The sequence below is a fragment of the Gilvibacter sp. genome (assembly GCF_965601605.1).
GTDB lineage: Bacteria > Bacteroidota > Bacteroidia > Flavobacteriales > Flavobacteriaceae > Gilvibacter.
The window spans coordinates 1-57,671 of sequence record NZ_CBFCWJ010000040.1 but is presented as its reverse complement, the minus strand read 5'-3'; the positions used below and the strand labels follow the sequence as shown (position 1 = coordinate 57,671).

General features: G+C 43.8%; 43 protein-coding genes and 1 pseudogene (1 of these 44 running past the window's edge). 11 read left to right on the top strand and 33 right to left on the bottom strand.

Annotated elements, in window-relative coordinates:
• Positions 1 to 864, top strand: partial view of a M36 family metallopeptidase gene (locus ACSLP7_RS11700; RefSeq protein ID WP_435579477.1) — the end only. 2,604 nt of this gene lie to the left of the window's left edge; only the last 864 of its 3,468 coding nucleotides appear in the window; its start codon lies off the left edge, out of view; the stop codon is at positions 862 to 864.
• A 51-nt stretch (positions 865 to 915) separates the two neighbouring features.
• On the opposite strand, the gene ACSLP7_RS11695 is transcribed toward ACSLP7_RS11700, so the two are convergent.
• The 3 genes from ACSLP7_RS11695 to ACSLP7_RS11685 all read right to left on the bottom strand — a co-directional run bounded on the left by ACSLP7_RS11695 (position 916) and on the right by ACSLP7_RS11685 (position 6,851).
• A complete protein-coding gene (locus tag ACSLP7_RS11695; protein WP_435579476.1) occupies positions 916 to 2,103 on the bottom strand; it encodes an LETM1-related biofilm-associated protein in 1,188 nt (395 codons plus the stop codon).
• Positions 2,104 to 2,192: 89 nt separating this feature from the next.
• Positions 2,193 to 3,596 carry an SLC13 family permease gene (locus ACSLP7_RS11690; RefSeq protein ID WP_435579475.1) on the bottom strand — a complete coding sequence of 468 codons (1,404 nt, stop codon included), beginning with the start codon at positions 3,594 to 3,596 and terminating at the stop codon, positions 2,193 to 2,195.
• Between the two features lie 72 nt (positions 3,597 to 3,668).
• Entirely contained in the window at positions 3,669 to 6,851 is a 3,183-nt protein-coding gene (locus ACSLP7_RS11685) for a WD40/YVTN/BNR-like repeat-containing protein (RefSeq protein ID WP_435579474.1), read from the bottom strand.
• Between the two features lie 108 nt (positions 6,852 to 6,959).
• On the opposite strand from ACSLP7_RS11685, the gene ACSLP7_RS11680 reads away from it, so the two are divergent.
• Positions 6,960 to 8,084 carry a vWA domain-containing protein gene (locus ACSLP7_RS11680; protein WP_435579473.1) on the top strand — a complete coding sequence of 375 codons (1,125 nt, stop codon included), beginning with the start codon at positions 6,960 to 6,962 and terminating at the stop codon, positions 8,082 to 8,084.
• Between the two features lie 6 nt (positions 8,085 to 8,090).
• Complete coding sequence (locus ACSLP7_RS11675; RefSeq protein WP_435579472.1) at positions 8,091 to 9,554, top strand: magnesium chelatase; 1,464 nt, start codon at positions 8,091 to 8,093, stop codon at positions 9,552 to 9,554.
• Here ACSLP7_RS11675 and ACSLP7_RS11670 read toward each other — a convergent pair.
• Both ACSLP7_RS11670 and ACSLP7_RS11665 read right to left on the bottom strand, forming a co-directional pair.
• Positions 9,551 to 10,132, bottom strand: coding sequence for a hypothetical protein (locus ACSLP7_RS11670; protein ID WP_435579471.1), 582 nt, complete (start codon positions 10,130 to 10,132; stop codon positions 9,551 to 9,553). The genes ACSLP7_RS11675 and ACSLP7_RS11670 overlap by 4 nt on opposite strands.
• Positions 10,133 to 10,151: 19 nt before the next feature.
• On the bottom strand, positions 10,152 to 12,572 hold the full coding sequence (locus tag ACSLP7_RS11665; protein WP_435579470.1) for a TonB-dependent receptor domain-containing protein: 2,421 nt from the start codon (positions 12,570 to 12,572) through the stop codon (positions 10,152 to 10,154).
• Between the two features lie 185 nt (positions 12,573 to 12,757).
• Here ACSLP7_RS11665 and ACSLP7_RS11660 point away from each other — a divergent pair, with 185 nt between their 5' ends.
• Genes ACSLP7_RS11660 through ACSLP7_RS11650 form a run of 3 tightly spaced genes read left to right on the top strand, consistent with a single transcriptional unit; the run spans position 12,758 to position 16,229 of the window.
• The gene (locus tag ACSLP7_RS11660; protein WP_435579469.1) at positions 12,758 to 14,419 is read left to right on the top strand and encodes a serine hydrolase domain-containing protein; all 1,662 of its coding nucleotides are present in this window, start codon (positions 12,758 to 12,760) and stop codon (positions 14,417 to 14,419) included.
• A gap of 2 nt (positions 14,420 to 14,421) precedes the next feature.
• Positions 14,422 to 15,501, top strand: coding sequence for a sensor histidine kinase (locus tag ACSLP7_RS11655; protein ID WP_435579468.1), 1,080 nt, complete (start codon positions 14,422 to 14,424; stop codon positions 15,499 to 15,501).
• A complete protein-coding gene (locus ACSLP7_RS11650; protein WP_435579467.1) occupies positions 15,501 to 16,229 on the top strand; it encodes a LytR/AlgR family response regulator transcription factor in 729 nt (242 codons plus the stop codon). The genes ACSLP7_RS11655 and ACSLP7_RS11650 overlap by 1 nt, the downstream gene beginning before the upstream one ends.
• 48 nt (positions 16,230 to 16,277) lie before the next feature.
• Here the strand turns inward: ACSLP7_RS11650 and ACSLP7_RS11645 are convergent, their stop codons facing one another.
• The 18 genes from ACSLP7_RS11645 to ACSLP7_RS11560 all read right to left on the bottom strand — a co-directional run bounded on the left by ACSLP7_RS11645 (position 16,278) and on the right by ACSLP7_RS11560 (position 41,198).
• The gene (locus tag ACSLP7_RS11645) at positions 16,278 to 16,655 is read right to left on the bottom strand and encodes a LysM peptidoglycan-binding domain-containing protein (RefSeq protein ID WP_435579466.1); all 378 of its coding nucleotides are present in this window, start codon (positions 16,653 to 16,655) and stop codon (positions 16,278 to 16,280) included.
• A 110-nt stretch (positions 16,656 to 16,765) separates the two neighbouring features.
• Positions 16,766 to 17,422 (bottom strand): ATP-binding cassette domain-containing protein, encoded by a 657-nt coding sequence (locus tag ACSLP7_RS11640; protein ID WP_435579465.1) that lies wholly within the window; start codon positions 17,420 to 17,422, stop codon positions 16,766 to 16,768.
• Entirely contained in the window at positions 17,419 to 17,715 is a 297-nt protein-coding gene (locus tag ACSLP7_RS11635) for a hypothetical protein (RefSeq protein WP_435579464.1), read from the bottom strand. Before ACSLP7_RS11635 ends, ACSLP7_RS11640 begins: the two co-directional genes overlap by 4 nt.
• Positions 17,716 to 17,724: 9 nt before the next feature.
• Entirely contained in the window at positions 17,725 to 21,009 is a 3,285-nt protein-coding gene (locus tag ACSLP7_RS11630; RefSeq protein ID WP_435579463.1) for an amidohydrolase family protein, read from the bottom strand.
• Between the two features lie 28 nt (positions 21,010 to 21,037).
• On the bottom strand, positions 21,038 to 21,607 hold the full coding sequence (locus ACSLP7_RS11625) for a YdeI/OmpD-associated family protein (protein WP_435579462.1): 570 nt from the start codon (positions 21,605 to 21,607) through the stop codon (positions 21,038 to 21,040).
• The gene (locus tag ACSLP7_RS11620) at positions 21,607 to 23,229 is read right to left on the bottom strand and encodes a M1 family metallopeptidase (RefSeq protein ID WP_435579461.1); all 1,623 of its coding nucleotides are present in this window, start codon (positions 23,227 to 23,229) and stop codon (positions 21,607 to 21,609) included. The genes ACSLP7_RS11625 and ACSLP7_RS11620 overlap by 1 nt, the downstream gene beginning before the upstream one ends.
• Positions 23,230 to 24,558, bottom strand: a complete 1,329-nt coding sequence (locus tag ACSLP7_RS11615; RefSeq protein WP_435579460.1) for a M28 family peptidase — start codon at positions 24,556 to 24,558, stop codon at positions 23,230 to 23,232.
• A 46-nt stretch (positions 24,559 to 24,604) separates the two neighbouring features.
• Positions 24,605 to 25,228: a M23 family metallopeptidase gene (locus ACSLP7_RS11610; protein WP_435579459.1), complete on the bottom strand. Its 624-nt coding sequence runs from the start codon at positions 25,226 to 25,228 to the stop codon at positions 24,605 to 24,607.
• Positions 25,229 to 25,300: 72 nt separating this feature from the next.
• On the bottom strand, positions 25,301 to 26,161 hold the full coding sequence (locus ACSLP7_RS11605; RefSeq protein ID WP_435579458.1) for a hypothetical protein: 861 nt from the start codon (positions 26,159 to 26,161) through the stop codon (positions 25,301 to 25,303).
• Between the two features lie 89 nt (positions 26,162 to 26,250).
• Positions 26,251 to 28,062: an acyl-CoA dehydrogenase family protein gene (locus ACSLP7_RS11600; RefSeq protein ID WP_435579457.1), complete on the bottom strand. Its 1,812-nt coding sequence runs from the start codon at positions 28,060 to 28,062 to the stop codon at positions 26,251 to 26,253.
• Positions 28,063 to 28,068: 6 nt separating this feature from the next.
• On the bottom strand, positions 28,069 to 29,259 hold the full coding sequence (locus ACSLP7_RS11595; protein WP_435579456.1) for an acetyl-CoA C-acyltransferase: 1,191 nt from the start codon (positions 29,257 to 29,259) through the stop codon (positions 28,069 to 28,071).
• A gap of 3 nt (positions 29,260 to 29,262) precedes the next feature.
• The gene (locus ACSLP7_RS11590) at positions 29,263 to 31,671 is read right to left on the bottom strand and encodes a 3-hydroxyacyl-CoA dehydrogenase/enoyl-CoA hydratase family protein (protein ID WP_435579455.1); all 2,409 of its coding nucleotides are present in this window, start codon (positions 31,669 to 31,671) and stop codon (positions 29,263 to 29,265) included.
• Entirely contained in the window at positions 31,672 to 32,124 is a 453-nt protein-coding gene (locus tag ACSLP7_RS11585; protein ID WP_272833277.1) for a MarR family winged helix-turn-helix transcriptional regulator, read from the bottom strand.
• A gap of 92 nt (positions 32,125 to 32,216) precedes the next feature.
• The gene (locus tag ACSLP7_RS11580) at positions 32,217 to 33,200 is read right to left on the bottom strand and encodes a VPGUxxT family thioredoxin-like (seleno)protein, type 2 (RefSeq protein WP_435579454.1); all 984 of its coding nucleotides are present in this window, start codon (positions 33,198 to 33,200) and stop codon (positions 32,217 to 32,219) included.
• Positions 33,201 to 33,283: 83 nt separating this feature from the next.
• A complete protein-coding gene (locus tag ACSLP7_RS11575) occupies positions 33,284 to 35,062 on the bottom strand; it encodes an AMP-dependent synthetase/ligase (protein WP_435579453.1) in 1,779 nt (592 codons plus the stop codon).
• A gap of 118 nt (positions 35,063 to 35,180) precedes the next feature.
• Positions 35,181 to 38,852 (bottom strand): phosphoribosylformylglycinamidine synthase, encoded by a 3,672-nt coding sequence (gene purL / locus ACSLP7_RS11570; RefSeq protein WP_435579452.1) that lies wholly within the window; start codon positions 38,850 to 38,852, stop codon positions 35,181 to 35,183.
• Positions 38,853 to 38,932: 80 nt separating this feature from the next.
• Positions 38,933 to 39,973 (bottom strand): endonuclease, encoded by a 1,041-nt coding sequence (locus tag ACSLP7_RS11565; protein WP_435579451.1) that lies wholly within the window; start codon positions 39,971 to 39,973, stop codon positions 38,933 to 38,935.
• A 1-nt stretch (position 39,974) separates the two neighbouring features.
• The gene (locus ACSLP7_RS11560) at positions 39,975 to 41,198 is read right to left on the bottom strand and encodes an RsmB/NOP family class I SAM-dependent RNA methyltransferase (RefSeq protein ID WP_435579450.1); all 1,224 of its coding nucleotides are present in this window, start codon (positions 41,196 to 41,198) and stop codon (positions 39,975 to 39,977) included.
• Between the two features lie 115 nt (positions 41,199 to 41,313).
• On the opposite strand from ACSLP7_RS11560, the gene ACSLP7_RS11555 reads away from it, so the two are divergent.
• On the top strand, positions 41,314 to 42,360 hold the full coding sequence (locus ACSLP7_RS11555; RefSeq protein ID WP_435579449.1) for a WD40/YVTN/BNR-like repeat-containing protein: 1,047 nt from the start codon (positions 41,314 to 41,316) through the stop codon (positions 42,358 to 42,360).
• A 30-nt stretch (positions 42,361 to 42,390) separates the two neighbouring features.
• Here the strand turns inward: ACSLP7_RS11555 and ACSLP7_RS11550 are convergent, their stop codons facing one another.
• The 5 genes and pseudogenes from ACSLP7_RS11550 to ACSLP7_RS11530 all read right to left on the bottom strand — a co-directional run bounded on the left by ACSLP7_RS11550 (position 42,391) and on the right by ACSLP7_RS11530 (position 48,115).
• Positions 42,391 to 42,837 carry a Spy/CpxP family protein refolding chaperone gene (locus ACSLP7_RS11550; RefSeq protein ID WP_435579448.1) on the bottom strand — a complete coding sequence of 149 codons (447 nt, stop codon included), beginning with the start codon at positions 42,835 to 42,837 and terminating at the stop codon, positions 42,391 to 42,393.
• 28 nt (positions 42,838 to 42,865) lie between these two features.
• Positions 42,866 to 43,396, bottom strand: a complete 531-nt coding sequence (locus ACSLP7_RS11545; protein WP_435579447.1) for a hypothetical protein — start codon at positions 43,394 to 43,396, stop codon at positions 42,866 to 42,868.
• 36 nt (positions 43,397 to 43,432) lie between these two features.
• Positions 43,433 to 43,975, bottom strand: a complete 543-nt coding sequence (locus ACSLP7_RS11540; protein ID WP_435579446.1) for an RNA polymerase sigma factor — start codon at positions 43,973 to 43,975, stop codon at positions 43,433 to 43,435.
• Positions 43,976 to 44,543: 568 nt separating this feature from the next.
• Positions 44,544 to 46,394: pseudogene (locus tag ACSLP7_RS11535) on the bottom strand (ABC transporter ATP-binding protein).
• Complete coding sequence (locus ACSLP7_RS11530; protein ID WP_435579445.1) at positions 46,394 to 48,115, bottom strand: phospho-sugar mutase; 1,722 nt, start codon at positions 48,113 to 48,115, stop codon at positions 46,394 to 46,396. The pseudogene ACSLP7_RS11535 and the gene ACSLP7_RS11530 overlap by 1 nt, the downstream one beginning before the upstream one ends.
• A 171-nt stretch (positions 48,116 to 48,286) precedes the next feature.
• Between ACSLP7_RS11530 and ACSLP7_RS11525 the strand changes: the two genes are divergently transcribed.
• Positions 48,287 to 49,255 carry a hypothetical protein gene (locus ACSLP7_RS11525; protein ID WP_435579444.1) on the top strand — a complete coding sequence of 323 codons (969 nt, stop codon included), beginning with the start codon at positions 48,287 to 48,289 and terminating at the stop codon, positions 49,253 to 49,255.
• Positions 49,256 to 49,299: 44 nt separating this feature from the next.
• Positions 49,300 to 51,933 carry a T9SS type B sorting domain-containing protein gene (locus ACSLP7_RS11520; protein WP_435579443.1) on the top strand — a complete coding sequence of 878 codons (2,634 nt, stop codon included), beginning with the start codon at positions 49,300 to 49,302 and terminating at the stop codon, positions 51,931 to 51,933.
• On the opposite strand, the gene ACSLP7_RS11515 is transcribed toward ACSLP7_RS11520, so the two are convergent.
• Both ACSLP7_RS11515 and ACSLP7_RS11510 read right to left on the bottom strand, forming a co-directional pair.
• Positions 51,930 to 52,871 (bottom strand): glycosyltransferase family 2 protein, encoded by a 942-nt coding sequence (locus tag ACSLP7_RS11515; protein WP_435579442.1) that lies wholly within the window; start codon positions 52,869 to 52,871, stop codon positions 51,930 to 51,932. The genes ACSLP7_RS11520 and ACSLP7_RS11515 overlap by 4 nt on opposite strands.
• A gap of 9 nt (positions 52,872 to 52,880) precedes the next feature.
• A complete protein-coding gene (locus ACSLP7_RS11510) occupies positions 52,881 to 53,408 on the bottom strand; it encodes a DUF4199 domain-containing protein (RefSeq protein WP_435579441.1) in 528 nt (175 codons plus the stop codon).
• A gap of 164 nt (positions 53,409 to 53,572) precedes the next feature.
• Between ACSLP7_RS11510 and ACSLP7_RS11505 the strand changes: the two genes are divergently transcribed.
• Together ACSLP7_RS11505 and ACSLP7_RS11500 are read left to right on the top strand one after the other, a co-directional pair.
• On the top strand, positions 53,573 to 53,824 hold the full coding sequence (locus ACSLP7_RS11505; protein WP_272833292.1) for a type B 50S ribosomal protein L31: 252 nt from the start codon (positions 53,573 to 53,575) through the stop codon (positions 53,822 to 53,824).
• A gap of 81 nt (positions 53,825 to 53,905) precedes the next feature.
• Positions 53,906 to 55,084: a GlmU family protein gene (locus tag ACSLP7_RS11500; protein WP_435579440.1), complete on the top strand. Its 1,179-nt coding sequence runs from the start codon at positions 53,906 to 53,908 to the stop codon at positions 55,082 to 55,084.
• 269 nt (positions 55,085 to 55,353) lie between these two features.
• On the opposite strand, the gene ACSLP7_RS11495 is transcribed toward ACSLP7_RS11500, so the two are convergent.
• The 3 genes from ACSLP7_RS11495 to ACSLP7_RS11485 form a co-directional block, all read right to left on the bottom strand.
• Positions 55,354 to 55,623 carry a hypothetical protein gene (locus ACSLP7_RS11495; protein WP_435579439.1) on the bottom strand — a complete coding sequence of 90 codons (270 nt, stop codon included), beginning with the start codon at positions 55,621 to 55,623 and terminating at the stop codon, positions 55,354 to 55,356.
• A gap of 1 nt (position 55,624) precedes the next feature.
• Complete coding sequence (locus ACSLP7_RS11490; RefSeq protein WP_435579438.1) at positions 55,625 to 56,893, bottom strand: hypothetical protein; 1,269 nt, start codon at positions 56,891 to 56,893, stop codon at positions 55,625 to 55,627.
• Between the two features lies 1 nt (position 56,894).
• Positions 56,895 to 57,671 (bottom strand): ABC transporter substrate-binding protein (locus ACSLP7_RS11485; RefSeq protein ID WP_435579437.1); only part of this gene is annotated, 777 nt, incomplete at its 5' end.

The following is a 57,671-nucleotide window of genomic DNA, read 5'->3' as shown; positions in this document are numbered from 1 at the left end:
CTATGGTGGGATAACGATGCTCCTGATTCAGGATGGATCCTTATTCTAGATCCTTCTGGAAACGTAGTAGACTCTGCGTTCTGGAACGTAGACAGTGCAACGCTTGCAACTTTCGATATCAATGTAGCTGGATTCAATATTACTGCTGCCGATCTTGACTGGATAGGTGCAGGTGCTGCGCTAACAGCAAACTGTAACGACTCTTTCCAACGTAACGGAGATTCAGACAGCGCATTAGACTGGCCAAACACTTGTTTGGAAGCTTCTTACGGGGAGCCTAACGAGAGCATCGGAATTGGCTTTGCTGGTTGTGTTGCGCCACGTACACTTACACAAGTAATTGCTGAGGACATTGCTCCTGAGATCACTTGCCCTGAAGATGAAGTATATGTAATTGAAGACGGACTACCCTATGTAGTTCCAGATTACTCATTATCTGCTACTTTCTCAGATAACTGTCCAGAGGATCCAACAATTACGCAAGATCCTGCGGTAGGTGCTGAGTTAGGACCTGGAGATTATACCGTAACACTTACTGCTACAGATGCTGCAGGAAACTCTAGCGACTGTACGTTTACCCTAACTGTAGAAGGAGTATTGAGTGTAGACGAATTTGGAATTGACAATGTGATCACACTATATCCGAACCCAAGTCAAGGAGATTTGACCCTTCGCAACCGCAGTACTGCGATTGTTGAAGACGTGAACCTTTATGACGTAAACGGACGTTTGATTAAGAGACTAAACGTACAAGGTGTTGGAGCTGAAATCCAGTTCAACCTAAACGATGTGGCTTCAGGACTATACTTTGTTCAGATCATCACAGATCAAGGACAAACGGTTAAACGTGTTGTGAAGCAATAATTACGACAAACCTTTCGTAAAGAAAAACCCTCGCTTTAAGCGAGGGTTTTTTTATTTGTCGTCGTCAATGCGATTCTCGTTGAATGCTGAGGGAAGCAGTTTAGGAATAAACTTGATAAAAAGTGGTAATAAAAGGCTTCCGCCAGGTAAAAGGAATATGGTCAGTGAAGGAATGCTTTTGAACATATCCAGAAGTTGATCTTTGACCTTGTCTTTTTCTTTAGCGTCCAATTCACGTATAGTCGATTGCCCTAAAAGCACAAGCAGCTCTCCGCTTTCGCTGAGCTCTTTGATGAGGCGCTTTTTGTTGCGTAAAATCAAGCGTTCTACAGTGCTACTGGTCTGCTTATAGAAATGCTGAACCGGATGCGTGTGATTGAAAAAGTGAATAGCATTCTCATGCTCTTCCATAAAGAGTTCAAGCTCATCCAAAGCTACAAGCGCTTCTTCTTGTTCTAAGCCCAATTGAATGGCCAAATGCAAGATGTACTCACGCTCGGAGGGTTCTACCTTTAAATCGTCTTTAATGGCCATACAGCAGAGGTCTAACAAATAAGGTGCTGTTAGGGTCATATGCGTGTCGCTAAAGAACATTTCTAAGGGAGCCGCTGTGGTGCTCAATCCAGCCATTTCAAACAGCTCTAAGAGCAGTATATCGTATTTATCTTGTTTGGTTTTGGATTGTAAAGCTCCGAAGCAATAGGTGGCAATGGCCTTTTCCAAAGAAGTGGCATAGTTCTTCGCCAACATCGGAGAATCACAATAGATCTGATAGGTCAACAGATCCGTGGCCAAGAGTACATTAGAAAATGCGTAGGTCTGTTCTTTTTTTAATGTGGCATCACTCTCCAAAATTCGAGCAGATAAGATCTTCTCTAGATTCTTACTAACCGATTTACCCAAGGATAGTTTAGAAAGCAGACTCATGCGACCGCGATCGATCTCCCGATAGAAGCTAATGGCGTGTTCTAAGAACTTTTTGACATTAGAAACTTGGGTTTGCTTGTAATAGATTACGTAAAGACTGTGGAGTAGGTTGGCTTTGTTTAACTCTGCAGCCGTGAGATTAAGCTCACTGATGGGTTTATTGACCAAGGCAGCGACAGAGTTGCCGTAAACAAAGCCCGTTTTTCGCAATTGGGTATAGAAATGTCCTTTGGGTTCAAAAGGGACTAAGAGGTCTTCATTTGAAAACTCGTGAAAAAATTTATCTATCCAACCAGCTGCAGAGGGATTCATTGATTCAAATGTATAAATAAAAAAGTCCTGTCGCTAATGCGTTGCGGTATTCTGTGTATTTTTTTTGATTTGACCTGATTGAACCCAGCTTAGAAAACAAAAGGAATCACCAGTTTAAGAAATATAAACAGCAGTCCAACGGCCAGCAGATTCAGGAAGAATCCTGCCCGTACCATGTCCTTGATCTTGATGTATCCACTGGCAAAGACAATGGCGTTTGGCGGAGTGGCCATCGGCAACATAAACGCACAGCTAGAAGCCATAGCCACAGGAATGAGCAAATGCTCCATGGGCATATCAAGTCCTAAAGCGATTCCGGCAACAACAGGTGCAAAAATTGCCACTAATGCTACGTTGCTCATTAATTCGGTCATAAAGAGCATTACGGCAATGATCAAAATGGCAATGGTGGTGGTGCTCAATCCATCCATCGCTGCGATATAATTCGCAATGGTAGTTATGATACCAGCTTGAGATAAACCAGAAGCCAACGCCAGGCCTCCACCAAAGAGGATCAAGATTCCCCAAGCTAGTTTTGAGGTGTCTTGCCATTCTAAAATAAACTGCCCCTTAGAGAATCGATTGGGTATAACAAAGAGCGCAATTGCGGCATACATACTAATTTCTGTATCGGTCAGCCCTAAGCCAGGAAATTGAGCATTCAGGACTCCTCTAAAGATCCAAAGGCTTATGGCTACAGCAAATACGGCTAATACTTGCTTTTCTTTTCGGCTTAAACCACCTAGTTTTTTTAATTCTGAATCGATGAGGTCTTTGGACGCATCAAAGCGTTTCAGGCGGTTTGGAAAGGCCACGTGCACTAGAATAAAGTAAACCAAGCCAATCATGATTATGGAAAAGGGAAGGCCCATGACCATCCAATTCAAAAAGGAAATTGTAGTGTTGTATTCGTTTTCCAGAAAACCGATGAGCACCGAATTTGGCGGAGTTCCAATGATGGTCGCAATTCCTCCGGAGTTGGCTGCGTAAGCAATTCCCAACATGACGCTTAACGCAAAGTTCCTGTCGTTTTTGGTAAAACCATCGGCATCATCAATCAGCAAATTGATCACAGAAAGACCAATTGGAAGCATGACTAAAGCGCTGGCCGTATTACTGATCCACATACTCAAAAGGGCAGTGGCTAACATAAAACCGAGCACAATTCGGTTGGGAGAGGTTCCCGTGATCTTAATGATGGATAAGGCCAGACGTTTGTGCAGATTCACTTTTTCCAAGGCCAAGGCCATCACAAATCCTCCGAAGAATAAAAACACAATACTGCTGCCGTAATGCGGAGCCACTTCCTTTATGGGCATCACATTGGTTAGCGGGAAAAGGATTAGCGGTAATAAGGCGGTAACAGAAATTGAGACTGCCTCTGTGATCCACCAACAGATCATCCAAGCAGCTACGGCAATTACTGGGTCCGCAGCATCACTGAGTATATGTCCTTTAAAAAACCAAAGGACTATAAATAAAACAGGCCCCATAATGAGGCCTGCTTTCTTTGTTTTTGTATAGTTACGTTCCATCAAACAGACTTCTGTCCGAATTTAGGCAAATTAATTCTGCAAACTAAATTGTTTCACTTCTTTAAAGGCTGAAGTGTTGATGGCTTCCATAGCCTCGCGATAGCTTGGCCACTGATCGGTAAAGAAGGTGTTGGTTGCATCTAAACCTGCCTGTAAAGCAGTGCGGGCTTGAGTCATTAAACGCGTCTCTGTGGAAGTTGTCCCGTTTGGACGGCTAGTAGCATATTGTCTTGCCAGCCCGATACGCTGCATGATAGTTACCTCTGGATTGCGCGTAATACCTTGACGCTCGTCCACCTTACCTAAATAAAGAGCAATGACCTCGTCAATGGCCTTAATGATCTCTTTGCTTTGGTCTATGGCCTCTTTATGAGCTTCCTTATCGAGTTTACTCAGTTTGGATTTATAGTCGTCGGCAATGTTCTTGCTTTCTACCAATTGTTTTACGGCATCTGCAGCAGTCTGCGTCATGGACTCTAGCGTTTTACCATTCTGGTAAGCATTTTCAATCGCCTGAGGTGGAACGTCTAATCTCGGATCCATCTTTACAGTGATCTGGCTGTTTGCCGTTTGATCTCCGTAGATCATTTCCAGACGATAGGTTCCCGGTTTTACTTCAACTCCTCCAGGCTCTCCAAAGTTGCGCGTTCTAATGCGTCGGCTTGGTCTATCTACACCTTTCTCGTTGAGGTACCAAGTGAAATTGTTCACTTTATTGTCTTTAGGTGCTTTTTGTTTGAGGGTTCTGATCAAGCGTTGTCCGTCATAGATGTTTAAAGTGATGGAGTCCCATTTCACGGCCATCTCGTCTTCTTCAGCATCCTCGGCTTTTTCTTCCTGTTCTGGCTTGTTGATCAAATAACGGATCTGAGCTCCAAAATCACGATTCTCTCCATTGTAAAGGGCATCACCTCCAAAACGACTTCCAGTTGGTTGTTGGTAGGCAGCCAAATAAGCTGTTGCAGGATCAAACAACGCCAAAGTAGACTTAGACTTGTTTGCATCCGCAGCTAATGCTCTTAAGGGACGAATGTCATCCAAGACCCAAGCTGCTCGCCCAAAAGTACCGATCACCAAATCGTGCTCTCTGGGGTGTATCACTAAGTCCTTAACAGGAACCGTTGGGAAACCGTTGGTCCACTTAACCCAATCGCCTCCGCCGTTAATAGAAACATAGAGTCCATCATCTGTTCCCATAAAGAGTAGGTTCTCCTCTTCAGGATCTTCAACCACACAAAGGGTATAACTGATCACATCATTGTCATCTACGATACGCTGCCAAGTCTTCCCGTAATCCTTGGTGCGATATACATAAGCACTGTAGTTGTATCTTCTATAATCATTGGCAACCAATAGTGCTTCTCCTTTGCGCTTGTTAGAGGCTTTGATCTGTACAATCCAGCTTCCAGCAGGTAGGCCTTTAATGTTATTGGAAACTTCTGTCCAACTACCGCCACCGTTAGTGGTGTAGTGTACACGTCCGTCATCCGTTCCTGCCCAAAGCATGTTCTGCTCTAGCGGAGAAGGTTCAATGACCAAGACTGTAGTGTGGTTCTCAGCACCAGTAGCATCCATGGTAAGTCCGCCACTTTCTCCTTGCTTTTGTTTCTCCGGATCGTTGGTGGTCAAGTCTTGAGAAATGATCTCCCAGGTCAAACCTTTATCTGTGGATTTGTGTACAAATTGAGATCCGAAGTAAATCGTACTGTTGTCAAATGGATCAATATTGATCGCAGAGTTCCAGTTAAAGCGCAGCTGTACATCTGGATCTGGGTGCGTAGGACGCACTGAATAGTTGTTACCCGTTTGCCAGTCATAGCGAGAAACATAGCCTTGCTGACTCATGGACCAACCAAAGCGGGAATCGTCGCGGTCTGGAACCACGTCAAATCCATCACCAAAACTGATCTCCTGCCAGTATGAGTTACGGATTCCTTGAGCACGCCAAACATAAGCTGGACCTCTCCAAGAACCGTTGTCTTGCATTCCTCCGTATACGTTATAAGGGAACTCATTATCTACAGCAATGTGGTAGAATTGAGCCACAGGAATATTCCCCACAAAGCGCCAGTTCTTTCCACCGTCATGAGTTATGTTGAGTCCACCATCGTTACCATCTATCATGAAGTTGCCGTTCTCTGGATGGATCCACCAAGCGTGGTGGTCTGGGTGTACTCCGTTAGAGACTCCGTAGGCCGGCATGAGTTGGTTGAAGTTCTTTCCGCCATCCTCAGAGACGTTCACATAAGTAAAGATGCTGTAAACGCGATTCTCGTTCTGCGGATCTACATAGATCTCTGAATAGTAGAACGGACGGTTACCAATATCGCTCTTATTGTTGATCATGGTCCAAGACTCTCCGCCGTCAGTACTTTTATATAAGGCGTTCTTTTTGGCCTCCACTAAAGCGTAAACCACATTTGGCTTATTTCTGGCAATAGCAATACCAATACGTCCTAAATCTCCTGCAGGCAGGCCGTCTTCATCTGTTTTTTCTGACCAATTCTCTCCACCGTCATAAGTGATGAATAGGCCAGAGCCTTCGCCTCCAGATTTAAAGAACCACGGATCGCGTTTGTGCTCCCAAAGAGCTACGATCAATTTGTTTGGATTGGACGGATCCATAACCATATCGGCTACTCCCGTCTTGTTATTAGCACTCAATACCTTTTCCCAAGACTTTCCGCCATCAGTGGTTTTGAAAACGCCACGCTGCGGATGCTCTCCCCAAGGACTTCCAATGGCACCGACATAAACAGTGTTTGGATCGTCTGGATGAATGATGATTCGGTGGATGTGACGCGTTTCTTCCAAGCCCATAGATTCCCAGCTCTTTCCGCCGTCTAGGGAACGATACACTCCAAATCCGCCGTTAAGACTGTTTCTAGGGTTTCCTTCTCCGGTACCAACCCAGATCACACTAGGATTGGATTGCTGAATGGCTACGGCTCCAATAGAGGCTGTGGGCTGATTGTCAAAGATCGGTTCCCAGTCAATCCCTCCGGAATCAGACATCCAAAGGCCTCCAGAAGCGGTTCCGGCATACATCATTTGTGGATTATCGTGTACTACGTCAATGGCAGTTACACGCCCGCTCATGCCCCCCGGACCGATGTTTCGGGGTTCCATGTTTTCAAATTGTTCTAAGTCTACTGTTTGGCTCCATCCTCCGAGTGAGAATAGGATGGCAACGCCTAATAAAAGGTGTTTCATGGTCAGGTTGGTTTTCAGAAAGCTTAAAGGTACTACATAAGATGTATACAATTCTTAAAGCGGTGTTAACACCTAGCTATTGGCCTGAGAATGTCTTAATTTTATACAATGAAGAATCCGAAGCGTTCCATAGGCTTTGCCTTTACCCGTCACGAAGCAGAAGAGCAGTCTCCCTTTGACCGATTGTTCGAAGTTTTTCAGGAGTTGATCACCCATACTTCCGGAGATTTTGACGAGGCGATGGATTGGCTTGAGCAACTCGATCAGGAATACCAACTTACCACAGAGGATTACACCTTAGACGATTTTGTTGAGGACCTTAAAAAGAAGGGCTATATCCGCGAAGAGATCAAACCCGACGGTTCCGGCGGAGTAGCACTTACCGAGAAGACCGAGCGTGCCCTACGCAAAAGAGCTTTGGAACAGATCTTTGGACGCTTAAAACGAAGCGGATCAGGGAACCACAAAACAAAATATACCGGTAACGGAGATGAGATGGCCGGAGAGTTTCGCAACTACCAATTTGGAGATGCCTTGGATCGTATTTCCATGACGGAAAGCTTGCGCAATGCCCAGATCAATAACGGCTTGGATGGATTCCATCTAACGGAGAAAGACTTAGTGGTAGAAGAGTCGATGTACAAGGCGCAGATGAGCACGGTGCTTATGATAGATATCAGCCACAGCATGATTCTCTACGGAGAGGATCGAATCACTCCAGCCAAGAAAGTAGCCATGGCGCTATCTGAATTGATCATGACGCGTTATCCCAAAGACACTTTAGATATATTGGTCTTTGGTAATGATGCCTGGCCCATTAAGGTAAAAGACTTGCCCTATCTGCAAGTAGGACCTTATCATACCAATACGGTAGCTGGGTTGCAACTGGCCATGGATATGCTCCGCAGAAAAAGAAATACCAACAAACAGATCTTTATGATCACCGATGGGAAGCCAAGTTGTATGCAACTTCCAGACGGGCGTTACTACAAAAACAGCAATGGATTGGATCCGCATATTGTGAGCAAATGCTACACTATGGCGGCACAGGCCCGAAAGCTGCACATTCCTATCACCACTTTTATGATTGCCCAAGACCCGTATTTGATGCAGTTTGTGGATCACTTTACAGCTGCTAACCAAGGCAAGGCCTTCTATACAGGGCTTAAAGGTTTGGGCGAGATGATTTTTACCGATTACGAAGCCAATCGCAAAAAGCGAATTAAAGGATAAAAAGCTATGAATACAGAGAATATTAAAACGCTTAAAGAACTCAAGGCTGCAGGCTACGGCTATCAGTCTGTCAAAGATGAATTGCGCAAGAACCTCATTACCAAATTACAGGCTAAAGAGACCGTTTTTGAGGGCATTCACGGTTATGAATACTCCGTGATCCCGGAGCTGGAACGCGCCATTCTGAGTAAGCACAACATAAACTTATTAGGCCTTAGAGGACAGGCAAAAACGCGTTTAGCGCGTCAAATGATCAGTCTTTTGGATGAGTACATTCCGGTAGTTGCAGGTAGTGAGATCAATGACGATCCCTTTGCGCCAGTATCCCGCTATGCTCGTGAATTATTAGTCGATCAGGGAGACGACACACCAATTAGTTGGTTGCACCGAGAAGATCGTTTTGCAGAAAAGCTAGCAACTCCAGACGTTACTGTTGCTGATCTTATTGGCGATGTTGATCCGATCAAAGCGGCTAATTTAAAATTGACCTATGCGGATGATCGCGTGATTCACTTTGGAATGATCCCTAGAGCCAATCGTTGCATCTTTGTGATCAATGAATTGCCAGATCTTCAAGCGCGCATTCAAGTGGCGCTGTTCAATATTCTGCAAGAAGGAGATGTACAAATCCGCGGCTTCAAATTGCGTTTGCCTTTAGATATTCAGTTCGTATTTACGGCGAACCCTGAAGATTACACCAATCGCGGAAGTATAGTAACACCGCTTAAGGACCGTATTGGTTCGCAGATCTTAACGCACTATCCAGACAGTTTGGAGATCGCCAGAAAGATTACCCAACAGGAAACAGAGGCTGCGGCAGCAGAAAAGGCCAATATCTATGTGCCAGACTTGGCTAAAGATATTTTGGAACAGATCAGTTTTGAAGCTCGTAAGAGCGAGTTTATTGACGCCAAGAGTGGCGTTAGTGCGCGAATGAGTATTACGGCCTACCAAAACTTACTCAGTACTGCCGAGCGCCGTGCTTTGATCAATAATGAATCTGAGACCACCGTGCGTTTGGGTGACTTTATGGGAGTCATTCCTGCTATCACTGGAAAGGTTGAGCTTGTATACGAAGGCGAACAAGAAGGGGCGGCACAAGTAGCACAACAATTAATTGCTGATGCCGTATTAGCGAGCTTTGAAAACCATTTTCCTAAAGTAGAAAAACTGCAGCGCGACGGAGATAAAGATCCTTATGCTGAGGTTGTCGCTTGGTTCTTTGAAGAACCCGGTTTTGAACTTTTAGATAACCTTTCAGACAGCGAATATACCAGCGCTTTGAACCGTATTGTACCTCTAGATGACTTGGTACGTGAATACACGCCAGATGTAACCAAGGAAGATCGATCTTTCTACAAGGAGAGCATCCTTTGGGCACTCGCCGAGTACAAAAAGCTTAGCAAACACCCAATGGGAGATGGTCTTCATTTTAAAGATCTTTATGGAAGCTATATAAGCGGGCTTTAAGAACGCGGTTCAAAGACCCAGTACACTTTTCCGTTCTGCGGATTGAAACTGACTTTATGAATTCCAAGAGGGCTGTAGATTAGGTATTTGCCTTTGATCTCCAGCTCTTTTCCGTTTAAAACAGCTTTGTAATCGCCATCGGTATAGGTGAACTCCACACCGTTGCTGAAATTCAAGGTAACATTTTGCAAACCGTAATTACGCTGAGAAGGCTTGAGGGATTTTTCTACTGTTACTCCGGAGGACATATATCCCCAATCACTGGAAGAACGCGATACTCTGAGACGCTCCGCTTTGTTGAGTTGCAGTTGCCCGGTTTTTAAGGTAAAATGGTCTGGTTCATCCTTGTAATTTGGATAAACCGATAGTTCATAGACTTCCGTGATTTCAAAGTTTCCCATAAGACTCTTATCTGAAAATACGATTTGTCCTTGAGCATCTTTGAGTTCAAAACGTGTATTTGGCGGATAGGTCACTTGGTCAAAAGCCTTGTCTGATCTAACAATGGTTAGATATTTGTCCTGCGCCTGCGCCAGTAATGCGGAGAGTACTAGGATGATTGTTAGGATGAATTTCATGATTCTCGTTTTTTGATGATTAATTTTCGATACGGCCGGATTCGTCTTCAATGGCTGTTTTTCTTTTACGCGCCTTTTTGACCTCGTCAGAACCGAAGTTGTAGTTCAAACTGAGTCTAAACTGTCTGCTGTCTGAACCTCCGCTACCGTCTATGATCAGATCTCCGAACTCAGTAACCCCAGACCATGGCGAGGTAAATAAGATATCGCTGCCCGCAATTCTAAGGGTAAGTTTGTCATTGAAGAACTTTTTTTGCAGCGCTACATCTAAAGAACCTAAGCTATTGGTCTGGTAGGTTCCTCCCCAAATAGAAGGCGATTGAAACCAACCTGAGACCTCAAAGGTGAAATCCGCAGGTAACTTAAAGGTGTTCTGTCCGTAGAAACTCAAGGTGTTTTGACTCACCGCCAAGAAATCTTCTGAGGTGGCTTCATATTCACTTCTAAAGGCATTGACACTAAAATAGATGCTCCACCAATCGTTAATACGCGTAGGGTAGGAGATTCCAAAATTATAAACCCGTTGGTTGGCCACATTACGCTGATTGATGAAGTTTTGATCTTCTCCCAATGCCTCGGTAACCTGAGCAAAAAAGTCAGAGATGTAGGTATAGGTAAAAGAAGTAGTCAAACGGTAATTATAGGTGTGTGATAGTTTGATGTTGTTGGTGTACTGCGGCTGCAAGAAGGGATTTCCTTGTCTAAAGGTCAGCTCGTCAATCTTAAATTGAAAAGGATTCAAACTTTGATAGGTCGGGCGTTGGATCCTACGGCTGTAAGTCAAGGCAAAGCTGTTCTTTCGATTTAGTTGATAAGTCAATCCACCACTGGGGAACCAATCGGTATAGTTGCGTTCCACCAGATCATTGGCGTTGTCTTGGGCAGAGGTCAAGTCTCCCTCAGAGATGGTTTGTTCTACGCGTAGGCCCAACTGTAAATTCCATTTGTCCCAACGGATATTGTAATTCAAATAGCCGGCATTGATCTGTTCTGTATAATCAAAGGTGTTGGTTTGTTCCAGGTTGAGGATCTCTTGTCCGTCCACCACATCAAAGAAGTCAAACACATTGTTGGTCTTGACATAGGAATAGCGAATTCCCGAAGCGATTTTTCCGCCCATAAGCGGCTGTTCGTAATCTACCTGTCCCGCTAGAATATCGATCTGAATCGGCGTGATAAAACGCGCAATGGATTCGCTCAGCGTATCTTCTTCTGCTCCGTTTAGGTAGAAGTTAGGTTGAAAGTTGTTGCGATCGCTGTAAAAATTTCCGTAGTTAAGATCTACTGTGAATTCACGACCAATGGTGTCTTTGTATTTGTAGTTGAGGTTACCGTTCAAGTTTGAAGAAACATTGTCTGAGTTGCTCTGAGCGATCAACACTTCTACCGGCATGGTTTGTCCTCCTGGAATGATTGGCGTACGACTGTCGGTGCTGTTGATCACATTACTAAAGTTGGCATTGAAAAGTACGCCCAGAGTATGTTTGTCATTGATGTAATAGTCAAAACCTGTTTTGATGTTGTGATTGTTGATGTCTAAAACGGTTGTACTGCGCTGATCAAAGGTGGTTCCGTTCTGACGTCTAAACAGATCAATAAAACCAAAACCGTCTCCAAAACGATTGCTGTAGGTGCCGTAGAGATTGGTTTTTTTACCGCGGTTGTTCAAATTTACAGAGCTGTTCACCCGTGGGAACTTTCCTTGAATATATCCCAAGGTCAAAGAACCGTTTGTACCTAAGCTTTTGTTGCGCTTTAGAATGATGTTAATGATACCGGCGTTTCCTGCAGCCTCGTACTTAGAGGAGGGTTGAGTGATGATCTCAATAGATTCAATGTCTGTGGATTGCAAGGTTTCCAAATAATTCACCAAATCTTGGCCGGCCAGCACAGAAGGTCTTCCGTCAATATAGATCTGCACGCCGGCTTTTCCTTCTACAATAATGCTGTTGTTATTGTCAATGAGTACTCCCGGTGCTTTACGGAGTAATTCAAAACCGGTACTTCCTGTGGCATTGATGGTCTTATCCACATTAAATACGGTCTTGTCCGCTAAAACCTCTACGATCGGCTTTTCGGCAATAATGGTAACCTCATCCAAGGCTTCTGCGGCTTCCTCTAAACGGATAGTCGGTAGTTTTAAGTTATGGTCTAAGTTGAATGCTTCGGATTGGTAGGGAGCAAAACCTAGACTGTTTAACGCAATATAATACCGGTCACTTGGCAACTCCTTAATTAAAAAGAAGCCATCCGCATCGGTGATGGTCGCCTTTACCAAAGTGCTGTCTTGCGCCTTGTAGAGGTAAGTAGTGGCAAAGGCAACGGCTTGTTGGTTTGGATCTACTAACTGCCCGCTAAGCTCTAGATTTTGGCCCTCGAGCAAACCACTACTCAAGAGGATGAGAAGTAGTGAAATTCGTTTTTTGATTGAATTGTTCATAATGCTGATGTTTGATTGACAAGGCAAATATGTGATGGTTTTAAGACATATAAAAGTACAAACCGACCAGTGGGCCTATAAGCCGACGAACGTACCCGGACCATTCATCGGGCTATAGGCCCATTCGTCTGATGGAGCTAGTTCAATCAAATTCAACTCCTTACATTTGAGTAAAATTCATCATCATGACTAAACGAACACAATTTTTACTGAGCCTATTTTTAGCTGTTACAGGAGCAATCCATGCCCAACAAATTGACCAAGCAGCCTTACAATCACTAATAGATCAACAGATCGGAGATGACACTCCTGGAGTTGCTGTTGGAGTTGTATATAAAGGAGAGGTTGTCTTTGAGCATTATGCAGGCTTCGCCAATTTGGAATATCAGATCCCTGTAGACGAGCAGTCGGTTTTTAATATTGCCTCAGTAGCCAAACAGTTTACTGCTGCTATGGTTGTAGACCTTAGTTTGCAAGGTAAACTGAATTTGCAGGACGATCTAAGAACCTATTTACCTGAATTATACAAGGCTATTAAAGATCCCATCACTATAGAGCAGATTCTCACACATACCAGCGGGATTAGAGATTATTGTGATCTAATGGCGGTACAGCGAAACCCTTGGTGGAGGCGCGAGGGCTTAAGCAATAAGACCGTTTTAAAGATGCTACAAAAGCAACAAACACTCAATTTTAAACCAGGTAGTGATTATACCTACAGCAACAGTGGATATATTGTACTGGCTGCTGTTGTCGCGAAAGTCACGGGAGAATCCTTTGCCGATTATTCCAGAAACTGGTTCAAATCCATCGGACTGAATCACACCCAATTTTCTGACAATTATATGGAGGTCATCCCTAATAAAACAACAGCTTATGCCAATTGGGGAGATGGCCGTTGGCAGATCTATCCAATGATCACCGATTTGCATGGAGATGGTTTTCTCTACACTTCTCTAGGCGATATGCTCAATTATGAGAAGCAGATCCAGGCTGCAGTGCTCGCAGATCAAAACTCTTGGAAGGCTACTAGCCAGCAAGCCTTGGATCTTTCACCCACGGGCTACAGTTACGGCTTGGAACAAGGCAATTTTAACGGTCAGCCTATGATTTATCATTCTGGAGCCACTGGGGCTTACGGAGCTCATGTAGCGCGTTTGCCACAGGATCAATTGTCTGTGTTTGTAATGAACAACGGCATAGTGGACGCCAGTTATCTGGCAACACAAGTTTTAGAAACCATTTACGGTCCTCAAGAACAGGGAGTCGCCTCACCAAGCATGCCAGAGACTCTAGGGGCCAAACCCAAAGAAAGTTCCATTTTAGGTACCTATTTGCTAGAATCAAGCACCGAGGTCGCCATAGTAAAGCGCAATGATACTTTGTTTAGAGAAATTAAAGGAGCCAACCCCGTTGCCTTGGAACACTTTAAAGGGAATGTGTATAAGTACACCAACGGTTCTGGTTTGGCAGTCGCATTTGTACCCAGTGAGAACAGCGCGGGTAAATTCGACTTTGAACTGTACCATCAGCAGATACCTATGCGCAAAGCAGGGTGGTTGCCTCCTTTAGAGATCATCCCAGAAGAACTACAAAAGCTTTCTGGAGATTACGCTAATGCGGAATTGGATTCTAAAATGCTGGTGCGCTACTTAGGAGAAAATCAATTCACAGTTCAACTAAAAGACAGAGCACTTGAGGCTGAGTTAATCCGAGCAAATACCATCAGGGTCAATGGAGGCTATATTTTAACTCCGCAGTTCAATTCAGACAATACCCTAAAAGGTTTTTCACTAAATTATGGTCGTGTGCAAAACGTGATCTACACGCCATCAGCTAAAAATTAATCATGGAAACCACCAAAACAGCCTGGTACGACAGGACCGTAGCAAGTGTGCGGATCAAAGATATTTTGATCACCTTTGGGCTTTATATGCTCTTTGCATTGATGTACCACATTACCCTTTGGGTGAATCGCGCAGGTTATAACGATCCAGAAGACGCTATTTTTCAATTGGTGCCCTTTATTCGCCGCGGAGGGATGCAGTACACCATTTTCTTTTTATTGACGATTCCCGTCTGGCTGCTGATTTTTAGAGGACTCAAAGATTGGAGACTCTATCAACGCCTGCTGGTACATATTATCACGCTTCCCATCTTTGTGTTTGCGTCAAAGTTTATCTATTACGAGCTCAGTGAAGCCTGGGGCATGTGGCATTTGCAAGGAGGTGCGGAAGTTTGGGATGTATATATTCCGGCACTGTTTTATATGATCCAATTCGGATTTTTTCATGCCTATGAATATTTTAGAAAGAATCAGGAGAAACTAAAACTAGAAGGAGAATTGCGTCAAGCGGCTTTAAAGAGCGAACTCTCCGCGATCAAAGCCCAATTGAATCCACACTTCTTATACAACGTATTCAATACCATCAACGCCTCAGTACCTCCAGGTCAAGAAAAGACACGTACCATGATCGCGCAACTTTCTGATTTGTTCAGATATCAACTGCGCGCATCACAAGAAGAGTTGGTCACTTTAGGAGAAGAGTTGGAATTTGTTACCAAATATCTAGATTTGGAGAAAGCGCGTTATGGAGATAGACTGTCTTTGAATTTTAACGTAGATCAGTCTCTGTACGATGAAAAGATTCCGCCGATGCTTCTGCAACCTCTGGTAGAGAATTCCATTAAACATGGCCTCTCCAGCATAATTGAAGGCGGTTCCATCAGTATCAGCATCTTTAAAAAAGAGGAGAAGCTCATGTTTGAGGTAGCCGACACTGGGGTGGGCATTGCTGACAAGGAAGCCGCGTTTACCAAAGGAATAGGATTGGCCAATACGCATCTGCGTTTGCAAAAGATGTATCAATCACAATTAGAGATCTTTGACAATACACCTCAAGGAGCCATTATAAAATTTGTCATTTAGTGCAGAAGGTTATTATTGTTGATGACGAGCAGGCAGGGCGTTCGTTGATTCGCGAATACTTAGAAGATTACCCAGATCTCATTGTAATAGCTGAGGTTAACAATGGCGTTGATGCTGTAAAAGAGATCAATCGCTTTAAACCCGATTTAGTGTTTCTGGATATTCAAATGCCCGGGCTCACAGGATTTGAAGTGATTACGCGCTTGGAGGAACTGCCGCAGATTATTTTCTCTACTGCTTATGATAAATACGCCTTAAAGGCCTTTGAAGTGCACGCAGTGGATTATTTATTGAAGCCTTACACCAAAGATCGTTTTAGAGTAGCAGTGGAACGTTTGACCAAGTCAGATCCGCAGCAAGCCTTGGCGCCACTTACTAACACTTTACTTATGGATACGGCCCATTATCCCGAGCGGGTTTTGGTATCCTCCAACAAAAAACTAATCACTATTGAGGTAGCTCAAATCGAATGGATTGAAGCCTATGGTGATTATTCCAAGTTGCACACCGCAGCGGGTAGTTTTGTAAGCAATTACGGAATCAGTGCCTTGGCAGATAAATTGGATCCCAAGCTATTTTTGCGCGTCCACCGATCTTCTTTGGTGAATCTTCAAGCCATTCAAGAAGTAGCTAAATACGGTAAAACCTATGACATCACAGTCAAGAGCGGTGCCAGCGTTCGGGTGAGTCGGGGCTATGTAGAAGCCGTTAAAAAATTGATCGTTTAGAAATAAAAAAACCGCCCTAAGGCGGTTTTTTAAGTGTTCAAGTGTCAATTATAGGTTAGGGATAACCAATTCTTGTCCTGGGTGGATCATATCTGGATTCTTAAGGATGTCCGTATTGGCCTCAAAAATCGCCTGATACTTCATTGGATCTTTGTAGTAGTGCTTAGCGATCTTGCTTAAAGATTCTCCGCTAGCCACAGTGTGACGGTGGTATACAGAATCATCGGCTACCTGAATATCAGCCATGATGTCTGCAGGGCTTTCTCCGCCTACCTTCTTGATCTCATCCCACAATAGGTTCTTTTCATAAGGAGTAGCAGCTGTACCCCATACTTTGAGTTGTCCGTCTTCTTCACGAACGTCTCCGTTCTGAATGTTTAGTTTTTCACCTAAATCCAGTACACTTTGATATTTTGTCTTGATCATGTCTCTTAATGTTTAGTATTACTTTTTTAAAGATACGAATCAACTGCAGGAATTTCTAACGGGTAATGGAAATTTAATGTGATATCCCGTTTGTGGAGGATTTTTGCATCTTATCGGATGTACCCTAAGCGTTTAAGATCGTCTTCTTGCTTGATCTCATGAAGTTTTCCATGCTGTAAGACTCTGATCTCACTGCACAGTTCCATGACATCGTGGTAGTAATGATCAGTAATCAGAACCGCTTTTTGCTTAGTAGTTTCTTCCAAAAGGACTTTGATTTGTTCTATGGTTTTTGGATCGGTCATGGAAAAAGGTTCGTCCAGAAGTAAAACAGGGTGCGGCATATAACAAGACAGTACAACCCCTAAATAGGTACGTTGTCCTTCAGAGAGCGAACCCACCCATTTCTTAGTGAGCTCATGAATGCCAGGGGTATAGAAGATGCGGTCCTGGGCCTCTCCATCAGGGGAGACCATAGGTATCAGGTCTTTTACTTTGAGTTGCCGCGGATACATCCCGTCTTGGGCCAAATAGGCGACCTTTTGCTGCTTAAAATTGCGATAGGGTTCATACACCTCTTGATTGAGGTATAAGGAGCCTGAATCTGCCTTTAAGCTTCCAAAAAGTATTTTTAAAAGTGTAGACTTACCACAGCCGTTTCGGCCTAACAATCCAAAAATACCTCCGGAATTGATTTGCAAAGAAACATCCTCCAGTATTTTACTGGAGCCGAATGACTTGGTAATATTGAGTCCGATCAGCTTCAAAATAAAACCCAAAGAATTAATGACACCAGTGCTGCCAAAACAACCAAAAGTACTAGGTTGATGTAAAAGACATTTAGCAGTAAGCGTCCTGTGGTAAAACCCAGATTATTATAGAAGTTGAGCTGTTCTGCGTAAAAAGATCTAAAAGCGAGATAGCCTACAATATGCGCAAAGAGTATGTAAATACCCATCGCCCAAATCAGATCAATAAAGGCCCAGCTCAAGAAGAATAAGGCCAATCCTGGGATCAGTTGACTAAAATAATAATGGAGTAGGGCTCTCCAATATTTCATAATGCATTACTAGTTTGCTTGATGTCCAATATGGCAACCGCAGCCCGGTCTTAAGAAGCTGTTGCTTTCTTCATGCCAAGGAAACGCTTGGTTATAGCCCGGTTGTTCCCAGTAGAACGGCAATCTCTTTTTAGGCGAATTCCCAACTTCATCCATGGTTGAGGTATCGTATAAACGACCGTTGACCATGGTGTATAGTATGGTGTTGGTGTTTTGAATGTCTTCTAACGGATTTTCATCCAAAATTAAAAGATCCGCCAATTTTCCAACCTTCAAGGAACCTATGTCATTCCCAGCACCGATATACTCTGCTCCGTTTATGGTTGCCGCCTGCAAGGCTTGTAACGGAGTCATTCCTCCTTGAGCAAGCATCCAGGTTTCCCAATGGGCGCCCATTCCTTGCAATTGTCCATGAGCTCCCATATTTACTTTTACCCCAGCATTCGCCAAGGCGGTCGTGGTCTGTGAATTCAAGATGTGCCCATTGGTATATTCTTCCATAGGAATCATAGTGCGGTGTCTGGAACGCGCGTCAATGACACTTCTGGGTGTGTATTTCAGCAATTTTTCATTCTCCCAAACATTGGTGGTTTGATACCAGTAGTATTCACCACTCATGCTGGAATAGTTTACAATATGCGTCGGGGTGTATCCTGTTCCAGAATTCTTCCAAAGTTCAATCACATCTTTGTAAACTGGTGCAATTGGAATGTTGTGTTCAACACCGGTATGTCCGTCCATCACCATAGTCAGGTTATGGAAGAAGGTGGATCCGCCTTCTGGCACTACATTGATGCCCAACTCACGCGCCGCCTGCATGACCTGTTGGCGCTGCTCACGTCTGGGTTGGTTGTAACTCTTCACAGAAGTTGCTCCAAAAGCTTTAGTTCTTTTTATGGCCGATCTGGCATCGTCTAAACTGTTTATCACCGCTTTAAAATCTCCATCAGCACCGTAAAGGATAAAACCGGTAGAGTAGATGCGTGGTCCAACAAGATTACCTGCTTTTACCATTTCAGATAAGGTAAAGACCGTCTCTGTATTTGCTGATGGGTCATGCGCTGTGGTTACACCAAAGGCCAAATTGGCTGTAAGTTGCCAGTTTTGCTGCGTAGTGAGTCCGTAGCGGAAGGCTCCTAGATGTGCATGCGCATCAACCATACCTGGCATAATGGTCTTGCCACTCATATCCATGACCTTAGCGCCACTTGGAACGCTTACATCATCAGCTGCTCCAACAGCAGCAATTCTATTGGCCTTGATGACTATGGTTCCATTTTCTATGACTTGATCGCCTTCCATCGTAATAATTCGAGCATTGGTAAAGGCAATAACACCGCTGGGTTTGTCCACGGCCGGTTGTAAGCCAATTTTTATGCCCGATTCACTCATGTCAGTGGCCTCTTCTTTTCCACCAGGAATAAAGCCAAACTTGTCAGTCAGATCGTTTTTAAAATATTCATCACCTAAAGTCCACATCATAGCTTTACTATCTGAAGACCAGTGTATATTGATCCCAGCATCCTTGCTGACTTGAACCACCGGAACATTAGTGCTGTTTGGCGTGAGGTCTTGGGTTTTTCCATTGAGCACCAAAGGCGCAATATAAGCGCGATGCAAGTTGCTAAACCCGATCCACTGATCGTCTGGACTCGGTACCAAGCGGTTTGCATATTTGGAGCTCACGTGAGTTTGTTTGTCCTGCCCATTGAGATCAACACTGTGCAAACTTTTGGTGTTATTTCCAAAGTAGGTGCCTCCAGTTTGGTAATAAATACGGCTGTCCGTACTGTTATAGCTCGGATATTCACCTTCTGTGGTAAGTTTCTTCATTCCGCTCCCATCGGCATTCATACTGTAAAGACCACTGTCTTTAGTATAAGTGAATCCTTGGTCGGTATTGCCACCTTCTCGTCTAAATGTGATCTGCGTTCCCGCTCTGTTGTAGGCCGGAGTTCTGTAAATCGCTTTTTCCGAAGTGAGTCGCGTTGCCGACCCACCTGAGGTTGGGATGGAAAAAACGGCACCTTTTTCTAAGTCGTTCCAAGTAACGAAAACGATCCTGTTTCCGTTTGGGGAGAAGCTTGGCTCAAACTCGAAATCGGTGCCTTGAGTTAATCTCTTAGGGGTGCCGTTAGGTAAGGACTTGGTCCATAAATATCCCAAGGCGTGAAAAACAAGCGTTTTCCCATCAGGTGAGGTAACAGCTTGTCGAATAGCTTTACTGGTGAAGTCTTTATCAGAAATGGGCGTGTTGAAATGAACCGTTTCTGCCAACTCAAGTTTTACATCCGCCTCAAAAGGAATCACAGAAAGGCTAAGGTCTGCAATATTGAGCTTGTGGATCTTTCCCTTTGCCCAAAAGACCAAATGCTTGTTGTCTGGCAACCAGTCAAAGTTTGGATAAACGCCAAAGATAGCCCAAGCCTCTTGCTGATCTTTGTTCAGCGCATCAAATACTGGGTATTCTACGCCAGTCTCTAAGTTGTGAATGTATAAAACTGATTTAGTGCGGACCCGTTTTACAAAAGCCATCATGGTTCCGTCTGGAGAAAGCTGCGGACGTGCTGCACCACCAGGTCCTCCAGTAAGCTGAGTGGTTTTACCCGTGGCAAATTCATAGCGATTAATGACATAAATCTGCTTATTCGGGTCTTTGTTGTATTGGAAAAAGCCTCCAGGATAAACGTCCTCGCTGTAGTAGAGGTACTTTCCATCAGGGCTAATCACAGGCTCATTCACGTCTTGCTGATCGTTCTTGCGTTTGGTCAATTGGATTCCGCTCCCGCCGGTGATGTGATACTGCCACATTTCTCCAGCTCCTAAGGAACGCCCAGAAGTAAAGTGTTTACGAGCTACAAACGAATAGCCGTCTGGCATCCATGCAGCGTTGTTGAGCAGTCTAAAGTTTTCTTTGGTGATCTGTTTAGCGTTGGATCCATCAGCATCCATGACCCAAATATTATCACCGCCACCCGCATCACTAGTAAAGAGAATCTTGGTTCCGTCTGGGCTAAATCGCGGCTGAATTTCAAAAGGAATTCCACTGCGCAACACTTTGGCCTTCCCGCCATTGGTTGAGAGGCTGTAAATATCGCCAAGCATGTCAAAGACAATGGTCTTACCATCTGGACTTACATCCAGATTCATCCAAGTACCCTCAGTAGTGGTAAAGCGGTGCGTTTTATAATTGAAATCGTCTCCAGGAGCGGTTACGTCCCATGAAGCATCCTCTTTTTGTGCAAAGGTGAATGATACGCACAAGAGGCAAATTAGCGTGAATGATCGCGTCATGTTAGTGAAATTTATTAAAGATACTCTTTTAGCGCGATTTAATATTGGATGCGCACAATTCAATGATCTCTGCAATGCGTTTTTGCCGAGTTTCTTCACGTTTGGCACTATGTAGCCAGCTGAGATAACTCTTTCTGTAACCACGGCTAAAGTTGTTGTAGTTCTCAAAGGCCATAGGATGGCGATCAAAAGCCTTTTGCAGATCAGGGGGAATGATGCCGTTTTCCACATCGTCCATGGCGGTCCAAGTACCAGTCTCTTTGGCGAGGTCAATCATTTTATAACCCGCTTCATGAATAAGACCAGCAGCTTCTAATTCTGTGATGTACTTTTTATTTAAGGCGGACCAATTGCTTTTTGGATTGCGCGGGCAGAAGTATTGCCGTCGTTTACCGCCTCCTAAACTCTTTACGGTAGAATCTATCCAACCGTAACACAAGGCCACGCGTACGGCTTCTTCCCAGCGCATGGTGGGTATATTGTTCTCCAGTTTATAAAAGATGAGGTAGATGCCCTTGGGATACTGTCCGTGATTGACCTCCAGCCAATCCCGCCATTCCACATCGCGTGGAAAATACAGTTCCGGACGCTCTTCCATCAGTCTTCAAGCATCACGGGTTCTACATAAAAATCGCGCTTAACTCCAACGAAGTTAATTGTGTCCTCCCATTTTTCAGTTTGCCAGTCTTTGTTGGGAAAGATCCATTTTTCTTGATCGTTCAGCATCATGATCACGGGCATGTCAAAATCGTCTACTATGTTGGTGTAGCGATACTTCAATTGATCTCCATCTATCGCGAGTTCCAGATTTGGAATCATGGTGGTGCGCAAATATTGATTGAAGAAGGCCGATAAGTCTTTGCCAGTGGCTTTGCTGATATAATCTTCTACCTGTTTGCTACTCACAGTTTGATGTCTAAAGTCTTCATTCAAGCCTCTGAGAATCTTGCGCCAGAGTTCATCATCTTCTATAAGCATACGCAAAGTGTGAAGCATATTGGCACCTTTGTAGTACATATCGCTACTGCCCGAGTTACGAACACCATAATCTCCAATCACAGGTAAGTCATTCATGATGATCTTTCGTGTTCCGACCACATAATCGGTTGCAGCCTGAAGTCCGTGATGATAATCCAAATAGAGGTTTTCGCTGTATGCGGTGAAGCCTTCATGCACCCACATATCCGCCACATCATTGTTGGTAATATTATTGGCAAACCATTCGTGACCAGCTTCGTGAATAATGATAAAATCGAACTCCATTCCCCAACCACTGCCAGAGAGATCATATCCGCGATAACCATTCTTATAGCCATTGCCATAGGTAACCGAACTTTGATGTTCCATCCCCAAGTAAGGAGCTTCCACCAGCTTGAATCCGTCTTCATAAAAGGGGTAGGGGCCAAACCAATGTTCAAAGGCCTCTAACATTCCTATAGTTTGTTCAAATTGTTTGCGGGCCTTGGCTTCATTCTCTCTGAGAACATAATAGTCTACATCCAGTTTTCCGGCTTCTCCGGCGTAATCTTCTCCAAAATGCACATAATCTCCAATATTGATATTGATCCCGTAGTTATTGATGGGATTCACTACTTGCCAAGTCCAGGTCTTGGTCGTCGCTGTGCTGTCCACTTTGATCAACCGGCCGTTAGAGACGTCCATAAGGTCTTTGGGTGTAGTTACGCTAATAATGGTGCCTTGATCGGGCTCATCATAAGGATGGTCTTTATTGGGCCACCAAATACTGGCGCCAATTCCTTGATTGGCATTGGCCACAAACGGCTTCCCGTTGCTGTCTTGGGTAAAGACAAAACCGCCATCCCAAGGTGGATTTTTTGCGATACGCGGGTTTCCACTAAAGTAAACGGTGAGCTTTTCCTCTTTGCCCGGCTTCATTTTCTTTTTAAGCTGAATGAAATGGGCAATGCCTTCTGAGGTCCATTCGAGCTCTTTTCCATTTTGAACAACCTTATCAATTCGCATGGGTTCTTGCAGATCAAGTTGCAATCGATCTGCGTTTTCCAACACTTTATAGGTGATAGTATTGAAGCCCGAAAGGCTTTGGTTGTCAATGTCTACGGTGACATCCAGCTGGTAATGCTGTAAGTCCCACCAAGCGCGCTCGGCAGTGATTTGTCCTCTTAAAGAATCTTGACGGGTATAATTTTGACCAAAAGAAATGCTGCAGATCAGCAGTAAAAAAAGAAAACGATAATTCATCTAACGAATAATTTTATTGGGAAATACAACTTCACTTTCGTGCCCATCGGCTCCAACGGCTGCAACTCCGAAGAAATAGTTGTCAATAACAATGCCATCTAAGGTTGCGCTGGTGCCTTCTGTAACAATTCGGGCATTGTCCCAAGTCGGTGATGTAGTGTCTCGCCAGTAGATCTTATAGGCTACAGCGCCTTCAACGGCAGACCATTCTAAACGGGCACTGGCCTCTACAATTCCGCCAATACCAACTTCTTTAGGTGCGGGTGGCGCCCAAGCCAAGCTTGCTAAGTTTATGGCGTTTACAGCGGTGAGCTTTTTGGCGTAGGGAAAATTCACATGTTCAAAAGTATCTCCGTAGGCTATGCCGTCTTCCACTCGGATGTCTTGGTGCTGTTGGGTGTAATTCTCATGGGCTTCCATGATACGGATACCCGCAAATCCAGCATCGTTAAAGGGACGGTGATGTCCACCACGACCAAAGCGATCCAAGCGATAAACCATCATCGGATTCATCTCCGGCATATAGGTTTTGGTGGTTTTATACACATAACGAGCTAATTGACGGGAGATCCCATCAACTTCTCCACCGTAAAAACGCATGGCACGTAATCTGCGTGCATCTGGCTCCGGTGGATAGGGCTCGCTAAAGATTCTGAAGGTTCTGTTGTCAATCACGCCGTCAACTCCAGTGATGTTTCCAATCATATCGTTGTTAAAGACTCCAATGATCTCCCAGCCTTTCTCTTTGGCATAAGCCGCTAGGCCTTTTCCTCCGTAGAGGCCTTGTTCTTCACCGCTAAGACCCACATAAATAATGCTGTTTTCAAAGCTGTATTTGGAAAGCACACGCGCTGCTTCTAAGGCACCAGCCATTCCTGTGGCATTGTCATTGGCTCCAGGGGAGTCCGAAGTAAAATCATTGGGATTACTTACACGAGAATCTATATCCCCGCTCATGATGATGAACCGATTGGGGTATTTGGTTCCGCGTTGAATGGCCACTACATTGACCACATTGACATCTTTTACAATGCGTTGATTATCTCCTTTGGGCACAAAATCGCTTTGATAAAACACCTCCAAACAACCGTTGCAAGAAGCAGAGGTTTTTTCAAATTCACTTTTGATCCAACGTCTAGCTGCACCAATTCCACGAGTCTCAGAAAGGGTGTCGCTCAAGGTGTGTCGCGTTCCAAAATCCGCGAGGGTTCTGACGTCTTGCCGTATTCTGTCTTCAGATACTGCATCGATGATATCATACATTCTAGGGTCTTGCTGGGCATAACAAATACTGCTTAGAAGCAGCAAAAGCAGGGTAGAATTCCGCATTGTGGTCTTTTTGCCTAAAATTAGCCAAAAAGATTCAGAAAAGATGTTAATACGGTTCGGCTCTGTACATAATTCCGCTGGTCAATCGGGTGGGGTTTGGTGTCGTATTTCTAAAGTTCACGGGAAGACCAAGGTAAGGGAAGGTCCATCCGCCGCCAGTGACAATAAAATGTAAATGTGGATAACCTGCTAGACCAGTGGATCCGCTAAAACCAATGGAATCGCCTTGAACCACCAGATCATTCAGTTCTACAATGGCTCCATTTTGAGTAAGATGCATGTATTGGGCAAAGGTGTTATCACTGTGTTGGACCACCACCAAATTGTTGGGGAAATTGCCGTCTTGGCCACTTTCTTCTATATGGATAACCCGCCCGGCTCTGGCTGCGGTAACCAAGGTTCCAATACTCATATCAAAATCTACAGCAAATTGATCCGGTTCTCCGTCAGCATGAAAACTGCTGCTGCAATGCGTCAATCCAATATTATAAGATTTGCCGACGGGATAGGGAAGGACATAGGGTGATGTGGACCATTCTGGGTAATTGGCTTGGCCACAAGAGGTGAGCTCAAAATCAACTTCGGGTATTCTTACCTCTCGAACAGGATCTCTTTTACTGCAGCTAAGCAGCAGGAGGCCTAAACATGTTATTGTTAGTCTTTGAATCATTGTTAGTTAGTTTCTGATAAAACGAATCTCTAACAATTAATAGCGCTGCTGGTAAACGGTTATAATTATTTACTATTTCGGGATCCCAACCAAGGCGATTCGTGTTCCTGAAGGACTCACAGCAAGGCGACTGATGTCTGTGATCACATTAGCGTCTAGATCCGCAAATTTTTCCCAGTCCTTTTTGTCAAAGGTGTCATATACAAATAAACTGCTGTTACTCCCCACGATCAATTGAGAATCATTCAGCCAGGCATAATCATTAACTCCAATGGGTAGTTGGGTCACAAAAAAGCTTTCCAAACTGTCCATGTCCAACAGATATACATCTTGCTGTCCTTGTTCATTTGTGGCCGTATAACTCACTGAGTTTTGTCCCGGGACTTTATGGAAGCTGCGGCCTACATCTTTAAGCAAGGTATAGGTCTTAGCTTCATCTAATTTGTGTACAAAAAGGTTTAAGGTTTCGTCTTCAATATAACAGCCCACGATCTGATTGGCATCGTAGAAGGTAAAATATGCCACCATAAGATCTGGGATCAACACTGTGGATTTTCCGCTGCGCTCATAACGATACAAGCGCTGCAAACCTGTAGTGTCTAAGCGAACTGCAGCAATACCGCTCTCATCTGGCATAAGCTGAGGCGAATATTCTCCACCAGCTAATGAGCCGCCGGCAAGCATTTTGCGCCCCATACGCGAGTGCATCTGAAAGATATCCGTTTGTCCGTTGTTGTTTCCGGCATAGAGCAACAAATTGTCCGTGCCAAAACTCGGCTGGTTGTCATAACCCGGATCGTTGGATAGATTTTGTAGACCATTGATGGTGGTACCTTCTTCATCCATGTCAATACTGGCAATAAAAACATCCGGATTGGTTTGTCCAAAAGCAAGACTTCCACAAAGCGTGAGTAGGTATAGTATGCGATTCATGAGTGTTGTTTGCATAAAGATAGCAAAAACGAAGCCAAAAAAAAGCCGCCCCAACAGGGCGGCTCTATCACAATAATTAAAACCCTAATTTAAAAACTGTAATCGTTATCCTTGGCAACGCGGGCAGCGATCTGCTTGCGCAAAGCCACCACGTTAGGATTGTTTTGATATTTAGTGAAACGCTTAAGACCCATTAGCATCATGCGTTGTTCATCGCCCTCAGCAAAAGAGATGATCCCTTCTTTGGCCTTATCGTTTACAATGTTCACAGCATCGTATAAGTACAATTGCGTCATCGCGATCTGCTCCGTTTGAGAATCCAAACCAAAACGCTCAATGTTCTTCTCGGTGCGCAATACAGCAGATTCTGTCATATAGATCTCAATTAGGATATCCGCAGCGGACATCAAAAGCTGTTGGTGCTCTTCCAATTGCGGTCCAAATTTTTGAACGGCGCTACCGGCTACCATAAGGAATACCTTTTTCAACTTGGCGATCATGGCTTTTTCTTCGCTCATTGGCGCGCTGTAGTCAGGAGTTTCAAAAGATGGAATTCCAGTCAACTCATTAGCCACAGCCATTGCTGGGTTTAATAGGTCAACATGTCCTTTCATGGCCTTTTTGACCAACATCCCAACCGCCAACATACGGTTGATCTCGTTGGTACCCTCATAGATTCTAGAGATGCGGGCGTCTCTCCAAGCAGATTCCATTGGTGTATCGGCGCTAAAGCCCATTCCTCCAAAAACTTGGATCCCTTCATCCGTACAGTTCTGAATGTCTTCAGACACAGCAACTTTCAAAATGGAACACTCAATGGCAAATTCTTCCACACCTTTAAGCTCAGCTTCTTGGTGGGTGTTCCCATCTTCCAGGCGGATGTTGATTCGGTTCTCAATATCCTTAGCCGCGCGGTAACTCGCAGACTCTCCAACATAACAACTAGTAGCCATGTTTGCGATCTTAGCCTGAATGGCTCCGAAGTTCATAATAGGAGTCTTGAACTGTACACGCTCATTGGCGTATTTCACTGCTTCTCCAATTACACGGCGTTGCGCATCCAAACAAGCAGCCGCCAATTTGATTCGCCCTACGTTCAAAGCGTTCATGGCGATCTTAAAGCCGTTTCCGCGTTCCGATAGCATATTCTCAACAGGAACCTTAGTTTCATTAAAGAATACCTGACGGGTAGAAGAGGAGTGAATTCCGAGCTTGTGCTCTTCTTCTCCTAAAGTGATTCCGTTTGGATTCTCCGGATCGTATTCAACGATGAAACCGGTGATGTTCTTGTCGTCTTCAATTCGAGCAAATACAATAAAGGTGGAAGCAAAACCGGCGTTAGAGATCCACATTTTTTGACCCGAGATCAAGTAGTGTGATCCGTCTTCTGAAAGAACGGCTTTGGTTTTTCCAGAGTTTGCGTCAGATCCAGCTCCTGGCTCGGTCAAACAGTAAGCTCCGAAAACCTCACCCATAGCCAATTGCGGCACATATTTTTGTTTTTGTTCTTCAGAACCATAAAGGGTAATTGGCATGGTTCCAATCCCAGTATGCGCTCCAAAGGCAGTTGCCACAGATCCTGTAGCTCCAGAGATGTAATCACACACCAACATGGTAGAGACGAATCCCATTCCTAATCCACCGTACTCTTCTGGTACAGCTACTCCTAAGAACCCTAGCTCTCCCGCTTTGCGCATTACAGACTCTGTCAAGGCATAGTCTTTCTTTTCAAATTGTTCTTTCTTAGGCCATACTTCACGATCAACGAATTCCTTTACAGATTCTTTCATCATTTGTTGCTCCTCAGAAAAATCCTCTGGAGTAAATACGTCCTGGCAAGAGGTCTCTTTTACGATAAACTGACCTCCTCGAATAATATCTTGCTTGTCTACTGTTTCCATGCCTTCTTAGTTTAAAAATTCGTAAATACCTGCAGCACCTTGACCGGTTCCCACACACATGGTTACCATTCCGTACTTGCCTTTCATATCGCGTTTGCGCATCTCATCAAAGAGTTGCACACTCAGTTTAGCTCCTGTACATCCCAGTGGATGTCCGAGAGAAATAGCTCCACCGTTCACATTGATGATCTCCTGATTCAATCCCAGCTCGCGAATCACGGCTAAAGATTGAGAAGCAAAGGCTTCATTGAGTTCAATTAAGTCAATGTCTTCTTGCTTTAAGCCCGCTTGCTTTAAAGCCTTTGGAATTGCCTTTACCGGACCAATTCCCATAATTCTCGGCTCTACACCCGCAGCGGCAAAATTTACCATGCGCGCAATGGGTTCCAAGTTCAATTCCTTTACCATTTCTTCGCTCATCACCATCACAAAAGCGGCTCCATCACTCATTTGAGAAGAGTTACCAGCAGTCACACTTCCGCCGTCAGCAAATACCGGGCGCAGCTTTCCTAAAACCGCCAAAGAAGTATCTGCTCTTGGGCCTTCGTCTTTGTTTACAGTATAGCTCTTGGTTTCTTTTTTACCTGCAGCGTTCACAAAAGTGTGATTCACTTCTATAGGAACAATCTGATCGTCAAAACGCCCTTCAGCCTGTGCTTTCAAAGCTTTTTGATGGGAGTTGTAAGCAAACTCATCCTGATCCTCTCGGGATACTTTAAACTGATCGGCCACAGCTTCTGCAGTCAATCCCATTCCCCAGTAGTAATCTTCGTTTCCGTTCTTGGCTAGGCCGTAATCTGGAGTAGGTTTGTATCCACCCATTGGAATGTAGCTCATGCTTTCCGCCCCACCGGCAATGATACAATCGGCCATACCGCTTTGGATCTTAGCTGTTGCCATGGCAATTGTTTCAATTCCAGATGCACAGTAGCGGTTTACAGTTACCCCAGGAACATCCTCTACTTTTAATCCCATCAAAGAGATCAAACGCGCCATGTTCAAGCCTTGTTCTGCCTCTGGCATTGCATTTCCAACAATAACGTCGTCTATACGGGTTTTGTCCAGTTCCGGCAGCTCCTTCATCATGTACTCAATCGTTTCTGCTGCCAGTTCGTCCGGACGCTTAAATCGGAACAGTCCGCGAGGCGCTTTCCCCACGGCGGTTCTATATGCTTTTACTATATATGCTGTTTTCATCTTCTAGTTTCTTAATGGTTTACCCTTTTTCAACATATGCTCAATACGCTCCAGCGTCTTGCGCTCTGTACAAAGAGATAGGAAGGCTTCACGTTCCAGATTGAGCAAGTATTGTTCGCTAACACGTTGCGGCTCTGAAAGATCTCCACCAGCCATTACATAGGCCAATTTGTTGGCGATCTTCTTATCGTGCTCACTGATGTAGCGTCCAGCTTCCATAGAATCTGTACCTACCAAGAACATACCTAAGGCTTGCTTTCCAAGTACTTTTACATCTGTACGTTGGATCGGCTTGGTGTAGCCGCGATCTGCCATAATACGGGCATAAGCTTTAGCGGTTGCCAATTGGCGGTCTTTGTTAACCACTACGATATCTTTTCCTTTTTGAAGGATTCCGGTATCGTAGGCTTCATATGCAGAGGTAGCTACTTTTGCCATACCAATGGTCAAGAAATACTCCTGCAATACGTTGAGTTCCACATCATTTTTGTGGAAGGTGTCTGCTGCACGAAGCGCCATTTCCTTACTACCACCACCTCCAGGGATCACACCCACACCAAACTCAACGAGTCCGATATAGGTTTCCGCAGCGGCTACAACCATATCAGCGTGTAGCGACAATTCACAACCTCCACCAAGTGTCATTCCGTGAGGAGCAACTACTGTTGGGATGGAAGAATAACGCATGCGCATTACCGTGTCTTGGAAGTATTTAATAGCAGCGTTGAGCTCGTCATATTCCTGCTCTACAGCCATCATAAAGATCATCCCAATATTGGCGCCTACAGAGAAGTTTGCCGCCTGGTTTCCAACCACCAATCCATCAAAATCCTTCTCTGCAATGTCTACGGCCTTGTTTAATCCGGCTAGAACATCACCACCAATGGTATTCATCTTGCTTTGGAATTCTACGTTGAGGATTCCATCGCCTAGATCTTCAACAACAACGCCGCTGTTTTTAAAGACCTCTTTGGATTTTCTGATGTTGTCCAAGATGATAAAGGCATCCTGTCCTGGAATTTTTTGCTGAGACTTTTGGTCACGATCATAGCTATAAGTAGCTCCATCAACTACAGAGTAGAAGCTGTAGCTTCCGCTGTCTCGCATTTCTTGAACCCAAGCAGCTGCTTCTAATCCTTCTGCTGCAATGAATTCTAAACCTTTGTCTACACCAATGGCATCCCAGATCTGGAAAGGCCCGTGTTCCCATCCGAATCCTGCCTTCATGGCGTCATCAATTTTATAAAGCTGATCCGTGATCTCTGGTACGCGGTGAGAAACATAGGCAAAAAGTGCCGCCAAGGTCTTGCGGTAGAACTCACCAGCCTTGTCCTTTCCACCGACCAAAACTGGCCAACGATCAATGACTTTATCAATGCTTTTTGTCAATTCTAGAGTGCCAAAAGAGGCGCGTTTTTTAGCGCGGTACTCCAAGGTGTTTAGATCCAAGGAAAGGATCTCGCTAGAACCGTCTTCTTTCTTTACTTTTTTGTAGAACCCTTGTCCGGACTTGCTTCCTAACCACTGATTTTCCATCATAGTGTTGATGAAATCGGGCAAAACAAAAAGTGGTTTGCGTTCATCATCCGGGCAGTTGTCTGCAATTCCGTTGGCTACGTGCACAAGTGTATCAAGCCCCACAACATCTACCGTTCTAAAAGTGGCAGATTTTGGACGACCAATTACCGGTCCGCTCAATTTGTCAACTTCTTCAATGGTCAGGTCCATTTCCTTAACCATATGGAACAAGCTCATAATGCTAAAGATCCCAATGCGGTTCCCGATAAATGCCGGGGTGTCTTTGGCAACTACTGAGGTCTTGCCTAAATACTGTTCTCCGTATCCGTTCAAGAAGTCCAAAACCTCTGGATTGGTCTTAGGTCCAGGAATGATCTCAAAGAGTTTCAAGTAACGCGCAGGGTTAAAGAAGTGCGTTCCACAGAAGTGCGCTTGGAAATCCTCACTGCGCCCTTCACTCATGAATTTGATCGGGATACCTGAAGTATTTGAGGTAATAAGCGTTCCTGGTTTTCTATATTTCTCCAGATTCTCAAAGACTTGCTTTTTGATGTCCAGACGTTCTACAACCACCTCAATAATCCAATCTACCTCGCTGACTTTAGCGATATCGTCTTCTAAGTTTCCAGTTGTGATTCTGCTGGCGAAGCTTTTGTGATAAAGCGGAGCTGGCTTAGACTTGATAGCCTTAGTCAAGGCATCATTAACCATGCGGTTTCTAACTACCTTGTCTTCTAAGGTTAAGCCTTTGGCTTGTTCTTTTTCGTTGAGTTCGCGTGGAACTATGTCTAAAAGCAGAACTTCAACTCCAATATTGGCAAAATGACAAGCGATTCCGCTTCCCATGATCCCGGAGCCAATGACTGCTACTTTATTAATGGTACGTTTTGCCATTTAGGATACAATTTTTTTGTCGTTGTATATTTTCTTTGATTGAATGAGTTCTAGGATGTTGTTGGCCACACGCATAAAGGTTGCAAAGTCTTCCTTGTTTACAGTTTCTTTTACAGCTTCATCAAAAGTGATCACAACTTGTTTGGAGTAATCGCGCATTTCTCGTCCAAAATCCGTCAAATGAATTAAAACACCACGGCCGTCTAATGGGTTGGGTCTGCGTTCTATCAAACCTTTTTCTTCCATGGTTTTTAAGGTGCGAGAAAGGCTAGTAGCTTCCATGCCCATTTTGGGTCCTAGGGCCGTAGAGGGAGTTCCTTCTTCAGGATCTATGCTGATTAGCGCAAATCCCGTTGCCATAGTCGAACCCTTTTTACCGGCTTCTTCATTATACATTTTGGCAACAGCCATCCAGGTGGCTCGCAAAATATAGTCAATGGTCTTTTCCTTCATTTGGATAAAATTTCATCCCAAAGATAATGAAAAATACTATGCATGCATAATAAATATTTCTAAAAAGATATTCAGCAGCTTGCAGACCTAGGTTATAAGGAGTGGACGCGCTTTAGGTCTAGGAATTCTGTTTTGAAAGAATTTTCAGAACGATTCTCTTTGGCAATCGTTTTATTCTTGATGAGCTGCAACCAGCGTTCCTGAGAAGGGCTTAAGATATACGTGGGGTCTATGCCTTGCCCAATTAAGCTGTTGATCTTGGTGCGTTGTACTTCGCTCAACGGCAAGTAACGGTATAAGGAGCGTTGCAGGTAATAGTCTTCATCATTGAGCGCTGCGCGGAATTTTGCATTACCAATAATTGGGTTGATGCTGTTGCGTTGGGCAAAAGCATCAATGGCATCTTTGGAGATCTCATCCTTATTATAAGTAACCTTTACTACCTCACGTCCGCCTGAAAAACCAGCCTCCGTTTTCACCACTCCGGCTAAAGAGCCCAAAGCTTTTTCTCCAGACCAAAAGCAATACATGCTGTAAACCGCTTGTTTGGTATTGTCTGGGCGCAGTTGCAGTTCTTCAGCTAGAATCTCCATATATGCTGGTGGTGTTATTTGTTCTTTAAGCAATGCTTTTTGCATTCCTTGATACAACCCTAAGGCTGTATAATTTCCAGCAATGCGATTCACAAGATTCTCACCGTTTTCATTGACAATACGAACCACCGGATTGTTCCAACTGGGTTCGCGGTATTTTTTAAGTACAGCAGCATCTTTTCCCCCTTTGTTATTGAAGATGGCTAAGGGGATGAATTCATTTTCTATAGCTTCTGTGAGCAGCGGATGAGAAAGCACATTGTTGCCATAGTTTCTACAGGTGGCACAACCGGGAACTTCTTGAAATAATATCAAAACTGGCTTGTGCTCTGCTTTGGATGCAGCTAAGGCTTCATCGTAGTCGCGGTACCAGCTGATGGCGCCGAGTTCTACATTCTGATTAAAGGCTTCGGTACGGGTTTGGCTAAAACTATAGGGGAGACTGCCCAGACTCATCAGCAGTACTAAAAAAAACTTTCTCATAGATAAAAAAATAAAGGCGCAGAACGTTCCACACCTTTATTGAGTCTTAAACAAGGAGCAAGTCCTTACACTACAATTTAAATTTATGCTTTGTCGTAGATCTTATTATAAAGGTCCATATACTTTTCTTTGATCACTTTTCGGCGCATTTTCATAGTAGGAGTGAGGTGTCCTTCTTCTATACTCCAAACTTCTGGAGTCAGCTCAAACTTTTTGATCATCTCCCATTTCCCGAAGCGTTGATTGTATTTGTCCACTTCCTTTTGGATGCGTTTGATGAGCTTAGCTTCTTTGATCAAAGCGGATGGGTCAGCTGGTAGGCCTTTTTCTTTGCGCTCATTCCAATCGGCAATGAATTCAAAATTCGGTTGAATAAATGCCGCCGGCATTTTCTCTCCATCACCAATAACCATAATCTGCTCAATAAAGCGCGATTGCTTCATCACATTTTCAATAAGCTGAGGCGCAATGTATTTTCCTCCGGATGTTTTGAACATTTCCTTCTTGCGATCCGTGATCTTTAAGAATCCATCAGCATCTACTTCTCCAATATCACCGGTGTGGAAGTAGCCGTTTTTTAAAACTTCTGCAGATTTTTCAGGATCCTTATAATATCCCATCATTACCTGAGGTCCTTTAACGAGGATCTCGCCGTCTTCTGCGATCTTCACTTCGGTGTCTGGCAATACTTTACCAACGGTTCCAATTCGGAGTCCACCGTTACGCATATCGTTCACGGAAACCACAGGAGAAGTCTCAGTAAGACCATAGCCTTCAAAAACAGGGCAGCCAGCAGCGTTGAAGACACGTGCTAAACGCGGTTGCAACGCAGCAGAACCTGAGGCAATAGCTTGCAGATTTCCTCCAAGAGCTTCTTGCCACTTGCTGAAGATGAGTTTACGGGCAATTCCCAACTTAAACTCATACCATCCGCCGTTGGCGCGATAAGGCTTCCATTGAAGGCCCAATGATACAGCCCAGAAGAACAATTTCTTTTTCACTCCGGTAAGGTCAGTACCTTTAGCAATGATCTTGTCGTATACTTTTTCTAACAGACGCGGAACCGCTGACATCACTTGCGGCTGTACTTCTTTTAAGTTGTCACTGATGGTCTCCAGCGACTCAGCAAAATAAATCCCCGTACCCGTGTATTGATACATATACATCAGCATACGTTCGTAGATATGACAAACCGGTAGAAAACTCAAGGCTTTAGCAGATCCTTGAACTATCGGTAAGCGGGTTGAACTATTGATAGCATTGCTCACAATATTGCTATGACTCAACATCACTCCTTTAGGCTTTCCAGTTGTTCCTGAGGTATATATTAAGGTGGCAAGGTCAGATTCCTTTACCGCGTCCATGCGTTTTTGAACTTCCGCCTGATTGGAATCATCGGCTCCGAGTTCTAAAACTTTAGACCAATTATCACAACCGTCAATACTGTCAAAAGAGTATACTCCTTTTAGAGTAGGAACTTGATCTTTGATTTTATTGATCTTCTCCAAAACCTCCTGGCAGGAAACAAAACAATACTTAGATTCACTGTGATTGAGTACGTAAGCGTAATCTTCTTCTGAGATGGTTGGGTATATCGGCACATCCTGAGCACCGAGTTGTAAGATTCCAATATCGCAAATATTCCATTCGGTGCGATTGGTCATGGAGATCAAAGCGACTTTATCACCACTGTCTACTCCCAAACGCAGCAAACCACGACTAATGGCATTGGCTTGATCTACGTATTCTTGGGTTGATGTTTTTGTCCAGTTGCCGGCTTTTTTGGTCACTAGCGCATCCTCGCGCGGCAGGTTTTCCAGTTGGTAATAGGGGAAGTCAAAGAGTCTCTTAATTTCTGTCATAGTTCGTTTCTGCTAGATTTCTTGCAAATTACAAAAAAATACAGCCATTTTTTGCCATACCCTTAAATGCACCTTTATAAGGCGTGGGTAAATTGACGATCCACTAAAAACTAGGTGTTTAGCCCTCCATGTTTTGCTCTAGCCACTCGCGTGCATTTACGAAGGCTTGTAGCCAAGGAGTCACTTTGTCGTCTCTATCTGCTGGGTAATGTCCCCAGTTCCAAGGGAAGGTAGAGCGTTCCAAGTGAGGCATCATCACTAAGTGACGTCCGCTATTATCACACATCATGGCCGTGTTGTAGTCAGAACCGTTTGGATTTGCCGGAAGTCCTTCATAACCGTATTTGGCAACGATGTTGTAAGCGGACTCTGCTTTAGGCAAAGCAAATTTACCTTCACCGTGAGCAGCCCAGATTCCCAAAGTACTTCCTGCAAGTCCTGCAAGCATTACCGAAGGATTTTCCTGAATGGTCACAGAAGTAAAGCTACATTCAAACTTACCCGTTTCATTGTGAAGCATCTTAGGTTTCTCATCGTGGTCTGGATTGATCACGCCGAGTTCCACAAATAGCTGGCATCCGTTGCACACTCCTAAAGATAGGGTGTCCTTTCTGGTGAAGAAATTATCCAACGCAGCTTTGGCCTTTTCGTTGTAAAGGAAGGCGCCAGCCCATCCTTTGGCAGAGCCTAATACGTCACTGTTGGAAAAGCCTCCTACAGCGCCAATGAATTGAATATCTTCTAAGGTTTCGCGTCCGCTGATCAGGTCGGTCATATGAACGTCCTTTACGTCAAAACCTGCCAAATACATGGCGTTTGCCATTTCACGCTCACTGTTAGAGCCTTTTTCACGAATGATGGCTGCTTTGATTCTAGGCTTCGCCGGATCGATCTCAGGAAGTGCTCCGGTAAAATCCGCAGGGAATTCAAAACTCAGCGGTTGCTTTTTATAATTGTCAAAACGTTCCTTGGCGTTGTCAGCTCCACTTTGTTCACGGTCCAAAAGGTAAGAGGTCTCATACCAAGCATCGCGTAATTCGTCTATGTCAAAACTCAAGGAATCTCCTTTAAAGTTCACATTTAATTGTGCAGTTTGAAGAACTGACCCAAGTTTCACAAATGAAATACCAGCCTTGTTCAAAGCGCTCTCAAAAGAGTCGTTGTTCGCAGCTTGAATTACAACTCCGCAGTTTTCAGCAAAGAGTGCCGTAGCAAAATCAGCAGCGTTTAAATCGCTTAAGTCCACATCGGCTCCCAAATCGCGATCGGCAAAACACATTTCGGCCAAAGTAGTGATCAATCCACCAGAACCAATATCATGGCCCGCAGCGATCTGATTTCCTCTAATCAACTCTTGAAGGGTGTTGAAGGCTGTTTTTACATAAGCCGCGTCTGCCACATCCGCAGGTGTCTTTCCTAAGGCAGAACGTGTCTGAGCAAAGGAGGAACCGCCCAAGGCAGCTGCAGTTTTTGAAAAGTCGATGTAGTACACACTGCCAGCTTTTTTCTGCAAGACAGGTTCAACAACCTTAGTAATATCATCACAGTGACCCGCGGCAGAAATGATCACCGTTCCTGGTGACAAAACTTCGCGGTCTTTGTATTTCTGTTTCATGGAAAGGGAATCCTTTCCGGTAGGTACGTTGATTCCCAGTTCAATTGCAAAGTCGGAAACCGCTTTTACGGCTTCATACAAGCGTGCATCTTCTCCAGGGTTGTTACAAGGCCACATCCAGTTTGCTGAAAGTGAAACTCCACTTAGACCGTCTTGGATTGGTGCCCAAAGAATATTGGTCAATGATTCTGTTATGGAGTTGCGACTTCCTGCAGCTGGGTTTAATAAACCGCTTACCGGGGAATGACCAATCGCCGTGGCGACTCCTTCTTTACCTTTGTAATCTAGCGCCATCACACCACAATTATTCAAAGGCAATTGCAAAGGTCCTGCGCATTGTTGCTTGGCTACACGTCCGCTCACACAGCGGTCTACTTTGTTGGTTAGCCAATCTTTACAGGCAACCGCTTCTAAGCGCATTAGCTCAAAAACATACTGTTTTAAAGCAGCTGGGTCATAGGAGATCGCGTTGAAATCTTGATCGATTCGCTGATCTTCCATAATGGTCTTTGGCGAGCTTCCAAACATATCGCTCAACATAAAGTCCATTGGCTTTTGGCCTGACTTGCTGCCTTCAAATTTAAATCGATGGTCGTCGGTAACTTTCCCCACCTTATACATGGGAGAACGCTCACGATCTGCTACCTGTTTCAGTATATCGGCATCTTCACTACCAATGACCAAGCCCATACGTTCTTGAGACTCATTACCGATCAATTCTTTAGCCGATAGGGTAGGGTCTCCTACTGGTAGTGCGTCAAGATCTATATGTCCTCCAGTTTCTTCAACCAATTCAGAGAGACAGTTCAGGTGGCCACCAGCTCCGTGATCGTGAATGGAAACGATTGGATTGTCTTTGCTTTCGATCATACCGCGGATGGCATTTGCAGCACGCTTTTGCATTTCTGGATTGGAGCGTTGAATTGCGTTGAGTTCAATACCGCTACTGAAGGCTCCGGTATCTGCGGATGAAACTGCTGCACCTCCCATACCTATGCGGTAATTCTCACCTCCTAGAATAACGATCTCGTCATCTTTGGACGGCGTGGCTTTAATAGCCTGTGATTTTTTTCCATAACCGATTCCACCGGCCAACATGATCACCTTGTCGAAGCCGAGAATGCGAGCATCTTCTTCATGCTCAAAAGTCAGGACAGACCCCGCAATAAGAGGTTGTCCAAATTTATTCCCAAAATCTGAAGCTCCGTTTGAAGCCTTGATCAAAATGTCTAAAGGCGTTTGATACAACCAATCTCTGGCATCAATCTCTTGTTCCCAGGGGCGTGTCTCGTTCAGGCGAGAGTAGGCCGTCATATACACTGCGGTTCCAGCTAACGGCAAAGAACCTTGCCCTCCGGCCAAACGATCGCGAATCTCTCCACCAGAACCTGTGGCAGCTCCGTTGAACGGTTCTACAGTAGTTGGGAAGTTGTGGGTCTCTGCTTTGAGCGAGATCACAGATTCAAAGTCCTCTTGTTGGTAGTAGGAAGGAACCTCAGGACGCTCTGGCGCAAATTGGGTAACTTTTGGTCCATCAATAAAGGCCACGTTATCCTTGTAAGCAGAAACGATCTTGTTCGGGTGTGTTTCTGAAGTCTTTTTGATCAGTTTGAATAAACTGCTGTCTTGCTCTTTGCCGTCAATCACAAAAGTACCGTTGAAGATCTTGTGGCGGCAGTGTTCACTGTTTACTTGCGAGAACCCAAAGACCTCACTGTCGGTAAGCGGTCTGCCCAAACGATCAGCCAGTTCTTCTAAGTATTGGATCTCGTCATCACTCAAGGCCAAACCTTCGCTGGCATTAAAAGCAGCAATGTCTGTGATCTCTTTGATGGATTCCGGTTGGATGTCAATGGTGAACAAATCCTGATTCAAGCTGTTGAATTTTTGACTTAACATGGGGTCAAAATCTTCAAAATTGTCTGCTACAGATTCATACTGTTCAATTCGAATGATGCCTGAAAGCCCCATATTCTGGGTAATCTCTACAGCATTGGTGCTCCACGGACTTACCATGGCAGCTCTTGGACCAATAAAATTACCGCTAACGGCAGCACCCTCGATTCGAGATCGGTTGCCAAAAAGCCAGGTTAATTTTTGCAGGTCAGATTCTTGAAAGTCAGAAGTAGCTTGAACGGCGAAAACGGTGGTAGCATCGCCAAAAAAATGAATCATAATACGGCCGGATTAACGTACAATTGCAATGCAAAGGTACGTCAATTCCCGAAAATTTTTCGCCTCTAAACCCAGAAGATTTAGTGAATAATTAACCGTTTTACTAACTGTTTTTCAGCGTCGGTCAATCGAACCAAATAGACACCAGAATTAAGGCTTGAAACGTCTAAAGTACTTCCTTGAAAATCGTCTTGAGAAAGCACCAATTGCCCACTCATAGAATATACTTGAATTGCAGATACAGGCAGCGTGCTGCTGATGTTCAAGGTTCCGCTATAATTCGGGTTCGGGTAGAGCGTCAATGGATTGGTACTTAAATCTGCAGTGCTGAGCAGTCCCCAACGGTCTTCTGCCGTATCACCACCCCAGATAATGGTTGCTAGTACAGGATTGTCAATGAATGGGTTTCTGTTCCCGTAAGCAGATTCAAGGAAATCATTGCGTTGATCCTCATAAAAGCTCACCGGGTCTTCCACGTTCCATTCTAAAAAGAGTTGTAGCATTTGTGTACTTCCTTCTGTTGGGCCAGTGCCCATTAAGGCTGGAAGACAACGGCTGCCGTAGCGCGTATACATATACATCATCATACGGGCCACATCGCCTTTCCATTCATCTCCAGGATACCAGTTTCCTCCACTGATCACCCCGGCGTTTCCGCTACTGTCTCCGAAACGGCGGTTTCCTTTGTTGTTGTTCATTTGCTGATCAGAGGCACGGAGGTTGTGCGGATCGGCGCCTATTCCTGTAGTACTGCTGCTCACATCTCCCATGGTTGGATCTGCGTTAGAGCGGGCAAAAACATGCTCGCGATTGTACTCGCATTCCATTCCGCCAAAAAGACTTTTGTTACGCGTGCGATCCGTGGTACAGTTACCATCGGAATCATTATAGCCATAAACCAAAAGCACTTCACTGCTGTTGGACGGGTTCTCGTCCGTTGATAGCAAGGCGTTACGCGCATCGGTATAATTAAAAGTGCTGCTCGCATCGCTGATCTTGGTCTGTAACTCGTTGTAAAGCGCGTTACCAGTCAAAGTCAGGTCAACATCATCGTAATAAGGCTGTTGGGCCAGAGAAAGACTCGTAACAAATAATAAGGCAAGGCTAAAAATGGATCTCATTTTAGTTCGATTTGGTAAGTAGGCACATATAAAATCCGTCGTATCCGGTCTTACTAGGCCAAAGTGTTTTGTCAGTTTCTTTTTTAAATCCTTCACCAGCTTCTGAGGCTAGGAATTTTTCAATTTGCAGTTGGTTCTCTGCAGGCAGGATGGAGCAGGTAGCATAGACCATTTTTCCTCCAGGTTTTACCATGCGTGAATAACGACTTAAGATATCAGCCTGAAGCGCTTGAACCTCTTCCATAAACTCTGGAGAGAGTTTCCATTTGCTATCCGGATTGCGTTTGAGCACCCCTAGACCACTACAGGGAGCATCAATCAACACGCGATCTGCCTTTCCGTAAAGTTTTTTGATCACTTTAGGCGAATCGATAAAACGGGTTTCAATATTGTGAGCTCCCGCTCTGCGAGCGCGACGTTTGAGTTCCGCCAATTTAAAATCGTAAATATCTGTAGCTATGATTTGCCCTTTATTTTCCATCAGTGCTGCTAAATGCAGGGTTTTACCACCCGCACCCGCACAGGCATCGACCACGCGCATTCCGGGTTGAACATCTAACAGTGGAGCCACTTGTTGAGAGGAAACATCTTGAACCTCAAACCAGCCTTCTTTAAAGATCGGTAAAGAGAAAACGTTGGTACGCTCTTCTAAAACCAAGGCGTCAGGGGCTATTTTTTTGGATTGGGTGCGGATCTCCGCATCTTCTAAAGCGTCTTTTAGTTGCGTTTTATTGGTTCTGAGGGTATTGGTGCGGAGTACCACATCGGCTTGCTGATTGAGTGCCTTGATCTCCTCTTCCCATTGTCCTCCTAACTGTTCCAATCCCATGGCATCTAACCAATCTGGAATGGACTCACGATAAACACGCTCGTTTTTAAGTTCGTCAAACTTCCCGCGGATTCTACGAACAGGAGTACCTTCTAGCTGTGGCCAGTTTGGGAGACTGTGTCCTTTGTGGACGGCCCAAACAGCAAATAGTCTAAAGAGATCTTCCCGAGAATACGGAGCTTTTACATCTGCAGCTTTGGCGTACAAGCGTTGCCAACGCACTATGTCGTAAGTAGTTTCTGCGATAAAGCCACGATCTCTTGAACCCCAACGTTTGTCACGCTTTAAGGTTTGCTTGAGGACTTTATCGGCTTGTTTTTGCTCATTGAAGATCAGCTTTAAGCTATCTAAAGTGGCGAAAACCAGATTTCTATGGAATCGTACTTCTGTTTTCATTGTCGCTGCAAAAGTAGCCTTATTTATGAACAAGCCTACTACAGCTTCGCTTAAATTATCATTATTAATCGTGCCAATGCTTTACTCTATATTTGCACTAAAATTCTTTTGATCCATGATTAGAACCTTGCTCAGCCTGTTGATCTTTTGTTTAGCGTTTATTTCCTGCACAGATTCTAGTGCGCCAGAATTTACCCGCATTGAGGCGAGTGCCGTTTTTAGAGACAGCATAAGTATTCGCGCCATAGCTGCGGTGAACGATTCCACGGTTTGGTTTGCGGCAAATAATGGAAAGATCGGGGTGGTAGAAGGGCAGGTTCCTAAACTGGCAACGGTGAGTTATCAAGATTCGCTTTTGGCTTTTAGATCAATTGCCAAAACCAGCGATGCGGTTTTTGTACTTTCTATTGCAAATCCAGCAGTCTTGTATAAAATCGGGTTAGAAGGAACCAATCCTACCTTTATAGAAGATGTTTACACAGAAACGCATCCAAAGGTATTCTACGATGCCATGGCTTTTTGGGACGATCAAAACGGGATTGCCATGGGAGACCCAACAGACGGTTGTCTGTCTGTAATATTAACTACAGACGGCGGAAACTCTTGGAGTAAAGTTCCTTGTGATAAACTGCCCGAAACCGCTGAAGGAGAAGCAGCTTTCGCTGCAAGCAATACCAATATTGCGGTTTATGGAGACACTGCTTGGTTGGTCTCTGGAGGCAAACGCGCCCGAGTTTTTAAAACTACGGATAGAGGAAATTCTTGGGAGGTCTATGAAACTCCAATTGTGGAAGGTCAGGCCATGACGGGGATTTATTCGGTTTCTTTTTTAGATGCGAACAACGGAATTGTTTTCGGAGGGAATTGGGAGGCCAAAACAGAGAATGGAGGTAATAAGGCCGTGACCACAGACGGTGGGAAGACTTGGAAATTGATCAGTGATCAAGCGGGACCGGGCTACCGCTCTTGCGTGCGTTATGTTCCCAACACCAAAGGACAGGGGATAGTGGCCGTTGGTATTCCAGGGGTATCTTATTCTAATGATGGCGGCGATTCTTGGATCGATCTCACTGAAGAATCCTACTACAACATTCAGTTTGTCAATGATACCACAGCTTTTGCTAGTGGTTATGGAAAGATCGATAAGCTCGTCTTCAAATAAAAAAGCGAACCCTTGAGGTCCGCTTTTGTTTTAATTCTTTCGACGGTTTTGCATGGCTTGCAACAGGCGTCTTTTAAATTCTTCTTCTGCGCGTTTGAGGCGTAATATCTGTTGAGGTGAGACGACTCCTTTTAAATTGGCCACAAGTTTTTTACGTTCGTTGAGCATCTCTTGTTCCCAATTCATCAAATTCTCAATCAGCGCATAGGCATCATCGTCTGAAATGGAACCACCGCCGAGTCTTACTTGACGCAAGGCCTCTCTTTGCTGACGCCTGATGTTTTCCATAGCCTTTTCAGACTGATTGTAAATGGGCCAAAACTTTTGGGCTTGATCTGCACTCAGGTCTAAGGCATTGGTGATAAACGCCGTTTTCTGAGCTTCAATCTCTCCAGGATTGGGCCTTTGTCGCTGCGCATCGGCAGAGAAACTGCTCAGCAGTAAGCAAAAGATAAATATGTAGTATAGTTTTTTCATAGTGTCTGTCTTCAAAGTTAGGAAACTATCATTCCTCGTAGGTGGTTATTAAATCAATATCATCAAGGTTGTCTAGAAGGTAGGTCTCAATGGATTCATCTGTTAATGATTCGTCACTAAACAAGCTGCTTTCTAAATCTTCCTCAGAGACAAAGTCTATCAAATCAGCGTCTGTAAATGCAATGGCATCACTGTTTACATAGGCTTCAAGAGTATCTGTGTCTATATTGTCAAATGCTAAAGTATCTGTGGTGGTATTTCCAGAATTAGTCACCAAACTCACGATCAATACCACAGCTGCAGCTACAGAGGCTACCGCGAATAAGCTACGTCTGCTAAATAATGAGATCACCTTAGGTTCTGGCTTTTGCAATTGAGCAATCACTTTCGGTGTTAGGGTCTCGAAATAACCATCTGGAGTCACAAAACCTGGCGTAGTTACCAGTTCGCGAAGTTCTTCTTCCGCAATACGAGCCTGGACGCTGGCCTCAAAGCCTTCAAAGTAGCCTTCAGGGATTCCGTAGGGATTTGTGTTGTTATGTGAGTTTTCCAAATTCATGATACTGCTCTTATGACTGTTTTTGTCATCAAAGGTTTAATCTGCTTTCAAGTGGGCGGTTATTTTTTTTACGGCGATGTGGTAGGAGCTTTTTAAGGCTCCCACAGAAGTGCCCAGAATCTGAGACATATCGTCGTATTTCATATCGTCAAAGTACTTCATATTAAAAACCAACTGCTGCTTTTGCGGCAATTGCGCTATGGCTTGCTGTAATTTAAGCTGAATTTCATTTCCTTCAAAATAAGGATCGGCGGCCAAGTTTGCTACCGCCTGTTGTTGTACTTCCTCATTTCCAGTCTCCATGCGTTTGGCTTTCTTATTGAGAAAAGTAATGGCTTCATTGGTGGCAATTCGGTACATCCAGGTATAGAGCTTACTTTCTTCTTTAAAGGAGTCTATGCTGCGGTAAACCTTGATAAAGGTGTTCTGGAGGACATCATCAGTGTCGTCATGGGAATACACCATTTTTCGGATATGCCAATACAAGCGCTCCTTATACTGCTTCATAAGGGTGCTGAAGGCAGCCTCCCGGGTTTCGGGAGCCTTTAATTCCGATACTAAAGTAGATTCAGCAATCAATGGTAGTGGTTTACCCTTATGACTACAAGGTATCAAAAAGGTTTAATCTGGGGTCTAAAATTTATTATCAGTAGCAATTAAAAGGAGCAAAATAGGTGAATGCTGTAGTCCAAAATAAGGGAAACACATAAAAAAGCAGATAAAAAGTTAAAAATCATCGATAAAATGCAATAAATATTTTTTTGTAGGAAAAATATTTCTACATTAGCCGTCAAGAACATTCTTCTGTTCACTAAATGTAGCCCCAACTACTTTAGTTATTTTACGAAAACGGGCTTACCGCGGGGGTTTGCCCGTTTTTATTTTGTCTATACTCAAGCTTTTTTGTTCTCTTGGTATACTAGAATATTTGTAGGAAAGAATAGACTACTTCAAATAAAACATCGATGAAATGCATAAAAAATAAGATTAAATGCATTATTTTTTTGGAAAATTAAAACCCGCTTCCTACATTTACACTGTTGTTAATTAAATCATACTGCTGTTGTGAGCCCCAAATACGGCAGCAGTTAAAAAAAAGAGCAGATCGAAAGATCTGCTTTTTTTTTGTTTGTATGTGCTGAGTGCGTTAAGCGCCTAAAGACTGCATGGAAACCAAGCTGTGATAGATCCCTTTTTTATCCAACAACTGTTGGTGGGTTCCCTGCTCAGCAATTTCCTCCTTTTTGTAATACCACGATATGATCGGGCATTCTTGAATGGTAGATAGTCGGTGCGCAATCACAATGGGAAGTTCTGTTTTGCATCATGTTCTCCAATGCATCCTGCACCAAACGTTCGGATTCTGTATCTAGGGCCGAGGTGGCTTCATCCAAAACCATAATTGGCGGGTTTCTTTAAAACGGCACGAGCAATGCTGAGACGCTGCTTTTGTCCTCCGGAGAGTTTATTACCGGCATCTCCAATATTGGTTTCAACGCCTTGCGGTTAAGTCCTTTACAAACTCCCAGGCATTAGCCACTTCTAAGGCGCGATGCACTTCTTTATCCGTAGCGTCTGGCTTTCCTAAGAGCAGGTTGTTTTTAATGGTGTCATTGAATAGGATGGAATCTTTGTGTAACCAATCCCATAAGCCCTCGCAGGGAAGCTTTGGTTAAGTCTCTAATATCCGTTCCATCAACGCTGATGTCTCCCTTTGTTGACATCATAGAATCGTGTTACTAAATTGGCAATGGTAGATTTTTCCGCTACCAGATTGCCCCACCAAGGCTACACTTTGCCCTTTTTTAACCTCTAAATTAAAGTCCTTGAGCACATACTCCTCTTCATATTTGAAGGAGATATTGTTCAAGCTGATGCTTTGCTCGAATTCTTTTTTATCTACGGCGTTGGGTTTGTCTTCCAGTGATGATTCTGTGTTTAGGATCTCTAAAACACGCTGTGCGGCTGCGTTTCCACGTTTTACGCTGTAGCTCGCCTTACTGATCGCTTTCGCCGGAGTGAGGATGTTATAGGCCAATCCCATATAAGCGATAAAATCACTGCCATCCAAAGTACCATCGATCAAAACCATACGTCCGCCAAACCAAAGCAGGATAGCAATCACAAAGATCCCCAAGAATTCAGAGGTCGGGGAAGCGAAATTCTGTCTGTTGAGTAGCTTATTTGAAAAGTTGTAAAAGCGCATGGTAGAGGCCTGAAACTTCTTATTAAAAGCTCCTTCACCGTTAAATCCTTTGATCACTTTCAATCCGCCTAAAGTTTCTTCAACAATAGATAGGAAGGTTCCTTGTTCTGCTTGAACACGATCGGACTTTCGCTTTAATGATTTTCCGATGCGAGAAATTATGAATCCTGATATCGGAATGAACACAAAGACAAAAATGGTCAGCTTGCCGCTAATGAGCAGCATGGTAATAATGGTAAACAAAATGGTCAGCGGCTCTCTTACGATCAACTCCAGAATAGAAAGGAAGGAATGCTGAATCTCCTGAACATCATTAGAGATTCTAGCAATAGTGTCTCCTTTGCGTTTTTCTGAATAAAAGGCAATGGGCAAGCGTGTGATCTTATCGAACAAGGCGTTGCGGAGATCCTTCAATACACCGTTGCGCAAGAACGTGATGAAATACATCGCCAAATAATTGAAGATATTCTTAAAGAAGAACATCACAATCACCAGACCGATCACCAAGATCAAGGCCTTTGAGGCATCGTCTTGAGCAAATTGGTCTACCTGATAGGCCATATACTGTTTAAAATAGTCCACTGTATCTGCTATACCGGTATACTCTGGTTTTTTAGCAGTGCCAGGCTGTCCATTGACCAGCTCATTTTTAAAGAGCACGTCCAACATTGGAATCAGCGTGACAAAAGATAAGGCGCTGAATAATGCGTAAAAGATATTACACACTATATTCCCCAGAGCGAAGCGCTTGTAGGGGCGCGCGAAAGAGATAATCTGTTTAAAATATTGCACTAGCGCAGATTGAATTGAGCTGCAATGCGATCCATTTTGTCTAGCAATGCGGCTTGCGTTTTACGATAATTGCCTTCCCAGGGCGCATTGGCACTGAGATAGAATTTGATCTTTGGCTCGGTACCACTTGGGCGGGCAGCCACTTTGGTTCCTTGGTCGGTCCAATAGATCAAAACGTTCGACTTTGGCATGTCGATGGGGGTTTGAGAACCGTCAGGGTGCGTGCTCACACTGTATTGATAGTCATCAACGCGCACTACGGATTCTCCAATAATTTCTTTTAAAGGGGTTTCTCTTAGGGACTTCATCATGGCTTGAATCTCTTCTGCACCAGACTTCCCTGGTTTTACAAAGGAGATCAATTCTTCCTGATAAACTCCGTACTTTTTATAAAGCTCCACGGCATAGTCCAATAAGGTTTCGCCTTTGGCTTTTTGTTGGGCAGCGATCTCACAAGCTAACAAACTAGCGGTCACAGCGTCTTTATCGCGAACAAAATCGCCTACCATAAATCCGAAGCTTTCTTCTCCACCACCAATTAAATTGCGTTCAGGCATGTCCTTGACCATTTTGGCAATCCATTTGAACCCAGTCAAGCCCAATTCACACGGCATGCCGTAATCTGCAGCCAAAACGCCCATCATGGGAGTAGAAACAATGGTGGAAGCTATATAATCTTCGGACTGAATTCCGCTGCTGGCTGCTTTTTGCGCCAACAAGAAATGTGTTTTGATAACCATGGCTTGATTACCATTCAAAATGGTCATCTTGCCATTTTCATCGCGCACGGCAATTCCTAAACGGTCCGAATCTGGATCGGTCCCAATAACCATGTCTGCTCCGGTGTCCTCGGCTATTTTCATGGCAATAGAAAGGGCTTCTGGCTCTTCTGGGTTGGGAGATTTAACCGTTGGGAAATCTCCATCTGGAGTCGCTTGGGCTTCTACGATCTGCATCTGTGAATAACCCGCACGGGTCAATACTTCTGGAATCACGGTAACTGAGGTTCCGTGTAAAGGGGTAAAGACCACCTTCAAGGCTGCTCGCTGTTCTGGCGTGGTATCTTTCATCCCGTTTTCCAATGAAGCTGAGATGAAAGCCTCGTCCAGTTCAGTATCTATATTGTGGATCAAGTCCGCATTACCTTTAAATTGAATGTCGGTATAGGCCAATTCATTGATCACAGCAATGATCTCTTTGTCTTGCGGCGGCACCAATTGACCTCCGTCTTGCCAATATACCTTGTAACCATTGTATTCCGGCGGATTGTGCGATGCTGTCAAAACAATTCCGCAGTGACAGTTCAAATGCTTTACCGCAAAAGAAAGTTCTGGAGTAGGGCGCAGGTCAGAAAACAAGAACACCTCGATCCCGTTGGCAGAAAATACATTGGCAACTTCTGCCGCTAAACTTTTACTGTTGTGACGACAATCATAAGCAATAGCCACTTTTAAAGATTCACCAGGGAACACCTTTTTGAGGTACTGAGAAAGACCTTGGGTATTCTTGCCTAAGGTGTATTTGTTGATCCGGTTATCTCCCGGTCCCATAATTCCACGCATGCCACCAGTTCCAAAAGCTAAATTCTTGTAAAAGGAATCTTCCAAGCCTTTGGGGTCGCTTGCGATCATCTCTTTGATCTCCTGTTGCGTAGTTTCATCAAAAAACGGAACCAACCATTGGTTCACGCGCTCTAAAATTTCTGGTGCTATGTAAATCATTGCTATGAATTATTAACAAAGGTACAATAATCGCCCTGTTAGGGGCACTTTTTTAGAAAAGCTTAAAACTCTTGTTGGATTGAAATTAGAGGGGTAAATAGAGTAAACGTCTATCGGATTTACCAAAAATAACACAATCCTGCGGTATTTTCGAGTACCAACCTATGAACAATGAAAAAATTGCTATTACTAATCGTGGGCGGTTTGCTTTTTGTGCAATGCTCCGATGATGACAAAGCCATTGATCTCGTTTTTGAAGGCGTGACCAATGGTTCCTTTTTGCGCACCGTAGATTTTGTCCAAGCTGATTTTAATATCAACGATCCCGAGAGTCGTTTCAATGCTGTTGTGGAACAACAAGACGTTGAGGAAGGCGACTTGCTGCGAGAGATTGAAGTTTATGCGCAGTATATAGATCGTGATTCGGACAATGGGAATGTTCCGGATACCGAGGTTCTTTTTGATGTTATTAAAAAGGAAGACATTGAAACGGGGCCGGTTGGATTACCTCGATTTAATCTCGATTACAGTTTAAATGAGGTTTTAACTGCTTTGTCAGTACCGCTGTCCGCATCCAGTTGTGGGGACCAAGTTGTTTTGCGTCTATTGATTCGCTTAGAAGATGAACGCACCTTTACGGTAGGCAGTGGCGCCTCTTGTATCATTGCTTTTGAGACCTTTTTTAGTTCGCCCTACAGGTATGCAATTCCATTGGTGGAGCCCATTGCGCCTGAGTTATTCACAGGAACCTACCGATACAGTAGTGTGGTGGATGGTCCTTTTGGACCTACTTTTGGTCCGCCTCATTTAGTACAAATTACTACGGGTGCCAATCAAAACGTGAGGGAGATCCGTTTTCCCGGCCCGCCGGAATCACCTACTAACGGCCGTCCGCGTGTGTTCTATTTTACTGTGGGTTGTAATGAATCCTTCTTTTGGGAAAACCAACTGCGCAAGCTCAATGCAAATTGTAGTGAGCGGGCAGACGATATCCTTTTGGGACCTGATAGTGAGAACGCCCCTTTAGATCCTTTAGAGGATTCTGTGTTCGAATTGTGGCTCGTAGAGGGCTATTTAGGATTTGACGGCAGTACCGGAGTAGGTACCGTTCCGTCGCGAATCCGCCTTGATAAACAGTAATAAAACCAAATCTGATCCTTATATTTAACCAAAAATTGCACCCTTTGAAACGCGTAGTATTCCTATGTTTACTTTTACTCGTGAGCCTGGCTCATGGGCAACGTGAAGCCGCCAATTGGTTTTTTGGCAGCAACGCGGGCTTGGATTTCAATTCTGGAGAACCTGTGCCGCGTTTGGATGGTGTTCTCAATACCGTTGAGGGTTGCGAGACCATTTCAACACCAGAAGGCACCTTATTATTCTACACAGAAGGGCGCAATGTATGGAATCGCATTCACGAGGTCATGCCCAACGGTGAGGATCTCAACGGTAGTTTTTCGGCTACACAATCGGCTTTGGTAATTCCACAGCCGGGTACTACCAACCTCTATTATATTTTTACTTCTGACGTGGTTCAAGCTTATCAAGACGGTGGAGCGGGTAACGGTTTTAACTATTCTGTGGTCGATATGAATTTGGGTGGAGGTTTAGGTGATGTCACGGAAAAGAACATGAATCTTTTGCCTCAGGGTTCCGAAAAGATCACCGGTGTCCGTGCTGCAGACGGCGAGAACTATTGGGTGATTACCCATTATGAAAATCGATTCTACGCCTATTTTGTTAGCGATACAGGATTGAATCCTACTCCTGTTATTTCAACTATTGGTCCCAATATCAACGACTTCAACAATATTCGCGGCGCGATAAAATCTTCTCCGGATGGAGATAAACTAGCGGTAGCACATTCCATATTCCAGCCCAACTTTACGGGACAGTTCCTTTTGTATGATTTCAATACAGAAACTGGTGTGGTGAGTAATGAAATGGTTCTAGGAACCGATTTGGTGTTTTATGGGGTAGAATTCTCTGCGGATTCTTCCAAGCTCTATGCCAGTGGAAAAACCATTAACGGTGACACAGGGGCTACAGAGAACATCAATATCATTCAATACGATCTTGAAGCGCCAGATATAGTAGCCTCAAGATTTACGGTGGCCGACATTCCCAATCCATTCATCAGTGATTTGGCCGGGACGCTGCAGATTGCTATTGATAAAAAGATCTATCATTCTATTCCGAATAACAATCTTTCGGTGATCCGAACGCCAAATTTCCCGCGTTTAGATAGTGATTTTAGGTTGTATGATACTGATTTGGGTGGTCGCTCCACCAAATTTGGATTACCGCCATTCATTCAGTCTTTTTTTGAAAGTATTGTAGATATTGAGAATTTCTGCTTGGGAGATGAGACGTCATTCACCATCACTTCTGATGAACCCATAGTGGCAGTCAATTGGAACTTTGGCGATCCGGCCAGTGGGGCGGCAAATACCTCCACTTTGATCAATCCAACACATATTTTTAGTGGCCCGGGGGTCTACACAGTGACTTTAGATGTCGAGTACGAGACGCGTCCGACCCAACGTTATATTGAGTTTGTAGAGATAGGTGATGCGCCTATTGTCAATAGCGGAGTGCAACTTGTACAATGCGATATTGATGGTATGGACGATGGAATCTCTCGTTTTAATCTCAATGAAGCTTTGACTGAACTCATTGGGGATCCTCGTGGATTTACGGTGAATTTCTTTAGAACCTTAGCCGATGCCGAGAACAATGAAAATGCATTACCCGAAATTGGCTACGAGAATGAATTTAATGGGCAGGTAGTCTATGTGCGCGTTTTTGAAAATGCACTCTGTTTTGCTATCGCGCCAGTGACCTTGATCGTAGAACCTATGGCCTATGCCGGAGATGTCACCCTAGTGGCATGTAATCGCAGTGACAATCCGGATTTTGAAGCTATTGTGGATCTAGTGGATTTTGAAGCTCAACTCTTGGAACTCTATCCAGGAGCGGATATCAGCTTTTACGATACACGCGAAGATGCTTTGTTGGAACTCAATCCTTTAGTGGATCAGGTTCAGTTCACAGCTTTTGACACCGAATTGGCAGTATACTATAGAGTTGAGTATAATAATGATTGTGCCTTTATTGGTCGCATTATTCCAGACATTCGGCCGGTTCCTGAAGCTCAGGATATAACTATTGAGATCTGCCCAGACGAGGATGAGATCATCCTTGATCCAGGTGATTATGCGGGCTACTTATGGGATAACGGTGAGACTACGCGCACTATAGCAGTGAGTGATCCCGGGGTATATGTGGTTGATGTCTTTAATGGCGTGGGCTGTAATACAACGGTAACGGTTAATGTAGTCGCCATACCTGTACCTGCAGAGATCGCTGTGATAGTTGCTGATTTTCAAGATCGAAATACGGTGACCGTAGAGATTTCAGAAGAAGGTCCATGGCAATATCAATTGGACGGCGGACTCCTGCAATCTGGAAATGTGTTCAATGATGTTTTAGCAGGCCCAAGGCGTGTTGCAGTCTATGCGCAAGATTGTTTGATCTATGAAGAAGAAATTTTTGTGGGCGGCGCCCCCAACTATTTTACACCCAATGGTGACGGTTTCCACGACCTCTGGCATATCTTCAATGCTCGTGAATTCCCGGGAGCCACCATTAAGATCTTTGACCGATACGGGAAAATTCTAAAAAATCTAAGGCACAATCAATTGGGATGGGATGGAACCTATCGCGGTAATCCAATGCCGTCTAGTGATTATTGGTATTTGATTGAGTTGCCTGATGGCAGAAGCGCTCGTGGTCACTTCTCGTTGATTCGGCGTTAGATCGTCTCGCTGATGTAGTAACGATCTTTTCTGTCGCGATTGCGTAGCACCATCTCTCCGATGAATCCGGCCATAAAAAACTGGGTTCCCATAATCATTGCAGTCAAGGCGAGATAGAATTGTGGACGTTCTGTGATTAAACGTCCAGTTTTGTTCAAAAACAACTTGTCAATCCCTAAATACAAACTAAAGAGGAAGCCAATCAGCAGCATCAAAGCTCCAATAGCCCCAAAGAAGTGCATTGGGCGTTTGCCAAAGCGGGAGAGGAACCAAATGGTGATCAGGTCTAAAAAGCCGTTAATGAAACGTTCCATACCGAATTTGGTAGTACCGTACTTTCGGGCTTGATGCTTGACCACTTTTTCGCCGATATTATGAAAACCAGCATTTTTTGCCAAAACTGGAATGTATCGGTGCATTTCACCAGTGACTTCAATGGTCTTGGTAACCGTGCTTTTGTAAGCCTTAAGTCCGCAGTTAAAATCGTGCAGTTTTACACCAGAAGTCTTGCGTGCGGCAAAATTAAAAAGTTTGGAGGGCAGATTTTTAGTAACCGTATTGTCGTAACGCTTTTTCTTCCAACCTGAAACCAAATCGTAATCCTCCTGCTCAATCATGGCAACGAGCTCTGGGATCTCTTCTGGGTTATCTTGAAGGTCAGCATCCATGGTAATGACAATATCTCCTTCAGCAGCTTTAAAACCAGCGTGCAGAGCCTGAGACTTGCCGTAGTTTTGCAAAAAGCGAATCCCTTTGACCTGCGGATTCTTTTCTTGCAATTGTTTGATGGTCTCCCAAGAGCCATCTGTACTTCCGTCGTCAATAAAGAGAAGTTCATAAGAAAAACGATTGGACTCCATCACTGATGCAATCCAATCGTGTAATTCTGGTAACGATTCTTTTTCGTTAAGTAAAGGTATTACTACCGATAAGGTCATAGAATCGTGTTATGCCATTGGGTTGTTGCGCTTCATGATCAAACCAGTGATCAAAGAAGTAATGAATCCCATGAAAAGTGTTCCAACAATACTGATGGTAACCATGATCCAAGGCTGGGTGAAATTTCTGGTCATTTCCATCGCGGCGTCCATTTGTTCTTGCGGCATGTCTGGTTGACGCTCTAACATTTGAACCTGTGCATTTTCTACTACTTGATCAACAAAACCAGGTTCTACAACAGTAATGAACAAGTACATCCAAACTGCACCAATTAGTGAAGCGATCAAAGTAACTCCCATACCGGTCTTAAGGGCTTCCCCAAGACTCATATAGCCACCGTTTTGCTTTAGAAATGCCTTATAGCCCATTACAATTGCACCGATCATAATTGCAACTCCTAAAACTGTAGACCACCATGGTCTTTCCATATAAGTGTTCGTTACATAAGTGAGTACGCCAATTACAATTGAACCTAATCCCCAAAGGGCACCGTAATTCAAGGCAATGTTTTTAACCGAAGGTTGTGGATTTTCCATACGAAGAAGTGTTTAGTTTGGTTGGTTAGTACACAAAGATAAGAATTCGTTACACTTCAAATTCTTTTCAAATCAACATCAAAAAATAAAAAAGAAAGCTTGTACATTGATAAAAGATGATTAAATTTGCAACCTCAAAAATGTGAAGTTTAAGATATAACGAGATGAAAAAAGGAATTCACCCAGAAAACTACAGATTTGTTGCTTTTAAGGACATGTCAAACGATGATGTTTTTATCACCAAGTCAACAGCCAATACCAAAGAAACAATCGAGGTAGACGGAAAAGAGTACCCATTGGTGAAGTTGGAGATTTCTAGAACTTCACACCCTTACTACACTGGTAAGTCTAAATTAGTTGATACTGCTGGTCGTATTGATAAGTTCAAGAACAAATACGCCAAGTACAAGAAATAAACGAAACGTTATTATTTTGCAAGGAGCCTTCGAGAGATCGGAGGCTTTTTTTGTTAGCTTTACTCTCAGAAAAAAGTCTTTATGAACTACATACTCTTTGACGGCGGTGTACGGGATCAATTGTTACCTTTTACCTTTACGCGTCCGGTTGCAGATATTCGAGTAGGAATCCTCACGATTCGTGAAAAATGGGAGCTGTTATTGGGCTACACTACAACGACCGTTACAGAAGATTATTTGTCAGAGAAATTTCCAATGGTGGAGATGGAGACCAATATTTTGATTAACGGCTCATTTTTGCCATCGGATAATTTAGCGGTCATTGTAAAAGGATTGCAACCAGGACAAGCTATATTCTATGAAGACGAGCCCCTGGCTTTCTTTGCTGCTGAAGGGGAGGAAGTCGATTTTGATGCTGCGGAGGTAATCCAATACAGCTATGATGATGTGATCCGTATTGCCAATACTTGGGATATCTTTAAGTACAACGCCGCTGCCATTGCTAGAGATTTTGAATGGTTGACCAGGGATAAAAAATCCCAAGCTTTAGAGCCTGGCGTTCATGTTATCGGTGATCCAGATTTGGTGTTCATTGAAGAAGGAGCAAAGGTTTATCTCGCTTCGTTGAATACTACTGACGGGCCCATTTACATTGGTAAAGACGCTGAAATTATGGAAGCTTGTGCCATTAGAGGGCCTTTTGCGCTCTGCGAGCATTCCACTATTAAAATGGGCGCAAAAATTTATGGCGGAACCACGGTAGGGCCACATTGTAAAGTAGGTGGAGAAGTCAGTAATTCTGTGCTTTTTGCTTACAGCAACAAAGGGCATGAAGGCTTTCTAGGTAACTCCGTTTTAGGAGAATGGTGTAATATGGGAGCCGACTCTAACAACTCCAACTTAAAGAACAATTATGCGCCAGTTCGTCTTTGGGATTACAGCACAGAAGGCTTTGCCAAAACTGGTCTTCAATTCTGTGGGCTGATGATGGGTGATCACTCCAAATGCGGTATCAATACTATGTTCAATACCGGAACAGTGGTAGGAGTGAGTGCCAATATCTACGGTGGAGGTTTTCCGCGTAATTTTATCCCGAGTTACAGTTGGGGCGGTTCATCTGGCATGGTAACTTACAAGACCAATAAAGCTTTTGAAACCGCAAAGGCCATGATGGGGCGCCGAAAGGTAGAATTCACTGAGGCTGACCAAAAGATTATGGAGGCCATCTTTGAGCAGACCGCTAAATGGCGTCGGGATTAGTCTTTTCTTTTTAATTCCCTAATAATTTAGAGTGTTCTTCGCTTAATGCTTTGCATTTTGATGTGATGCAGAGGTTATTCTTCGCACCTTTTTCAGAAACTTAGGTTGATAATTTCAATTTGATGAATTCCGACTTGGACAAGTTCTTAAGTTCTAGAATTTGAGTTAATTTTATTTGGGGAGGGGTTGGAAACCCCCAAATTTTCACACCGTCCATTTCAAAACCGAAAAGCCGCTTTTAACCATCTTCTTTAACTAAAAATATTGGCTTAGCGAACAAACATCATATAATAGAAAAAGCCCACGATCACTGAAAAGATTACACTAAAGACAAACAACTGTTTTAGAAAGAGCTTTCGGCGCGCTTCTTTGACCTTTTTTTGAAAAGCGGCCATTTGCGCTGGATTGAATTTTTTGTAATCCTCAAACTTGCCGTAAGTGGAAGAATTTAGGCTTTCTTTTTTATCAAAACGTGTCTTTCGATTTCGCTTATTGTTTTTAAGCGAAGTAACCATTGCTTGAATGACTCCAAAACTCATTTTATTTACGACCAAATTTTCTGAAGGCCTGTGCTGTCTGATATGATCCAAAAACAATGGAAATCCTGCCTAAAAAGTCTATTGCGCCAGCCCAAAACCCAATTTCTAAGCCTTGAAAAGAACTTAATTTATGTGCAGGATTAAAGAATATCCAAAATTCAGATAGATAATTATCTATTGCGTAGTTCACACCTGAAAAACTCGCTCCAAATTCTAAATTTGGCGAAGCCAAAACAATAAAAATAGGAAATAGGATGATAGCCATTCCTATTGTGAAGAAGACCCCTCTTATCCAGTCGGTACCAAAATTGTTAGAGAGTTGAGACAAGAATAATACCATATAATCAGCATATTTCTTAGAATCTCGCTTTTCTGCGAGTACACTGTTCATTTCCCTTTGATGGAATTCTAAAGAGTTTATATAGTCGTTTTTTCTTAGGAACTGTTGTTTTAGTGTCTTACATGTTAGAGAATTTGAAATTTTGATTTTGTCGTAAATAAAATGTAGAGGGTCATTAAAAATAACATTAGATAGAATTATCTCATTAAAATTAGAACATTCAATTGAACACAAGGATTTAAAAGTAACGTCTGTTATATTCAGGTTAAAGGCTTGTAGATCATTTCGGCGGCATTTTAAATCGAACATTGCATTGAAATTGCTTCTTTTTATTTCTAAGCTTGGCCATCCAGATACAGCGAAGATTACATTCTTTGAGAAATTACAATCCTGAACAGTAATTATTGAATTAGATTTTCTATTTAATTGATTTTCGTAAGCTTCAATTTGAACCAGACTAGAAAATGTACATCCTCTAATGTTGAGTCTGTCATAATCATTCATTGTTTGTATGTTAAAATGACAAGGAGTTGGAAAATTACAATTTTGAACATCCAACTGACCACCATTTTCAAGAGTTATATTAAGTCCAGACTGAAATGTACAACTGGATATAGTGTAGACATATGTATAAAGGTCGTCATGTATAAATTCTGGAAGAGATATGCTTATAGCTAGTTTTACATCGGTATCTGTTATACGAAGACCATAGAATTCACACTCATTCAGATGAATTCGATGTTCCTCAAACAATGCAATTTTACTTAAGTTAGTGTCAAGCTTAAATGAACAAAAGCTGAAAATAGAGTCTCTTGCAGTTAAATTTTCTTCAAACGGCGCAAAGTCAAATTCTCTCTCGAGGAAATTCTCTCCCTTTTCCCAAGCGTCCATGAACTCCTCTTTAGATATAGGTGTAAGATTTCTTTTCATCTTAATTCTTTTTAACCCGCTTCAACACTAAGAAATTTTGCGGGTTGATCCCGAGGCCTTCCACGTCTTTACTCACAAAACGCAAGGCCATATCGTAATATAATGGTACTACTGGAGCCTCATTGGTTACAATAGAATCCAGTTTTTTATACAGAATCTGTCGATCAGCTATGTCCGGAACATTGAGTGCCCTTTGGTATAAACTGTCAAAAACAGCACTTTTAAAGTGGGTGTAATTTGGGCCGTTGGGCGTGAAATTCTTACTGTAGAATAGCGAGAGGTAATTCTCTGCATCCGGATAATCTGCAATCCAACTGGCTCTAAATATGTTGAGTTCTCCACTGGATTTCATCTGACGCAGGGTAGAAGGAGGCATTACTTCTATTTTAACCCCTATGCCAATTTTTTCCAACTCGCGTTGGATGTATTCACAAAAGTCCAAGTACTGGCTGTTGGTTCCTATGGTGATCTTGGGATGCATATCGCCCGTTTCCTTTTTGTATTGATTCAAAAGCTCAAGGGCTTTTTCTGGGTTATAGTTGTAGCCTATAGCTTCGTTATAACCCGCAAGACCTTTAGGTATAAAGCCTTGTTCCGCTGGAATACCAACACCATTGCGCAAATAGGTGATCATTTTTTTGCGATCAAATCCATAATTGATTGCCTGTCTAAGCGCTTTAGACTGCAAAATACTTGTGCTGTCGCCCAAGAACAGGCCCAAATATTCCGTATTTAAAAATGGACTCTTTAGCAGGGTAACTTGCTCTTCATACTTAGG

Bases quoted from the DNA above. Each gene is read 5' to 3' on its own strand.
- ACSLP7_RS11610 (WP_435579459.1), bottom strand. From the start codon at position 25,228: ATGATTCAAAGACTAACAATAACATGTTTAGGCCTCCTGCTGCTTAGC.
- ACSLP7_RS11685 (WP_435579474.1), bottom strand. From the start codon at position 6,851: ATGAAACACCTTTTATTAGGCGTTGCCATCCTATTCTCACTCGGAGGA.
- ACSLP7_RS11630 (WP_435579463.1), bottom strand. From the start codon at position 21,009: ATGACGCGATCATTCACGCTAATTTGCCTCTTGTGCGTATCATTCACC.
- ACSLP7_RS11555 (WP_435579449.1), top strand. From the start codon at position 41,314: ATGATTAGAACCTTGCTCAGCCTGTTGATCTTTTGTTTAGCGTTTATT.
- ACSLP7_RS11545 (WP_435579447.1), bottom strand. From the start codon at position 43,396: ATGAATTTGGAAAACTCACATAACAACACAAATCCCTACGGAATCCCT.
- ACSLP7_RS11635 (WP_435579464.1), bottom strand. From the start codon at position 17,715: ATGAAATATTGGAGAGCCCTACTCCATTATTATTTTAGTCAACTGATC.
- ACSLP7_RS11690 (WP_435579475.1), bottom strand. From the start codon at position 3,596: ATGGGGCCTGTTTTATTTATAGTCCTTTGGTTTTTTAAAGGACATATA.
- ACSLP7_RS11645 (WP_435579466.1), bottom strand. From the start codon at position 16,655: ATGATCAAGACAAAATATCAAAGTGTACTGGATTTAGGTGAAAAACTA.
- ACSLP7_RS11615 (WP_435579460.1), bottom strand. From the start codon at position 24,558: ATGCGGAATTCTACCCTGCTTTTGCTGCTTCTAAGCAGTATTTGTTAT.
- ACSLP7_RS11515 (WP_435579442.1), bottom strand. From the start codon at position 52,871: ATGACCTTATCGGTAGTAATACCTTTACTTAACGAAAAAGAATCGTTA.
- ACSLP7_RS11490 (WP_435579438.1), bottom strand. From the start codon at position 56,893: ATGAAAAGAAATCTTACACCTATATCTAAAGAGGAGTTCATGGACGCT.
- ACSLP7_RS11550 (WP_435579448.1), bottom strand. From the start codon at position 42,837: ATGAAAAAACTATACTACATATTTATCTTTTGCTTACTGCTGAGCAGT.
- purL (WP_435579452.1), bottom strand. From the start codon at position 38,852: ATGATTCATTTTTTTGGCGATGCTACCACCGTTTTCGCCGTTCAAGCT.
- ACSLP7_RS11600 (WP_435579457.1), bottom strand. From the start codon at position 28,062: ATGGAAACAGTAGACAAGCAAGATATTATTCGAGGAGGTCAGTTTATC.
- ACSLP7_RS11575 (WP_435579453.1), bottom strand. From the start codon at position 35,062: ATGACAGAAATTAAGAGACTCTTTGACTTCCCCTATTACCAACTGGAA.
- ACSLP7_RS11680 (WP_435579473.1), top strand. From the start codon at position 6,960: ATGAAGAATCCGAAGCGTTCCATAGGCTTTGCCTTTACCCGTCACGAA.
- ACSLP7_RS11525 (WP_435579444.1), top strand. From the start codon at position 48,287: ATGAAAAAATTGCTATTACTAATCGTGGGCGGTTTGCTTTTTGTGCAA.
- ACSLP7_RS11620 (WP_435579461.1), bottom strand. From the start codon at position 23,229: ATGAATTATCGTTTTCTTTTTTTACTGCTGATCTGCAGCATTTCTTTT.
- ACSLP7_RS11505 (WP_272833292.1), top strand. From the start codon at position 53,573: ATGAAAAAAGGAATTCACCCAGAAAACTACAGATTTGTTGCTTTTAAG.
- ACSLP7_RS11625 (WP_435579462.1), bottom strand. From the start codon at position 21,607: ATGGAAGAGCGTCCGGAACTGTATTTTCCACGCGATGTGGAATGGCGG.
- ACSLP7_RS11590 (WP_435579455.1), bottom strand. From the start codon at position 31,671: ATGGCAAAACGTACCATTAATAAAGTAGCAGTCATTGGCTCCGGGATC.
- ACSLP7_RS11675 (WP_435579472.1), top strand. From the start codon at position 8,091: ATGAATACAGAGAATATTAAAACGCTTAAAGAACTCAAGGCTGCAGGC.
- ACSLP7_RS11495 (WP_435579439.1), bottom strand. From the start codon at position 55,623: ATGAGTTTTGGAGTCATTCAAGCAATGGTTACTTCGCTTAAAAACAAT.
- ACSLP7_RS11595 (WP_435579456.1), bottom strand. From the start codon at position 29,259: ATGAAAACAGCATATATAGTAAAAGCATATAGAACCGCCGTGGGGAAA.
- ACSLP7_RS11560 (WP_435579450.1), bottom strand. From the start codon at position 41,198: ATGAAAACAGAAGTACGATTCCATAGAAATCTGGTTTTCGCCACTTTA.
- ACSLP7_RS11580 (WP_435579454.1), bottom strand. From the start codon at position 33,200: ATGAGAAAGTTTTTTTTAGTACTGCTGATGAGTCTGGGCAGTCTCCCC.
- ACSLP7_RS11510 (WP_435579441.1), bottom strand. From the start codon at position 53,408: ATGGAAAATCCACAACCTTCGGTTAAAAACATTGCCTTGAATTACGGT.
- ACSLP7_RS11695 (WP_435579476.1), bottom strand. From the start codon at position 2,103: ATGAATCCCTCTGCAGCTGGTTGGATAGATAAATTTTTTCACGAGTTT.
- ACSLP7_RS11605 (WP_435579458.1), bottom strand. From the start codon at position 26,161: ATGAATCGCATACTATACCTACTCACGCTTTGTGGAAGTCTTGCTTTT.
- ACSLP7_RS11660 (WP_435579469.1), top strand. From the start codon at position 12,758: ATGACTAAACGAACACAATTTTTACTGAGCCTATTTTTAGCTGTTACA.
- ACSLP7_RS11530 (WP_435579445.1), bottom strand. From the start codon at position 48,115: ATGATTTACATAGCACCAGAAATTTTAGAGCGCGTGAACCAATGGTTG.
- ACSLP7_RS11500 (WP_435579440.1), top strand. From the start codon at position 53,906: ATGAACTACATACTCTTTGACGGCGGTGTACGGGATCAATTGTTACCT.
- ACSLP7_RS11665 (WP_435579470.1), bottom strand. From the start codon at position 12,572: ATGAACAATTCAATCAAAAAACGAATTTCACTACTTCTCATCCTCTTG.
- ACSLP7_RS11670 (WP_435579471.1), bottom strand. From the start codon at position 10,132: ATGAAATTCATCCTAACAATCATCCTAGTACTCTCCGCATTACTGGCG.
- ACSLP7_RS11565 (WP_435579451.1), bottom strand. From the start codon at position 39,973: ATGAGATCCATTTTTAGCCTTGCCTTATTATTTGTTACGAGTCTTTCT.
- ACSLP7_RS11585 (WP_272833277.1), bottom strand. From the start codon at position 32,124: ATGAAGGAAAAGACCATTGACTATATTTTGCGAGCCACCTGGATGGCT.
- ACSLP7_RS11655 (WP_435579468.1), top strand. From the start codon at position 14,422: ATGGAAACCACCAAAACAGCCTGGTACGACAGGACCGTAGCAAGTGTG.